Source organism: Citrobacter sp. wls827, from assembly GCF_005280875.1.
GTDB classification, from domain to species: Bacteria; Pseudomonadota; Gammaproteobacteria; order Enterobacterales; family Enterobacteriaceae; genus Citrobacter; species Citrobacter youngae.
In genome coordinates this window covers 91560-149230 of sequence record NZ_SZWR01000012.1, presented here as the reverse complement: position 1 = coordinate 149230, position 57671 = coordinate 91560, and the positions used below count along the sequence as shown (strand labels likewise).

The 57671-nt window shown below is 53.7% G+C and carries 56 protein-coding genes and 2 pseudogenes (1 of these 58 only partly in view); 24 read left to right on the top strand and 34 right to left on the bottom strand.

The features are described 5' to 3' along the window. From idnT to FDX03_RS07590, 3 genes are all read left to right on the top strand, one after another. A protein-coding gene (gene idnT / locus FDX03_RS07600) for a gnt-II system L-idonate transporter (RefSeq protein WP_016155581.1) crosses the window boundary here: on the top strand, positions 1–741 show its 3' portion. 579 nt of this gene lie to the left of the window's left edge; 741 of the gene's 1320 nt are visible here — the last part of the coding sequence; the start codon falls outside the window, past its left edge; it ends in the stop codon at positions 739–741. 52 nt (positions 742–793) lie between these two features. After that, positions 794–1792, top strand: coding sequence for a LacI family DNA-binding transcriptional regulator (locus FDX03_RS07595; protein WP_048212823.1), 999 nt, complete (start codon positions 794–796; stop codon positions 1790–1792). A gap of 79 nt (positions 1793–1871) precedes the next feature. Continuing rightward, positions 1872–3374, top strand: a complete 1503-nt coding sequence (locus tag FDX03_RS07590) for a helicase HerA-like C-terminal domain-containing protein (RefSeq protein ID WP_101743091.1) — start codon at positions 1872–1874, stop codon at positions 3372–3374. A gap of 105 nt (positions 3375–3479) precedes the next feature. Here the strand turns inward: FDX03_RS07590 and lptG are convergent, their stop codons facing one another. From lptG to FDX03_RS22805, 3 genes are all read right to left on the bottom strand, one after another. Then, on the bottom strand, positions 3480–4562 hold the full coding sequence (gene lptG / locus FDX03_RS07585) for an LPS export ABC transporter permease LptG (RefSeq protein ID WP_048212824.1): 1083 nt from the start codon (positions 4560–4562) through the stop codon (positions 3480–3482). After that, positions 4562–5662, bottom strand: a complete 1101-nt coding sequence (lptF, locus tag FDX03_RS07580; protein ID WP_048212825.1) for an LPS export ABC transporter permease LptF — start codon at positions 5660–5662, stop codon at positions 4562–4564. Before lptF ends, lptG begins: the two co-directional genes overlap by 1 nt. A 62-nt stretch (positions 5663–5724) precedes the next feature. Further along, a complete protein-coding gene (locus FDX03_RS22805) occupies positions 5725–5775 on the bottom strand; it encodes a hypothetical protein (protein WP_212723231.1) in 51 nt (16 codons plus the stop codon). A 153-nt stretch (positions 5776–5928) separates the two neighbouring features. Here FDX03_RS22805 and pepA point away from each other — a divergent pair, with 153 nt between their 5' ends. From pepA to FDX03_RS07560, 4 genes are all read left to right on the top strand, one after another. Next, entirely contained in the window at positions 5929–7440 is a 1512-nt protein-coding gene (pepA, locus tag FDX03_RS07575; protein WP_005134172.1) for a leucyl aminopeptidase, read from the top strand. Positions 7441–7632: 192 nt separating this feature from the next. Continuing rightward, positions 7633–8076 carry a DNA polymerase III subunit chi gene (gene holC / locus FDX03_RS07570; protein ID WP_137345730.1) on the top strand — a complete coding sequence of 148 codons (444 nt, stop codon included), beginning with the start codon at positions 7633–7635 and terminating at the stop codon, positions 8074–8076. Further along, positions 8076–10931 carry a valine--tRNA ligase gene (locus FDX03_RS07565; RefSeq protein ID WP_115601069.1) on the top strand — a complete coding sequence of 952 codons (2856 nt, stop codon included), beginning with the start codon at positions 8076–8078 and terminating at the stop codon, positions 10929–10931. Before holC ends, FDX03_RS07565 begins: the two co-directional genes overlap by 1 nt. Before the next feature lie 215 nt (positions 10932–11146). After that, on the top strand, positions 11147–11650 hold the full coding sequence (locus FDX03_RS07560; protein WP_003025856.1) for a GNAT family N-acetyltransferase: 504 nt from the start codon (positions 11147–11149) through the stop codon (positions 11648–11650). Between the two features lie 26 nt (positions 11651–11676). Here the strand turns inward: FDX03_RS07560 and FDX03_RS07555 are convergent, their stop codons facing one another. The 3 genes from FDX03_RS07555 to rraB form a co-directional block, all read right to left on the bottom strand. Next, positions 11677–12507, bottom strand: coding sequence for a topoisomerase II (locus tag FDX03_RS07555; protein WP_115601071.1), 831 nt, complete (start codon positions 12505–12507; stop codon positions 11677–11679). A 166-nt stretch (positions 12508–12673) separates the two neighbouring features. Further along, entirely contained in the window at positions 12674–13432 is a 759-nt protein-coding gene (gene miaE / locus FDX03_RS07550) for a tRNA isopentenyl-2-thiomethyl-A-37 hydroxylase MiaE (protein ID WP_137345729.1), read from the bottom strand. A 51-nt stretch (positions 13433–13483) separates the two neighbouring features. Beyond that, complete coding sequence (gene rraB, locus FDX03_RS07545; protein ID WP_003025845.1) at positions 13484–13909, bottom strand: ribonuclease E inhibitor RraB; 426 nt, start codon at positions 13907–13909, stop codon at positions 13484–13486. A gap of 163 nt (positions 13910–14072) precedes the next feature. On the opposite strand from rraB, the gene argF (FDX03_RS07540) reads away from it, so the two are divergent. After that, positions 14073–15077: an ornithine carbamoyltransferase gene (gene argF, locus FDX03_RS07540; RefSeq protein ID WP_048212831.1), complete on the top strand. Its 1005-nt coding sequence runs from the start codon at positions 14073–14075 to the stop codon at positions 15075–15077. A gap of 106 nt (positions 15078–15183) precedes the next feature. Here the strand turns inward: argF (FDX03_RS07540) and FDX03_RS07535 are convergent, their stop codons facing one another. Beyond that, on the bottom strand, positions 15184–15636 hold the full coding sequence (locus tag FDX03_RS07535) for a YhcH/YjgK/YiaL family protein (RefSeq protein WP_008786059.1): 453 nt from the start codon (positions 15634–15636) through the stop codon (positions 15184–15186). Positions 15637–16309: 673 nt separating this feature from the next. On the opposite strand from FDX03_RS07535, the gene arcA reads away from it, so the two are divergent. From arcA to FDX03_RS07510, 5 genes are all read left to right on the top strand, one after another. Continuing rightward, positions 16310–17530: an arginine deiminase gene (gene arcA, locus FDX03_RS07530; RefSeq protein WP_048212832.1), complete on the top strand. Its 1221-nt coding sequence runs from the start codon at positions 16310–16312 to the stop codon at positions 17528–17530. A 9-nt stretch (positions 17531–17539) separates the two neighbouring features. Then, the gene (gene arcC, locus FDX03_RS07525) at positions 17540–18472 is read left to right on the top strand and encodes a carbamate kinase (RefSeq protein WP_048212833.1); all 933 of its coding nucleotides are present in this window, start codon (positions 17540–17542) and stop codon (positions 18470–18472) included. A 56-nt stretch (positions 18473–18528) separates the two neighbouring features. Then, positions 18529–19533, top strand: a complete 1005-nt coding sequence (gene argF, locus FDX03_RS07520; protein ID WP_137345728.1) for an ornithine carbamoyltransferase — start codon at positions 18529–18531, stop codon at positions 19531–19533. A gap of 55 nt (positions 19534–19588) precedes the next feature. Beyond that, positions 19589–20992, top strand: a complete 1404-nt coding sequence (locus FDX03_RS07515; protein ID WP_137345727.1) for a YfcC family protein — start codon at positions 19589–19591, stop codon at positions 20990–20992. Positions 20993–21136: 144 nt separating this feature from the next. Continuing rightward, positions 21137–21616, top strand: coding sequence for an arginine repressor (locus FDX03_RS07510; RefSeq protein WP_043018242.1), 480 nt, complete (start codon positions 21137–21139; stop codon positions 21614–21616). On the opposite strand, the gene FDX03_RS07505 is transcribed toward FDX03_RS07510, so the two are convergent. Then, complete coding sequence (locus FDX03_RS07505) at positions 21613–21735, bottom strand: hypothetical protein (protein ID WP_086523826.1); 123 nt, start codon at positions 21733–21735, stop codon at positions 21613–21615. The two genes, FDX03_RS07510 and FDX03_RS07505, sit on opposite strands and share 4 nt — an antisense overlap. On the opposite strand from FDX03_RS07505, the gene pyrL reads away from it, so the two are divergent. The 4 genes from pyrL to ridA all read left to right on the top strand — a co-directional run bounded on the left by pyrL (position 21715) and on the right by ridA (position 23759). Next, entirely contained in the window at positions 21715–21816 is a 102-nt protein-coding gene (gene pyrL / locus FDX03_RS07500) for a pyr operon leader peptide (protein ID WP_016155570.1), read from the top strand. The genes FDX03_RS07505 and pyrL overlap by 21 nt on opposite strands. A gap of 36 nt (positions 21817–21852) precedes the next feature. Continuing rightward, positions 21853–22788 (top strand): aspartate carbamoyltransferase, encoded by a 936-nt coding sequence (gene pyrB, locus FDX03_RS07490; protein ID WP_061067131.1) that lies wholly within the window; start codon positions 21853–21855, stop codon positions 22786–22788. A 13-nt stretch (positions 22789–22801) separates the two neighbouring features. Next, the gene (gene pyrI / locus FDX03_RS07485; protein ID WP_003025816.1) at positions 22802–23263 is read left to right on the top strand and encodes an aspartate carbamoyltransferase regulatory subunit; all 462 of its coding nucleotides are present in this window, start codon (positions 22802–22804) and stop codon (positions 23261–23263) included. A gap of 109 nt (positions 23264–23372) precedes the next feature. Further along, entirely contained in the window at positions 23373–23759 is a 387-nt protein-coding gene (gene ridA, locus FDX03_RS07480; RefSeq protein ID WP_000047544.1) for a 2-iminobutanoate/2-iminopropanoate deaminase, read from the top strand. Positions 23760–23793: 34 nt separating this feature from the next. Here the strand turns inward: ridA and FDX03_RS07475 are convergent, their stop codons facing one another. The 7 genes from FDX03_RS07475 to mgtA form a co-directional block, all read right to left on the bottom strand. Beyond that, positions 23794–24162: a hypothetical protein gene (locus tag FDX03_RS07475; protein ID WP_048212837.1), complete on the bottom strand. Its 369-nt coding sequence runs from the start codon at positions 24160–24162 to the stop codon at positions 23794–23796. Beyond that, the gene (locus FDX03_RS07470; RefSeq protein ID WP_071887313.1) at positions 24159–24578 is read right to left on the bottom strand and encodes a hypothetical protein; all 420 of its coding nucleotides are present in this window, start codon (positions 24576–24578) and stop codon (positions 24159–24161) included. Before FDX03_RS07470 ends, FDX03_RS07475 begins: the two co-directional genes overlap by 4 nt. Next, a complete protein-coding gene (locus FDX03_RS07465; protein ID WP_232034658.1) occupies positions 24571–25245 on the bottom strand; it encodes a hypothetical protein in 675 nt (224 codons plus the stop codon). Before FDX03_RS07465 ends, FDX03_RS07470 begins: the two co-directional genes overlap by 8 nt. Positions 25246–25438: 193 nt before the next feature. Next, positions 25439–26725, bottom strand: coding sequence for a TRAP transporter large permease (locus FDX03_RS07460; RefSeq protein ID WP_003830349.1), 1287 nt, complete (start codon positions 26723–26725; stop codon positions 25439–25441). 30 nt (positions 26726–26755) lie between these two features. Beyond that, on the bottom strand, positions 26756–27265 hold the full coding sequence (locus FDX03_RS07455; RefSeq protein ID WP_048212838.1) for a TRAP transporter small permease: 510 nt from the start codon (positions 27263–27265) through the stop codon (positions 26756–26758). A gap of 62 nt (positions 27266–27327) precedes the next feature. Next, positions 27328–28305, bottom strand: coding sequence for a TRAP transporter substrate-binding protein (locus FDX03_RS07450; RefSeq protein ID WP_048216914.1), 978 nt, complete (start codon positions 28303–28305; stop codon positions 27328–27330). Between the two features lie 378 nt (positions 28306–28683). Beyond that, entirely contained in the window at positions 28684–31392 is a 2709-nt protein-coding gene (gene mgtA / locus FDX03_RS07445) for a magnesium-translocating P-type ATPase (RefSeq protein WP_137345726.1), read from the bottom strand. Between the two features lie 417 nt (positions 31393–31809). Between mgtA and treR the strand changes: the two genes are divergently transcribed. The 5 genes from treR to nrdG all read left to right on the top strand — a co-directional run bounded on the left by treR (position 31810) and on the right by nrdG (position 39153). Then, the gene (treR, locus tag FDX03_RS07440) at positions 31810–32757 is read left to right on the top strand and encodes a trehalose operon repressor TreR (protein ID WP_137345725.1); all 948 of its coding nucleotides are present in this window, start codon (positions 31810–31812) and stop codon (positions 32755–32757) included. Between the two features lie 157 nt (positions 32758–32914). Further along, positions 32915–34333, top strand: coding sequence for a PTS trehalose transporter subunit IIBC (gene treB, locus FDX03_RS07435; protein ID WP_137345724.1), 1419 nt, complete (start codon positions 32915–32917; stop codon positions 34331–34333). A gap of 49 nt (positions 34334–34382) precedes the next feature. Continuing rightward, on the top strand, positions 34383–36035 hold the full coding sequence (gene treC / locus FDX03_RS07430; protein WP_137345723.1) for an alpha,alpha-phosphotrehalase: 1653 nt from the start codon (positions 34383–34385) through the stop codon (positions 36033–36035). Between the two features lie 408 nt (positions 36036–36443). Then, a complete protein-coding gene (gene nrdD / locus FDX03_RS07425) occupies positions 36444–38582 on the top strand; it encodes an anaerobic ribonucleoside-triphosphate reductase (RefSeq protein ID WP_115601078.1) in 2139 nt (712 codons plus the stop codon). Between the two features lie 106 nt (positions 38583–38688). Continuing rightward, a complete protein-coding gene (gene nrdG / locus FDX03_RS07420; protein ID WP_137345722.1) occupies positions 38689–39153 on the top strand; it encodes an anaerobic ribonucleoside-triphosphate reductase-activating protein in 465 nt (154 codons plus the stop codon). Between the two features lie 3 nt (positions 39154–39156). Here nrdG and FDX03_RS07415 read toward each other — a convergent pair whose 3' ends face one another. The 13 genes from FDX03_RS07415 to pmbA form a co-directional block, all read right to left on the bottom strand. Next, positions 39157–39441: a type II toxin-antitoxin system RelE/ParE family toxin gene (locus FDX03_RS07415; protein WP_003839578.1), complete on the bottom strand. Its 285-nt coding sequence runs from the start codon at positions 39439–39441 to the stop codon at positions 39157–39159. Further along, complete coding sequence (locus FDX03_RS07410; protein WP_003839576.1) at positions 39431–39673, bottom strand: type II toxin-antitoxin system RelB/DinJ family antitoxin; 243 nt, start codon at positions 39671–39673, stop codon at positions 39431–39433. The genes FDX03_RS07415 and FDX03_RS07410 overlap by 11 nt, the downstream gene beginning before the upstream one ends. A 77-nt stretch (positions 39674–39750) precedes the next feature. Continuing rightward, the gene (locus FDX03_RS07405; RefSeq protein ID WP_137345721.1) at positions 39751–41664 is read right to left on the bottom strand and encodes a BglG family transcription antiterminator; all 1914 of its coding nucleotides are present in this window, start codon (positions 41662–41664) and stop codon (positions 39751–39753) included. Between the two features lie 21 nt (positions 41665–41685). Further along, positions 41686–42426 (bottom strand): KDGP aldolase family protein, encoded by a 741-nt coding sequence (locus tag FDX03_RS07400; RefSeq protein ID WP_048212847.1) that lies wholly within the window; start codon positions 42424–42426, stop codon positions 41686–41688. Next, on the bottom strand, positions 42423–43541 hold the full coding sequence (locus tag FDX03_RS07395) for a DgaE family pyridoxal phosphate-dependent ammonia lyase (RefSeq protein ID WP_116361061.1): 1119 nt from the start codon (positions 43539–43541) through the stop codon (positions 42423–42425). Before FDX03_RS07395 ends, FDX03_RS07400 begins: the two co-directional genes overlap by 4 nt. Next, complete coding sequence (locus FDX03_RS07390) at positions 43525–44658, bottom strand: amidohydrolase/deacetylase family metallohydrolase (RefSeq protein ID WP_137345720.1); 1134 nt, start codon at positions 44656–44658, stop codon at positions 43525–43527. The genes FDX03_RS07395 and FDX03_RS07390 overlap by 17 nt, the downstream gene beginning before the upstream one ends. A gap of 58 nt (positions 44659–44716) precedes the next feature. Beyond that, complete coding sequence (locus FDX03_RS07385) at positions 44717–45361, bottom strand: DUF4310 family protein (RefSeq protein WP_003830379.1); 645 nt, start codon at positions 45359–45361, stop codon at positions 44717–44719. Positions 45362–45372: 11 nt separating this feature from the next. Then, complete coding sequence (locus FDX03_RS07380; RefSeq protein WP_005134210.1) at positions 45373–46149, bottom strand: DUF4311 domain-containing protein; 777 nt, start codon at positions 46147–46149, stop codon at positions 45373–45375. A gap of 22 nt (positions 46150–46171) precedes the next feature. Further along, the gene (locus FDX03_RS07375) at positions 46172–46471 is read right to left on the bottom strand and encodes a DUF4312 family protein (protein ID WP_038636649.1); all 300 of its coding nucleotides are present in this window, start codon (positions 46469–46471) and stop codon (positions 46172–46174) included. 2 nt (positions 46472–46473) lie between these two features. After that, positions 46474–46836 carry an SFCGS family glycine-rich protein gene (locus FDX03_RS07370; protein ID WP_003830384.1) on the bottom strand — a complete coding sequence of 121 codons (363 nt, stop codon included), beginning with the start codon at positions 46834–46836 and terminating at the stop codon, positions 46474–46476. A gap of 10 nt (positions 46837–46846) precedes the next feature. Next, positions 46847–47155, bottom strand: a complete 309-nt coding sequence (locus FDX03_RS07365; RefSeq protein ID WP_048212850.1) for a glycine dehydrogenase — start codon at positions 47153–47155, stop codon at positions 46847–46849. 330 nt (positions 47156–47485) lie between these two features. Then, entirely contained in the window at positions 47486–47872 is a 387-nt protein-coding gene (gene cybC / locus FDX03_RS07360) for a cytochrome b562 (protein ID WP_121585390.1), read from the bottom strand. Between the two features lie 46 nt (positions 47873–47918). Next, the gene (pmbA, locus tag FDX03_RS07355) at positions 47919–49271 is read right to left on the bottom strand and encodes a metalloprotease PmbA (RefSeq protein WP_048212852.1); all 1353 of its coding nucleotides are present in this window, start codon (positions 49269–49271) and stop codon (positions 47919–47921) included. A 95-nt stretch (positions 49272–49366) separates the two neighbouring features. Between pmbA and yjgA the strand changes: the two genes are divergently transcribed. Next, positions 49367–49918, top strand: coding sequence for a ribosome biogenesis factor YjgA (gene yjgA / locus FDX03_RS07350; protein WP_008786039.1), 552 nt, complete (start codon positions 49367–49369; stop codon positions 49916–49918). 107 nt (positions 49919–50025) lie between these two features. On the opposite strand, the gene mpl is transcribed toward yjgA, so the two are convergent. Further along, entirely contained in the window at positions 50026–51411 is a 1386-nt protein-coding gene (gene mpl / locus FDX03_RS07345) for a UDP-N-acetylmuramate:L-alanyl-gamma-D-glutamyl-meso-diaminopimelate ligase (RefSeq protein WP_137345719.1), read from the bottom strand. Positions 51412–51586: 175 nt separating this feature from the next. Here mpl and fbp point away from each other — a divergent pair, with 175 nt between their 5' ends. Beyond that, positions 51587–52585, top strand: coding sequence for a class 1 fructose-bisphosphatase (gene fbp / locus FDX03_RS07340; protein ID WP_048212854.1), 999 nt, complete (start codon positions 51587–51589; stop codon positions 52583–52585). Between the two features lie 110 nt (positions 52586–52695). Here the strand turns inward: fbp and FDX03_RS07335 are convergent. The 5 genes and pseudogenes from FDX03_RS07335 to FDX03_RS23155 all read right to left on the bottom strand — a co-directional run. Further along, positions 52696–53808, bottom strand: a pseudogene (locus FDX03_RS07335) (methyl-accepting chemotaxis protein). A 103-nt stretch (positions 53809–53911) separates the two neighbouring features. Next, on the bottom strand, positions 53912–54913 hold the full coding sequence (yjfF, locus tag FDX03_RS07330) for a galactofuranose ABC transporter, permease protein YjfF (RefSeq protein WP_101742929.1): 1002 nt from the start codon (positions 54911–54913) through the stop codon (positions 53912–53914). Then, on the bottom strand, positions 54900–55922 hold the full coding sequence (gene ytfT, locus FDX03_RS07325) for a galactofuranose ABC transporter, ATP-binding protein YtfT (RefSeq protein WP_061068792.1): 1023 nt from the start codon (positions 55920–55922) through the stop codon (positions 54900–54902). Before ytfT ends, yjfF begins: the two co-directional genes overlap by 14 nt. A 13-nt stretch (positions 55923–55935) precedes the next feature. After that, positions 55936–57438, bottom strand: a complete 1503-nt coding sequence (gene ytfR, locus FDX03_RS07320) for a galactofuranose ABC transporter, ATP-binding protein YtfR (RefSeq protein ID WP_016149467.1) — start codon at positions 57436–57438, stop codon at positions 55936–55938. Positions 57439–57541: 103 nt separating this feature from the next. After that, positions 57542–57671 (bottom strand): annotated as a pseudogene (locus FDX03_RS23155) (sugar ABC transporter substrate-binding protein); the annotation flags it as partial.

Here is a 57671-nt window from a genome sequence, read left to right as displayed (position 1 = left end):
TCTAAGCTGCTGACCCGCTTTGAGAAAGCGCCGCCGGAAGGGTTATTCAACCCGCATCTGTTCACCGAAGAAGAGATGCCGTCGTTCTGGAACAGTATCTTTGCGGCGGTTATCCCGGTCATACTGATGGCGGTCGCCGCCGTGTGCGAAATTACGCTGCCAAAGACCAACAGCGTGCGGGTGTTCTTTGAGTTTATCGGTAACCCTGCGGTCGCGTTGTTTATCGCTATCGTGCTCGCCATTTTTACCCTTGGTCGACGTAACGGGCGTACGATCGAGCAAATTATGGATATCATTGGCGACTCTATCGGCGCAATCGCGATGATTGTGTTTATCATCGCCGGGGGCGGCGCGTTTAAGCAGGTTCTGGTCGACAGCGGCGTGGGGCAATATATCTCGCACCTGATGACCGGCACGTCGCTTTCTCCGTTGCTGATGTGCTGGACGGTTGCCGCCTTGCTGCGCATCGCGCTCGGTTCAGCCACCGTGGCGGCGATCACCACCGCAGGCGTGGTGCTGCCGATTATCAACGTCACGCATGCCGACCCGGCGCTGATGGTGCTGGCGACCGGCGCGGGCAGCGTGATTGCCTCCCACGTTAACGATCCGGGATTCTGGCTGTTTAAAGGCTATTTTAATCTCAGCGTGGGGGAAACGTTGCGCACATGGACGGTCATGGAGACACTGATTTCCATTATGGGGCTGCTGGGGGTTCTGGCGCTGAACGCCATCCTGCATTAAGACGGTCATCACCGGGGAGCACAGGTCTGCGCTCCCCGGCACTGGAGAGAAAATGAGGAACCACAGAATTTCTTTGCAAGACATCGCCACGCTGGCGGGCGTGACCAAAATGACGGTGAGCCGCTACATTCGCTCGCCGAAAAAGGTCGCAAAGGAAACCGGTGAACGCATCGCGCAGATTATGGAGGAGATTAATTACATCCCCAACCGCGCGCCCGCGATGCTGCTGAACGCGCAAAGCTACACGCTCGGCGTGCTGATCCCCTCGTTTCAAAACCAGTTGTTCGCAGATATTCTGGCCGGTATTGAGTCAGTCACCTCGGACCATAACTATCAGACGCTGATCGCCAACTACAATTACGACCGGGAATCAGAGGAAGAGTCGGTGATTAACCTGCTGTCGTACAATATCGACGGCATTATTTTGTCCGAGAAATATCACACTCTGCGCACAGTTAAATTTCTGCGTTCAGCCAACATTCCGGTGGTCGAGCTGATGGATATTCAGGGCGATCGTCTGGACATGGAAGTAGGTTTCGATAACCGTCAGGCGGCGTTTGATATGGTCAGCACGATGCTGGATAAACGTCAGCGGCGCAAAATCCTCTATCTCGGTTCGAAAGACGACGTCCGCGATGAACAACGCTATCGCGGCTACTGCGATGCCATGACGCGTCGAGGTCTGGTGCCGCTGCGCGTCAATCCGCGCGCTATTTCGTCCATTCATCTTGGCACCCAGATGATGCGGGACGCGCTGGCTGCGCATCCGGATGTAGACGGCGTGTTTTGCACCAACGACGATATTGCGATGGGCGCGCTGCTGCTGTGCCGCGAGCGCGAGCTGGCCGTTCCGGAGCAGATCTCAATTGCCGGTTTTCACGGGCTGGAAATGGGCAGGCAGATGATCCCAAGCCTCGCCAGCGTGATCACCCCGCGTTTTGACATTGGCCGCATGGCGGCGCAGATGTTGCTGAGCAAAATCAAGAACAACGACCATAACCACAACACCGTGGATCTTGGGTATCAGATTTATCACGGCAATACGCTTTAAGTCATTTTCTCTCGCCATCGCATACTCTCTTTGATGGACATTGCCTATACTCCAGGCAGGATAAATGGAGGAAATCTCAATGAGCGCACCCCTGCTAATTGCCCGCACGCCGGACACTGAACTGTTTTTACTGCCAGGCATGGCCAACCGTCACGGGCTGATTACCGGAGCGACCGGGACCGGCAAAACCGTCACGTTACAAAAGCTTGCCGAATCGCTGTCCGGGATTGGCGTACCGGTATTTATGGCCGATGTGAAAGGTGACTTAACCGGCGTAGCCGAGGAAGGCCAATCCTCTGAAAAGCTGCTCGCCCGCCTGAAAAACATCGGCATTACCGACTGGCAACCGCATGCCAATCCGGTCACCGTGTGGGATATCTTTGGCGAAAAGGGTCACCCGGTGCGGGCCACGGTATCTGATCTCGGGCCGCTGCTGCTGGCTCGTCTGCTGAATCTCAACGACGTGCAGTCCGGCGTGCTGGATATTATCTTCCGTATTGCCGATGACCAGGGTCTGTTGCTGCTGGATTTCAAAGATCTGCGGGCCATTACGCAGTACATCGGCGATAACGCTAAATCGTTCCAGAACCAGTACGGCAACATCAGTAGCGCCTCGGTGGGCGCTATCCAGCGCGGACTGTTGTCACTGGAACAACAGGGCGCGGCGCACTTCTTTGGCGAACCGATGCTGGATATCAAAGACTGGATGCGAACCGACGCCAGCGGCAAAGGGATGATCAACATCCTCAGCGCCGAGAAGCTCTACCAGATGCCCAAACTGTACGCCGCCAGCCTGCTGTGGATGCTCTCCGAACTGTACGAACAGTTGCCGGAAGCAGGCGATCTGGAGAAACCCAAACTGGTGTTTTTCTTTGATGAAGCGCATCTGCTGTTCAACGATGCCCCGCAGGTGCTGCTGGATAAAATCGAACAGGTGATCCGCCTGATCCGCTCGAAAGGGGTCGGCGTGTGGTTCGTCTCGCAAAACCCGTCGGATATTCCGGACAACGTGCTTGGCCAGTTGGGTAACCGCGTGCAGCACGCCCTGCGCGCGTTCACGCCGAAAGATCAGAAAGCGGTGAAAAGCGCGGCGCAAACTATGCGCGCCAACCCGGCGTTTGATACCGAGAAAGCCATTCAGGAACTGGGCACCGGCGAGGCGCTGGTGTCGTTTCTGGACGCCAAAGGCAGCCCGTCGGTGGTGGAGCGGGCAATGGTGATTGCGCCCTGCTCCCGTATGGGGCCGGTAACCGACGATGAGCGCAACGGGCTGATTAATCACTCTTCGCTGTACGGAAAATATGAGGAAGAGGTCGACCGCGAATCCGCCTATGAGCGTTTACAGCAAGGCGTGCAAGCCAGCACCGAGAAGCAAAATACGCCTCCCGCCAACGGTAAAGCGGTCGAGGTTGACGACGGTATTCTCGGTGGGTTGAAGGATATTTTGTTTGGCAGCACAGGACCGCGCGGCGGCAAGCGCGATGGCGTGGTACAGAGCGTGGCGAAAAGCGCGGCGCGACAGGTCACTAATCAGATAATCCGCGGCATGTTGGGGAGTTTGATGGGCGGGAGAAAACGCTAGTATCCGTGTTACTGTGCCGGATGGCGGCGTAAACGCCTTATCCGGCCTACGGGCCCTGGTAGGCCTGATAAGCGCAGCGCCATCAGGCACTGCGCTTTACTGTGATTACGACCTACGCAGCATCAGCCACAGACTAATCAGCAGGAAGCTGGCACTTGGCAGCAGCGCGCCGATAATCGGCGGAATGCCGTACACCAGCGTCAGCGGGCCAAAGATTTGGTCCAGCACATAGAACACAAAACCGAAGCTAATCCCCGTCACCACACGCACACCCATCGGCACGCTACGCAGCGGGCCGAAGATAAATGACAGCGCCATCAGCATCATGACCGCCACTGACAGCGGCTGGAACACTTTGCTCCACATATTGAGCTGGTAGCGTCCGGCGTCCTGGCCGCTCGACTTCAGGTACTTCACGTAATTATGCAGACCACTAATCGACAGCGCGTCAGGATCCAACGCCACGACGCCGAGCTTGTCGGGCGTAAGGTTGGTTTTCCAGGTGCCGCTCACCGTCTGCGAACCGGTAATTTGTTTCGGGTCGGTCAGGTTGGACTCATCCACCTGCGACAAACGCCAGACCTTCTGCTCCGGGTCAAACGTCGCGCTGGCGGCATAGCGAACGGACTGCAAACGACGCTTGTCGTTAAAGGCGTAAATGCTGATTCCGCCTAATTCGGCGTCCCCTTTCACTCGCTCGATGTAAACAAAGCTGTCGCCATCTTTCGCCCACAGTCCTTGCTGGGTAGAGAGCAGCGAGCCGCCGTACATCTGCTGCGCACGGTAGTTACGCGCCATCTGTTCACCCTGCGGTGCCACCCATTCCCCGATGGCCATCGTCAGCAGCACCAGCGGAATCGCGGTTTTCATCACCGACAACGCTACCTGCATACGGGTAAAGCCGGAAGCCTGCATCACCACCAGTTCACTGCGCTGGGCCAACATGCCCAGCCCCAACAACGCACCCAGCAGCGCCGCCATCGGGAAAAAGATCTGGATATCTTTCGGTGCGCTGAGCAGGGTATACAGCCCGGCGCCCATCGCATCGTAGCTCCCCTGCCCGGCTTTTTTCAGCTGGTCGACAAACTTGATGATCCCGGAGAGCGACACCAGCATGAACAACGTCATCATGATAGTGGTAAAAATGGTTTTACCGATATAGCGGTCAAGTACACCAAAGGGCTGCATTATACCGCTCCTTTACGCATAAAACGGGCACGCAAGCGGCGCATCGGCACCGTATCCCAGAGGTTAAGCACAATCGCCAGCGCCAGATAGGCCAGGTTTACCACCCACATCCAGAACACCGGATCCAGTTTACCTTTGCCACCGTTCGACTTCAGCGACGTCTGCACCAGGAAGAACAGCAAATAGAGCAGCATGGCTGGCAGCATGGACAGCACGCGACCCTGACGCGGGTTAACCACGCTCAGCGGGACAACCATCAGCGCCATCATAAATACGGTGAATACCAATGTGATACGCCAGTGCAGCTCCGCACGGGCCCGAGCGTTGTCGGTATTCCACAGTGTGCGCATATCCATCTGGTCGGTATCATTGGGATCCAGCGCCACGGCCTGATGGCCGATAATCGCCTGGTAGTCCTGGAAATCGGTAATGCGGAAATCGCGCAGCAGCGCGGTCCCTTCAAAACGCGTACCTTTGTTCAGCACCACGACCTGAGAGCCGTCACGCAACTGAGTCAGATGTCCGGAATCAGCCACAACCACCGAAGGACGGGCGTTACCTTTCGGGCGGATTTGCGCGAGGAACACATCTTTGAAGCTGCTACCATCAACACTTTCGATAAACAACACCGAACTGCCGTTCGTTGCCTGCTGGAATTGCCCTTGAGCAAGCGCCGCCATGCCGGGGTTCGCTTTTGCTTCCGCCAGCACTTCATCCTGATGCCGGGAGGACCACGGTCCGGCCCACATTACGTTGACTGCCGCAACGATACTGGTAAACAACGCCAGCACCATCGCCGCTTTTACCAGCACAGCCTTGCTCAGCCCGCAGGCGTGCATGACCGTAATTTCACTTTCGGTATACAGTTTGCCCAGCGTCATTAGCAGCCCAAGGAAGAGGCTTAAGGGCAAGATAAGTTGCGCCATTTCTGGCACGCCCAGCCCCAGCAGCGAGAGCACCAGATTCGCCGGGATATCACCGTCAACAGCCGCACCCAGGATCCTGACTAACTTTTGACAAAAGAAGATCAAAAGCAGGATGAATAGGATCGCAAGTTGGCTTTTGAGCGTTTCCCGAACCAGATATCTTATGATTATCACTTTAAATACGCCCGTAAAAACCCGTCTTTTGCCGGAATTTAGCTTGTTTCATGGCTTAAACGTCATTTATTCTCTTGAGTCGTCGAAATCGTCGCTAAGATCATTATACTCAACGGATCCACCTCTCAGAAATTGTTCTGACGTGCCAATGCCGTAATAACGTTAAGATTAACACGAAGTCACCGCAACAGCGGGTATGAGTTACGAAAGCTTGCAATTCTATCCGTAGCCACCGCTGTTGTCTTTAAGATTCAGGAGCGTAGTGCATGGAGTTCAGTGTAAAAAGCGGTAGCCCGGAGAAACAGCGGAGTGCGTGCATCGTCGTGGGTGTCTTTGAACCACGCCGCCTCTCTCCGATTGCAGAGCAGCTCGACAAGATCAGCGACGGGTACATCAGCGCACTGCTGCGTCGTGGCGAACTGGAAGGCAAACCGGGTCAAACCCTGTTGCTGCACCATGTTCCTAACGTTCTGTCTGAGCGAATTCTCCTTATTGGTTGTGGCAAAGAGCGTGAACTTGATGAGCGCCAGTACAAGCAGGTCATTCAGAAAACCATCAATACGCTGAATGATACTGGCTCAATGGAAGCCGTCTGCTTCCTGACTGAGCTGCACGTCAAAGGGCGTAATAACTACTGGAAAGTGCGCCAGGCCGTTGAGACGGCCCAGGAAACGCTGTACAGCTTTGACCAGTTGAAGACCAACAAAAGCGAGCCGCGCCGCCCGCTGCGTAAAATGGTCTTCAACGTACCGACCCGCCGTGAGCTGACCAGCGGCGAGCGTGCTATTCAGCATGGTCTGGCGATCGCCGCCGGTATTAAAGCGGCGAAAGATCTCGGCAATATGCCGCCAAATATTTGTAACGCCGCCTATCTGGCTTCTCAGGCGCGTCAGCTGGCAGACAGCTACAGCAAAAATGTTGTGACCCGCGTGATCGGCGAGCAGCAGATGAAAGAGCTGGGTATGCACTCTTATCTCGCCGTCGGCCACGGCTCGCAGAACGAGTCACTGATGTCGGTCATCGAGTACAAAGGCAATCCGTCCGAAGACGCGCGTCCGATTGTGCTGGTCGGTAAAGGGTTAACCTTCGACTCCGGCGGTATCTCCATCAAACCTGCCGAAGGCATGGATGAGATGAAGTACGACATGTGCGGCGCGGCGGCAGTGTACGGCGTAATGCGCATGGTGGCCGAGCTTCAACTACCCATCAACGTCGTCGGCGTACTGGCGGGCTGCGAAAACATGCCGGGTGGCCGCGCGTATCGCCCGGGCGATGTGCTGACCACTATGTCCGGGCAGACCGTTGAAGTGCTCAATACCGACGCCGAAGGCCGTCTGGTGCTGTGCGACGTGTTAACCTACGTCGAACGCTTTGAGCCGGAAGCGGTGATTGACGTCGCGACCCTGACCGGCGCGTGCGTGATTGCGCTGGGCCATCACATCACCGGCCTGATGTCGAACCACAACCCGCTGGCGCATGAGCTGATCGGCGCGTCCGAGCAGGCTGGCGATCGCGCATGGCGTCTGCCGCTGGGTGATGAGTTCCAGGAACAGCTGGAGTCCAACTTTGCGGATATGGCGAACATTGGCGGACGTCCTGGTGGCGCCATTACCGCAGGCTGCTTCCTGTCGCGCTTTACCCGTAAGTATAACTGGGCGCACCTGGACATCGCCGGCACCGCATGGCGTTCCGGGAAAGCCAAAGGCGCAACTGGTCGTCCGGTGGCGCTGCTGTCGCAGTTCCTGCTCAATCGTGCCGGTTTTAACGGCGAAGAGTAGTTTGCATGATTGCCGGATGGCGCTGCGCTTTTCCGGCCTACAAGATCGAGCAATAAGAATTCTATACCCTATGGATTTCGAGTTGCATCGCGGCGGCAACTGAGCAAATCCCCAGGAGCATAGTTTACTATGTGACTGGGGTGCGTGAAGGCAGCCAACAATGAGGCAACTTGAAAGACGACGGGTATAGATATGAGGAATGCGACCTTTTATATTCTGGACAATGACAACACCATCGACGGCCTCAGCGCCGTTGAACAACTGGTGTGTGAAATTGCCGCAGAACGTTGGCGGGCTGGCAAGCGCGTGCTGATCGCCTGTGAAAACGAAAAGCAGGCTCTGCAACTGGATGAAGCCCTGTGGGCAAGACCGGCAGAAAGCTTTGTTCCACATAATCTGGCGGGTGAAGGCCCCAGAGGCGGCGCCCCGGTAGAGATTGCCTGGCCGGAAAAACGCAACAGCAGCCCGCGCGACCTGCTCATCAGTTTACGCGTTGGCTTTGCAGATTTTGCCACCGCTTTCACAGAAGTGATAGACTTCGTTCCTTACGAAGATTCTTTGAAACAATCGGCACGCGATCGCTACAAAGCTTACCGCGTGGCTGGTTTTAACCTGAATACGGCAACCTGGAAATAATGGAAAAGACATACAACCCACAAGATATCGAACAGCCGCTTTACGAGCACTGGGAAAAGCAGGGCTATTTCAAACCTAACGGCGATGAAAGCAAAGAGTCCTTCTGCATCATGATCCCGCCGCCGAACGTCACCGGCAGTTTGCATATGGGTCATGCTTTCCAGCAAACCATCATGGATACCATGATTCGCTACCAGCGCATGCAGGGCAAAAACACCCTGTGGCAGGCCGGTACCGACCACGCGGGTATCGCTACCCAGATGGTGGTTGAACGTAAGATTGCCGCTGAAGAAGGTAAAACCCGTCACGACTACGGTCGCGAAGCGTTTATCGACAAAATTTGGCAGTGGAAAGCGGAATCCGGCGGCACCATTACCCGTCAGATGCGCCGTCTCGGCAACTCCGTTGACTGGGAGCGCGAGCGCTTCACCATGGACGAAGGCCTTTCCAATGCCGTGAAAGAAGTCTTCGTTCGCCTGTACAAAGAAGACCTGATTTACCGTGGCAAGCGTCTGGTCAACTGGGACCCGAAACTGCGCACCGCTATTTCTGACCTGGAAGTGGAAAACCGCGAGTCTAAAGGCTCGATGTGGCACATCCGCTATCCGCTGGCCGACGGCGCGAAAACCGCAGACGGTAAAGATTACCTGGTCGTGGCGACCACCCGTCCGGAAACCATTCTGGGCGACACCGGCGTGGCCGTGAACCCGGAAGATCCACGTTATAAAGATCTGATCGGCAAATTCGTCATGCTGCCGCTGGTTGACCGCCGTATTCCTATCGTGGGCGACGAACACGCCGATATGGAAAAAGGCACCGGCTGCGTGAAGATCACCCCTGCGCACGACTTTAACGACTATGAAGTCGGCCGTCGTCACGCCCTGCCAATGATTAACATTCTGACCTTTGATGGCGACATCCGCGAAACCGCGGAAGTGTATGACACCAAAGGTGAAGAGTCTGACGTTTACTCCAACGCTATCCCGGCTGAATTCCAGAAGCTGGAACGCTTTGCCGCGCGTAAAGCGATCGTCGCTGCCATCGATGCGATGGGCCTGCTGGAAGAGATCAAACCTCACGATCTGACCGTTCCTTACGGCGACCGTGGCGGCGTGGTTATCGAACCGATGCTGACCGACCAGTGGTACGTCCGTGCCGACGTGCTGGCAAAACCGGCGGTTGAAGCGGTTGAGAACGGCGACATCCAGTTCGTACCGAAGCAGTACGAAAACATGTACTTCTCCTGGATGCGCGATATTCAGGACTGGTGTATCTCCCGTCAGCTGTGGTGGGGTCACCGTATCCCGGCATGGTATGACAACGACGGCAACGTCTACGTTGGCCGTACCGAAGATGAAGTGCGTCAGGAAAACAACCTCGGCGCCGACGTTCAGCTTCGTCAGGACGAAGACGTTCTGGATACCTGGTTCTCCTCCGCGCTGTGGACCTTCTCTACCCTCGGCTGGCCGGAAAACACCGACGCGCTGCGTCAGTTCCACCCCACCAGCGTGATGGTTTCCGGCTTCGACATCATCTTCTTCTGGATTGCCCGCATGATCATGATGACCATGCACTTCATCAAAGATGAAAACGGCAAGCCGCAGGTTCCGTTCCATACCGTCTACATGACCGGTCTGATCCGTGACGACGAAGGCCAGAAGATGTCCAAATCCAAGGGCAACGTGATTGACCCGCTGGATATGGTCGACGGTATCTCGCTGCCGGAGCTGCTGGAAAAACGTACCGGCAACATGATGCAGCCGCAGCTGGCCGAGAAGATCGCCAAGCGCACCGAGAAGCAGTTCCCGAACGGCATCGAGCCGCACGGCACCGATGCCCTGCGTTTCACCCTGGCGGCGCTGGCCTCTACCGGCCGCGACATCAACTGGGATATGAAGCGTCTGGAAGGTTACCGTAACTTCTGTAACAAGCTGTGGAACGCCAGCCGCTTCGTGCTGATGAACACCGAAGATCAGGATTGCGGCTTCAACGGCGGCGAAATGACCCTGTCTCTGGCCGACCGCTGGATCCTCGCTGAATTCAACCAGACCATCAAAGCGTACCGCGAAGCGCTGGATAACTTCCGCTTCGATATCGCCGCGGGCATTCTGTACGAGTTCACCTGGAACCAGTTCTGCGACTGGTATCTGGAGCTGACCAAGCCGGTCATGACCGGAGGAACTGATGCTGAACTGCGCGGCACCCGTAATACGCTGGTGACCGTGCTGGAAGGCCTGCTGCGCCTGGCGCACCCGATCATCCCGTTCATCACCGAAACCATCTGGCAGCGCGTGAAAGTGATTTGTGGCAACACCGCAGATACCATCATGCTGCAGCCGTTCCCGGAATATAACGCGGCTCAGGTTGATGAAGCGGCACTGGCTGATACCGAATGGCTGAAGCAGGCGATCGTTGCCGTACGTAACATCCGCGCGGAAATGAACATTGCCCCAGGCAAACCGCTGGAGCTGCTGCTGCGTGGTTGCAGCGCGGATGCGATGCGTCGTGTCAACGACAACAAGAGCTTCCTGCTGAACCTGGCGCGTCTGGAAAGCATCACCGTGCTGCCTGCCGATGACAAAGGTCCGGTTTCGGTGACCAAAATCATCGACGGCGCCGAGCTGCTGATCCCAATGGCAGGTCTCATCAACAAAGAAGATGAACTGGCGCGTCTGGCGAAAGAAGTCGCGAAAATCGAAGGTGAGATTGCCCGTATCGAAGGCAAACTCTCCAACGAAGGCTTCGTTGCCCGCGCACCGGAAGCGGTGATCGCCAAAGAGCGTGAGAAGCTGGACGGTTACGCGGAAGCCAAAGCGAAGCTGATTGAGCAGCAGGCAGTTATCGCCGCGCTGTAAAAATCGTGCCCATACGTTTGCCGGATGGCGCTTGCGCTTTTCCGGCCTACGGGCACCGTCAACGTAGGTCGGATAAGCAACCGACAGCTCGTGAACCCGATAAAGCCTCTGGCGTTCTCGCTCAGAGGCTTTTTCTTGAATTATCCTCGCTTGCGCTTCCCCTCATCGCAGTGGTATTAACTGCATATGTCCCACTTTTTTGTCATGAGTTCGCTATGAGTGCCATAACCTCCGTCGCGGCAACGCTGCGCCGAATTTCTGCCGATGATAACGCCGCAATTGCCCGCGTTATCCGCAAAGTTTCCGCTGAATACGGCCTGACCGCCGATAAAGGCTACACCGTTGCCGACCCTAATCTGGACGAATTGTTCCAGGTTTACAGCCAGCCGGGCGCGGCCTACTGGGTGGTTGAGCAAAACGGTGAAGTCGTGGGCGGCGGCGGTGTTGCACCGTTAGGATGTAGTGAACCAGACATTTGTGAGCTGCAAAAGATGTACTTCCTGTCGAGCGCGCGCGGTCAGGGGCTGGCGAAAAAACTGGCGCTGATGGCGCTTGAACATGCCCGTGAGCAAGGTTTTAAGCAGTGCTATCTTGAGACCACGGCTTTTCTGACTGAGGCAATTCGCCTGTATGAGCATTTAGGCTTTGAGCATATCAGCGAAGCGCTGGGCTGTACCGGGCACGTAGATTGTGAAGTGCGAATGTTAAAGCCCCTCTGACCTTACGCCGAGAGGCTTTAACCGCGTTACTGCATCTCGGCTGAGAGCATCAGTCGAATAACGCCAGCCGCGCGAGCGGTTGGCAGCTTCAGCACCTGTGACCATAAATCTTGCACCATTTCACAGGCGACTTTCTCTTTGCCCACGCCTTTACTCGGATCGGCCATGATTTGGATATCCGGTCCAAAGCGCTGTACCAGCCCCGGACTGATGGATTGCAGATCCTGAAGTGCCAACTGTTTTTCTTCCGCCGTAACCGTATGTTTGTTCGGGCCATAGGCCGCGTGCATCATACTCATGTCGCTGGCCATACGACGGTTCATGAGCTCGCGCGGAATAATACGCACCGGGTTAATCCCGCCTTTCACTGCCGGGAATAAAAAGCGAAAACATTCGTCATTGCCCACTTTTGCCACCGCGGCAATCTGCTCGAGATTAATCTTCATATACTCGATCACGTTGGCATCAGGCGCCTGCTGCAAACGCGCCATCTGTACCTGTAGGATCTGCGGCTGAATAGCGTCGATAATCTGTTGCTCGCTTTTCCCCGCCTCCTTCAGCTGCGTTGCCTGGGTGAGGATGTTCTGCCACAGCGCTGGCTCCTGCTCCTTAAGCACCTGATAAACAGGCATGGACAGCATCGCGTTTTCAAATTTCTGCGCATCCGTCAGACCATAATCCGGGCTTTCGCGTGGGATCAGGTAGTGCACATCAAACAAATTCCACGCAACAATCGCCACCACAAAAACCACCGCGCCGGAGACCTTACCCAGCCAGCCTTTTTTGCGAAACATGCCGACGACGATAGCAATCACCGCCCCGATATAACCCGCCAACAATACGTGTGCCCAGTTCATTAACCATCCTTATGATAAATCGTCTCTGTTCTGGGGATATATTTCCCCTTCGCGCGTTTTGATTATTACGGCAGCAGCAAGCGATTGCCAGCCACCAGATTTTGCTAACAAGCAACAGGAAGGGTTAAACCGCGCGGAAATGTCTGCCGCGCGTCAGAGAAGGAGGCTAAGCAGGAACGCCGCTGTGAAAGCGGAATTCATCATCAGGAGACAGGATCAGCGACGCTTCCACTTCACCAAAGAATCGCACCCGGCTACTGATATCGTCAGCAGAAACCTGCTGCGCCAGCGCCAGGTAATCCTGATAGTGCCGCGCCTCGGATCGCAGCAGCGACAGATAAAACGCCTGCAGATCGTCATCCAGATACGGTGCCAGCGCGGCGAACCGTTCACAGGACCGCGCTTCAATATATGCGCCGCAAATCAGCTTATCAATCAGCGTTAATGGTTCGTGGGTACGAACCTCTTTGAGCATACCTTTGGCGTAACGGCTGGCAGTAATTTTGATGTAGGGTATGTCGCGGCTCATCATCGCCTCGCGTACCTGCCAGAAGTGATGCAGCTCTTCTTTGATCAGCAACACCATGCTGTCGATAAGCTTGCGCCCCCACGGATCGTCGGTCTGCGGCATCACACTTTTGCTTATCTGTTTATTCAGTGCAATGAAATCAGGTTCCTCTCCATCTCTGAACGCGAAGGCCTCATAGGGTTTCAGCCAGTCCAGCAGCGCCTGCGATCCCTGTTTATCTGCGACATATTTACGCACCAACAGCATCGCCGTTTGCGCCGCTTTCAGCTCACAGACGAGGTGGTCGGTCAATAACAGAGGCAGATTAGCCGGGTCTCGCGCTTTATCAAGCCAGGCCTGGGGCGTTTTACAGTGCAGGAAATTGTGGATCGGGGAGAGTATTTGCAGGTAATCCATACATTGTCCTTGGCCTGCGGCAGCCTGGGCTACCGCAGGTCAGTAGATGACTTAGTGACGCACGCCGTCATCATCTTCGTCGACGAGATCTTCATCGTCGCCGTCTTCACCTTCTTCGCCGTTCGGGTCTTCAAAATAGGTGCCCCAACCGTCGTATTCCACATCATATTTTTCAGCCAGGTTCATCAGCTGCTCAACCTGAGCATCGATCAACTCCGCATTCAGTGCACATTCGCTCAGGATGTCACAGCAAATAACCGTGTCGCCTTCTTCCACTTCCAGCTCTTCCGGCTCGGTCACTTCATAACCCAGCTTGAAGGCTTCTACTGCCGCTTTTTCCAGGGTTTCGAAGTCATCCGCGGAAAGGTGATGCTCAATGGTGTACAGCGCGTCTGGATCGCTGCCATCTTCGAGTAACTCTTCAATAATCAAGCGCGTTTCTTCACGCTGTTCTTCCAGTAGTTCCGGGTTTGCCATGGCTCGTTCCTCATAATGTCCTGCCGATACTCTTATTGTCACATACCGCTGTCATTGCCTCCACCTTTCCAGGAAAGATTTGTTAAACAAGGTTGCAAATGAATAAACATCCATATAAATTGAATTTTAATTCAATAAATGGCCTAAGCCATGTGAGGGAACCATGTCTGCGTTTTATCAGAAGCACTTTTTGAAACTGCTTGATTTCACCTCTGCTGAACTCACGTCACTGCTCCAGCTCGCCGCGCAGCTTAAGGCGGATAAGAACAACGGTACTGAGGTCGCTAAACTCACCGGTAAAAACATCGCGCTCATCTTCGAAAAAGACTCAACCCGCACCCGTTGCTCTTTCGAAGTTGCCGCATACGATCAGGGCGCGCGCGTGACGTATCTCGGGCCAAGCGGCAGCCAGATTGGCCATAAAGAGTCGATCAAAGACACCGCCCGCGTGCTCGGCCGCATGTACGACGGTATTCAGTATCGGGGCCACGGCCAGGAGATTGTCGAGACGCTGGCGGAATATGCCGGAGTTCCAGTGTGGAACGGATTAACCAACGAGTTTCATCCTACCCAGCTGCTGGCGGATCTGTTAACTATGCAGGAACACCTGCCGGGTAAAGCGTTTAATGAGATGACGCTGGTCTACACCGGTGATGCCCGCAACAATATGGGCAATTCCATGCTGGAAGCCGCTGCGTTAACCGGGCTGGATCTGCGCCTGGTTGCGCCGCAGGCATGCTGGCCTGAAGAGAGCCTGGTGGCGGAGTGCAAAGCGCTGGCGCTGAAAAACGGCGGCAATATTACGCTGACCGAAGATGTCGCCGCGGGCGTGAAAGGTGCGGACTTTATCTATACCGACGTCTGGGTATCAATGGGCGAAGCAAAAGAGAAGTGGGCCGAACGTATTGCGCTGCTGCGTAAGTACCAGGTTAATAGCACGATGATGGCGTTGACCGGCAATCCACAGGTGAAATTCCTGCACTGTCTGCCCGCGTTTCATGACGATCAAACCACGCTTGGCAAACAAATGGCACAGGAATATGGTCTGCACGGCGGTATGGAAGTGACTGATGAGGTCTTTGAATCACCCGCCAGTATCGTATTTGATCAGGCGGAAAACCGGATGCACACCATCAAAGCGGTGATGGTGGCGACGCTGGCGAAGTGAGGGCATGGATGAAAAGAATGCCGGATGGCGATGCTAAGCATCTTATCCGGCCTACAACCGTGCTCCCGTAAGCCGGGTAAGCCGCAGCCGCCCCCGGCAAATACGCTTATGCTACCCGCATTTTCACCACAGCTTTGCGTACCAGTGCCGGAGCGCCGACCGCGCACAGCGGTTTATGCACTTCACCCGGATAGAACACCACGAAATCACCTTCGTTCAGCACCACCGTTTTCTCCTGTACCCCTTCCGGCAGGAAGGCGATATCTTTATCCGCCAGCCAGTCAGTTTCCGGCGCGCCCGCAGGCTGCGTGCTGAAGGTCATTCCTTCCTGGCCTTTGAGCAGGATCTGAATATCCAGATAGCGGGCGTGATACTCGGCGCGGCGCTGTGCAAACGGCTCCGTCATATCTTCGGCAATCAGATAAAACAGGCGATCGCCGTCAATGTCGTGCTTACCTTTTTCCGTCGCATCCGTCACATGCGCTTTAATGTGTTCAATTGCCTGACGCAGCTCTTCCGGCAGCCAGGCATCCAGGTTGTGAATATTGCCGACAATCATCTCAAACCCCTCAATTAAAACAACGTTTCATTTTTGTTGTTATACGAAAAAACCGCCTGCCATACCACTGCTATTTGCTGATATTTTGCGTCAACGCATGTTTATCGCTGATGATGTTAAATAATTGCTAACTCTCAGCAACAGGTTATGCATAAACTCTGCATAAATTTCGGCCACCCTTTTTCAATCCAATCAGTAACCCACTGTTCTTAAAAACTTTGTTAGAAAAACCAGCCATCGATCACAGTTCACATCTCCTTCACTATCCTTCTTCATCATCATATTTATTTTGAAATAAGCCTTACAGTGCAAATAATAAAATCATAAATTCGCATAATAATTCATTACACATAAAAAAGCACAAACAAATCAATACATTACTTATATTGCAGCACTTTTAAACATATACATAAAATTAACACCGATAAATAACAAGACATATTCCCGCGTAGTAATTCAATTATTCGCATTTTTATTTTGTTAATTCTCAGAGCCATCTCATAAATTAAACAACAAAAGCCAACCATCGACCTGACTGTGAAATAAATCACATTTCCTCATCAAATAAGATCTAAATATAGATTCTGAAATCAGCTGAAAAATCATGACTGCAATAAATATTATTTGCAGGCACCTCCTCTTTATTTTTTAAAATCGTATTAAAGGAATAATGATGGAAAAGCATTATGTCGGGTCTGAAATCGGTCAATTACGTAGCGTAATGCTACATCGCCCTAACCTCAGCTTAAAAAGGCTGACGCCATCAAATTGTCAGGAACTACTTTTTGATGATGTTCTTTCAGTAGAACGTGCAGGAGAAGAGCATGACATTTTCGCCAACACGTTACGTCAGCAAGGGATTGAGGTTCTGTTACTCACTGATTTATTGACACAAACCTTAGATGTCCCGGATGCTAAAGGTTGGCTGCTGGAGACACAAATCTCTGATTATCGCCTTGGCCCCGCTTTCGCTACCGATATTCGCGCATGGCTTGCAGATATGCAGCACCGGGAACTCGCCCGGCATTTAAGCGGCGGGCTAACCTACGGGGAAATTCCTGCCTCCATCAAAAATATGGTGGTCGATACTCACGATATTAATGACTTTATTATGAAGCCATTACCCAACCACCTATTTACTCGCGATACCTCCTGTTGGATATATAACGGTGTATCCATTAACCCGATGGCAAAAACCGCACGCCAGCGGGAAACCAATAACCTGCGAGCAATTTACCGTTGGCATCCACAATTTGCCGATGGTGAATTTATTAAATATTTCGGCGATGAAAATATTAATTACGACCACGCCACATTAGAAGGTGGCGATGTGCTGGTGATTGGTCGCGGCGCGGTACTCATCGGTATGTCGGAACGCACCACGCCGCAGGGCATTGAGTTCCTTGCCCAGTCGCTGTTTAAGCATCGCCAGGCTGAACGCGTCATCGCGGTTGAACTGCCGAAACATCGCTCCTGTATGCACCTCGATACCGTCATGACCCACATCGATATCGATACCTTCTCCGTCTACCCGGAAGTGGTACGCCCGGATGTCCAGTGCTGGACCCTGACGCCAGACGGGCGCGGCGGCCTGAAACGCACCCAGGAAAGCACGCTGGTACACGCCCTCGAAAAAGCGCTGGGCCTCGACCAAATCACGCTGATCACCACCGGTGGCGACGCCTTCGAAGCTGAACGCGAACAGTGGAACGACGCCAACAACGTCCTGACGCTGCGCCCCGGCGTGGTGGTGGGTTACGAGCGCAACATCTGGACCAACGAAAAATACGACAAAGCCGGTATCACCGTTTTACCCATTCCTGGCGACGAACTGGGACGCGGACGCGGCGGCGCGCGCTGCATGAGCTGCCCACTGGAACGCGACGGTATTTAAGGAGACGTTATGGAAAACAAACCTACTCTGGTTGTGGCGTTGGGCGGCAATGCGCTGCTCAAACGCGGTGAACCGCTGGAAGCTGACATCCAGCGCAAGAATATTGAGCTGGCGGCAAAAACTATCGCTCAGCTTACGCAGCAATGGCGCGTGATTCTTGTGCATGGCAATGGCCCACAGGTTGGACTTTTGGCGTTACAGAACAGCGCTTATGACCGCGTTACCCCTTATCCGCTCGACATTCTCGGTGCGGAAAGTCAGGGAATGATTGGCTATATGCTGCAACAAGCGCTGAAAAACCAGCTGCCGCAACGTGAAATTAGCGTCCTGCTGACTCAGGTTGAAGTCGATGCCCACGATCCAGCCTTCAGTAATCCGACCAAATATATCGGACCGATTTACGACAACGATCAGGCTAAAACGCTACACGCGGAAAAGGGCTGGATTTTCAAAGCCGATGGTAAAGCGTTCCGTCGCGTTGTGCCCTCTCCACAACCCAAACGTATCGTTGAAAGTGATGCTATTCGCACATTGATCGCCCGCGATCATCTGGTGATTTGCAACGGCGGTGGCGGCGTACCTGTGGTGGAAAAAGCCGATGGCTTCCACGGCATTGAAGCAGTGATCGACAAGGATCTCTCCGCCGCCCTGCTCGCCCGCCAACTCCATGCCGATGCGTTGTTGATCCTCACCGATGCTGACGCCGTGTACCTCGACTGGGGCAAACCTACCCAGCGCCCGCTGGCCCAGGTCACCCCGGAACTGCTCGGTGAAATGCAATTCGACGCCGGTTCAATGGGCCCCAAAGTCACCGCCTGCGCGGAATTCGTCTCTCACTGTCGGGGGATTGCTGGCATCGGTTCACTGGCCGACGGTCCGGCCATTCTCGCCGGCGACAAAGGCACGCTCATTCGTCTCGAAACCACCGACGCTCACGCTTAGGGCTTTTTTTGCCGGATGGCGGCTGCGCCTTATCCGGCCTACATAAGGACATTTTCATGACTGTTAACCTGAAAAATCGCAATTTTCTCAAACTGCTGGACTACACCCCTGCAGAAATCCAGTACCTGATCGATCTGGCTATCGAGTTAAAAACGGCAAAAAAAGCCGGGCGCGAAAGGCAAACGCTGGTCGGTAAAAATATCGCGCTGATCTTCGAAAAAACCTCCACTCGCACCCGCTGCGCCTTTGAAGTCGGCGCTTTCGATCAGGGCGCACAGGTGACCTATCTCGGCCCAAGCGGATCGCAGATCGGCCATAAAGAGTCGATGAAAGATTCCGCCCGCGTGTTGGGTCGCATGTATGACGGCATCGAATACCGCGGCTACGGCCAGGAGATCGTGGAAGAACTGGGACAATTCGCCGGTGTGCCGGTCTGGAACGGGCTAACGAATGAATTCCACCCCACCCAGATCCTCGCGGATCTGATGACCATGCTGGAACACGCGCCGGGTAAAACCTTGCCGGAGCTGAGCTTCGCTTACCTCGGTGACGCCCGCAACAACATGGGTAATTCGCTGATGGTCGGCGCGGCGAAAATGGGGATGGATATTCGTCTGGTCGCGCCAAAGTCCTTCTGGCCGGACGAGGCGCTGGTTGCCGAATGCCGCGAAATCGCCAGCGTAACGGGCGCACGCATTACGCTCACGGACGATGTTGCGGAAGGGGTATACGACGTAGATTTCCTCTATACCGATGTCTGGGTTTCGATGGGCGAACCTAAAGAAGCGTGGGCAGAACGCGTCAGCCTGATGACGCCCTACCAGATTAATCAGCAGGTCATCAATGCGACCGGCAATCCCAATGTGAAATTCATGCACTGCCTGCCCGCCTTTCATAATGAGCACACCAAAGTGGGCCGTGAAATCGAAGCGGCTTACGGTCTGAAAGGACTTGAAGTCACGGAAGAGGTATTCGAGTCAGCGCATTCCATCGTCTTCGACGAAGCGGAAAACCGGATGCATACCATCAAAGCGGTCATGGTAGCGACACTCGGCGACTAACCCCTGCGGGCATGTGTCGCCTGGCGGCATATGCCCAAGCTATCCGGAGAACATCATGGGCAAATTCAAATTTCCCAGCGCGTATACCATCCTGTTTATTCTCATTGCTCTCGTCGCCGTTATGACCTGGATTGTCCCGGCAGGGAAATACCAGATGGCGATGAATGCTACCCTCGGCAAAGAAGTGCCGGTTGCCGGTACTTATGCCCCGACCGAGGCGCATCCACAAGGCATAACCGCTGTCCTGCTGGCACCGATTGACGGGCTTTATAACCACGAAACCTACACCGCAGGCGCAATTGATGTCGCGCTGTTTGTCCTGATCATCGGTGGGTTTCTCGGCGTGGTAAACAAAACGGGCGCCATCGACGCAGGCATCGAACGCGTGACGGTCAGGCTGAACGGCAAAGAAGAGTGGATGATCCCCATTCTGATGGGACTTTTCGCCGCCGGAGGTACGATTTACGGGATGGCGGAGGAATCACTCCCATTCTACACATTGCTGGTTCCGGTCATGATGGCCGCACGCTTTGATCCGTTGGTTGCCGCCGCCACCGTTCTGCTCGGCGCAGGCATCGGCACGCTCGGTTCGACAATCAACCCTTTCGCAACGGTTATCGCGGCTAACGCCGCCGGGATCCCCTTCACCCAGGGAATGTTGATGCGCATTCTGCTGCTGGTCGTCGGCTATGTTATCTGCGTAGTGTGGGTCATGCGTTATGCGCGCAAAGTTCGCAATCACCCGGAGTTGTCGATTGTGGCGGATAAAATGGAGGAAAACCGCGCGCATTTCCTCGGCAATCGCGGCAACGCTAACCTTGAATTCACAGCTACGTGTAAGTGGATCCTGCTGATATTCGCCGCCGCCTTTGCGGTAATGATTTATGGCGTCGCGGTACTCGGATGGTGGATGGCAGAAATATCCGCAGTCTTTCTGGCTTCTGCGATTATCGTCGGCGTGATTGCCCGCATGAGTGAAGAAGCCTTCACCAGTACCTTCATTGACGGTGCGCGGGATCTGCTCGGCGTGGCGCTGATTATCGGCATTGCACGCGGTATCGTCGTGGTGATGGATAACGGTATGATTACCCACACCATTCTGCACAGCGCCGAAAATTTAGTCTCCGGTCTTTCCACCACCATTTTCATCAATGTGACCTACTGGCTGGAAGTATTGCTCTCCTTCCTGGTCCCTTCCTCGTCTGGTCTGGCGGTGCTCACGATGCCCATTATGGCCCCGCTGGCCGACTTCGCCCATGTGCAAAGGGATCTGGTCGTTACTGCGTACCAATCCGCTTCTGGCATTGTGAATCTGATCACCCCCACTTCAGCCGTCGTGATGGGCGGGTTGGCCATCGCTCGCGTTCCTTATGTGCGCTACCTGAAATGGGTCGCCCCGCTGCTGCTGATTCTGACGGTGCTGAACATGGTCGTCCTGAGTATCGGCGCAATGCTGTAGCCGTTTTGGCCGTCGGCTCCCGACGGCTTTTTTGAGCGTGCTCTCGTTTTTCTGCACAACCGCCCGTTTGAGCCGTTATTGATATAGCAAATGTGGTGAATTTCGCCATCGCATTGATACAAATAATAAATTTAGGGTGTTTTTATGAAGGAATTCGATGATTACTCGACCAAAGAACAGAAACAGCTGGCGATTTGTCAGCGCCTGATTACTGAAAAAAGCTACCTGTCCCAGGAAGCGCTTCGCCGCGATCTACAACAGCATGGCTTTACCGGGATTAGCCAGTCAACGGTATCTCGTCTGTTGAAACTGCTCGGTGCTATAAAGATAAGAAATACAAAAGGGCAAAAAATTTATTCTGTAAATCCGCAATCGCGACCCGCTCCTGATGCTGCCCGATCGATTGCTGAAATGGTGGTCAGCGTGGAACACAATAGCGAGTTTATCCTCATTCACACTGCAGCAGGTTATGGCCGTGCCGTTGCCAGAATCCTCGATTACCACGCGTTACCAGAGATTCTGGGTGTCATCGCTGGCAGCAGTATTGTCTGGGTTGCGCCGCGAGTCGTGCAGCGAACGGGGCTGGTGCATAAGCAGATTAACTATCTATTTAAAATGAATTAAAATTCATAAGAACCGTTTGCGATGAATAAATCGTGCATTTTTCGCTTGATCCCATAACGGAGCTGAGTATAATCGCGGACAATTTGCCGGGAGGATGTATGGTTCAGTGTGTACGACATTTTGTCTTACCGCGTCTGAAAAAGGACGCTGGCCTGCCGTTTTTCTTTCCGTTGATCATCCATTCCGAGCCCCTCAATTGAGGGGCTTTTTTTTTGCCCAGGCGTCAGGAGATAAACATGGCTAACCCGCTCTATCAAAAACACATCATTTCCATAAACGACCTCAGCCGCGACGACCTCAATCTGGTCCTCGCGACGGCGGCGAAATTAAAAGCCAACCCGCAGCCGGAGCTGTTAAAGCATAAGGTCATCGCCAGCTGCTTCTTTGAGGCGTCAACCCGCACCCGTTTATCCTTTGAAACCTCGATGCACCGCCTGGGCGCCAGCGTGGTAGGTTTCTCTGACAGCAGCAACACGTCGCTTGGCAAAAAAGGCGAAACGCTGGCCGACACCATTTCCGTCATCAGCACTTATGTCGACGCCATCGTGATGCGTCACCCGCAGGAAGGTGCTGCGCGTCTGGCAACGGAGTTCTCCGGTAACGTTCCGGTACTGAACGCCGGCGACGGCTCCAACCAACACCCGACCCAAACGCTGCTGGATCTGTTTACCATTCAGGAAACGCAGGGTCGGCTGGACAATCTGCACATCGCCATGGTGGGCGACCTGAAATATGGCCGCACCGTCCACTCCCTGACCCAGGCGCTGGCGAAGTTTGAAGGTAACCGCTTCTACTTTATCGCCCCGGACGCGCTGGCCATGCCGCAATACATTCTGGATATGCTGAATGAAAAAGGTATTGCCTGGAGCCTGCATGGCACTATCGAAGAGGTGATGGCGGAGGTCGATATCCTCTACATGACCCGCGTACAAAAAGAGCGTCTGGACCCGTCCGAATACGCCAACGTGAAAGCACAGTTTGTTCTGCGCGCCAGCGATCTGGCGGGAGCCAAAGAGAACATGAAGGTGCTGCATCCGCTGCCGCGCATCGATGAGATCACCACCGATGTCGATAAGACGCCGCACGCCTGGTATTTCCAGCAGGCTGGCAACGGCATCTTCGCCCGCCAGGCGTTACTGGCACTGGTACTGAATAGCGAACTGGCACTGTAAGGGAGAAAAAGAGATGACACACGATAACAAACTGCAGGTTGAAGCCATCAAACGTGGCACCGTGATTGACCATATCCCCGCACAGGTTGGTTTTAAGCTGCTGACGCTGTTCAAACTGACCGAAACCGACCAGCGCATCACTATCGGACTGAACCTGCCGTCTGGCGAGATGGGCCGTAAAGACCTGATTAAAATCGAAAATACCTTCCTGACCGACGAGCAGGTCAACCAGCTCTCCCTGTACGCTCCGCAGGCAACGGTAAACCGCATTGACGATTATGATGTGGTGGGTAAATCACGCCCCAGCCTGCCGGAGCGCATCGACAACGTACTGGTGTGCCCGAACAGCAACTGTATCAGCCATGCTGAGCCGGTTTCCTCCAGTTTTGCAGTGAAAAAGCGCGCCGATGACATCGCACTCAAATGCAAATACTGTGAAAAAGAGTTTTCGCATTATGTGGTGCTGGCCAACTAATTAGGGTTGGTTATGAGATCCCGGCTCCCTATAATGAGCGGGAACATAAGGCTGCATTCCCTGATGAAAGGATGTAGCCTACCTTACCGCTGTAAATTCAGGAGAAATCATGAGCAAGACTATCGCGACGGAAAATGCACCAGCAGCAATCGGCCCATACGTTCAGGGCGTTGACCTGGGTAGCATGGTAATCACTTCCGGTCAGATCCCGGTCGATCCGAAAACCGGTGCCGTAGCGGAAGACGTGTCCGCTCAGGCACGTCAGTCGCTGGAAAACGTAAAAGCTATCGTTGAAGCAGCAGGCCTGAAAGTGGGCGACATCGTAAAAACGACCGTTTTCGTCAAAGACCTGAACGATTTTGCCACCGTCAACGCCACCTACGAAGCGTTCTTCACCGAGCACAACGCCACCTTCCCGGCGCGTTCTTGCGTAGAAGTTGCCCGTCTGCCGAAAGACGTGAAAATCGAGATTGAAGCGATCGCCGTTCGTCGCTAAGTCTTATTAGAGAGCCCTGCTCTGGCAGGGTTCCTTAAGTATTGCAGCCTATAACTGAAAAAATCAATTCTCTTCCATTATTCTTTAAGGTGATGGTTTCATTTTCGATTATCCCCACACCCCAATTATATAATTCCATTTCCCCTTTTTGCTGTGATTCTATATTCTCTGAGAAACAGGTTTGTCCTAAAACCCAGTTCAACCTTGAACTATAAATATTAATTTTAAGATCATCATCACTATCATTCTTCATCTTTTCCAATGTATAAACTACCTTATTGTGAATTTTAAAACCAACAATGTTGTTATATCTTTCAACTGAATTAATAGAAAAAATACAGATAAACATTATAATTAGTAAAAAAAATATTTTTATAGTAGCTCGTCTTATAAAAGTCTTCATTGGCCATGTCTCCATAAAAAAGAATAACCAGATGAACCAATGAGCGCTTTATTTTTTCCCTGACACTTAATTACCCCCCATTTCTCTGCGACCAAGGATATATCATTTTCATGTGCAATTTTACGGTAAACGTACCGATAAGGCTGAAATGGATCGTGTAGAGGAGTGTTCATTTCCCTTACAATAATATTCCCAGACGATTTCTCCAAATAAACATATAAACCATGCCAGGATAAATTCTTTGCATAGTGGGTATTTGAATCATCGTTACGGCACCATTGTACAACCAGAAGATAGTGACTTTCACGTACTGGTAACCAGCAAACCGAAATAATATACAGCATATAACAAAAGGCACAAACTAAAGCGAAAGTAAGTATTTTTTCTATGTAAAATAAAGTGCCATGCTCAGTCATGCCATTTTACCTCTGACTCAATGGCACCAAAAATATTGTACTCTCTGGCCAGACACTCCTGATGAAACCTCCCCATAAAAGTATCATTCACAGGAACGATACTACCTAAACGAACTCCAGAATTTGCGACACTAACATTCCAGTTATACCTGTCAAAAAACTTAAACTGAAATGTCAAATTATAACTACATAGTCTACTACCATTGCTCATTGTATTTTTATACTTATCTTCGGTAATTTGCACTCGACCTTTGCCCCAGTATTGATAACCTCCTATAGCATAAAACAAGTCTGGATCGCTAGAAATAAAATCATCAGTATTAACATGCGCAGAAGTAAACTCATGCTGACCTGGCGGTAATGTTTTACAAAAACTCTTTGCTGCATCCAATAATTGCACATAATTATCCCTTAACTGGGCTGATTTTCCCATCATATCAGTTAAGTTAATATGTATGTCTTCACCCGTATTTTGCAAATAATGCAGTAAATTTTCTCGTGCAAAAGGATAGCGATACTTTAAATATAAGCTCCCATCAATCAATTGCTCCAGGTAATATTTATAATAATAAAATTGATCTGAAAAATGCCCCGCACTGCACCATTCACCACTTCCAACATCAATACTATATTCAGGTTCCTCTCTCCCCAATATATAAGCGTTCATAATGCCTCCTGAGAATAATTAACATGACAAGATGTTAACATTTATAATCTAGCGTATTCTGTTGGAAGACACTGGCAATGCCATAATTCAGAAAATATTTAGCTGCATTGTGTGAAACACAAAAAAAAAGGGGCATGGAAGCCCGGAATGAATTTAGGTAGGCCCGGTAAGCGCGAGCGCCACCGGGCATTTATCACATCACGCCAAACAGTTTCGGCAAGAACAGCGAAATCGCCGGAATGTACGTCACCAGCATCAGCACCAGGAACAGCACGAGGTAGAACGGCAGCATCGCCTTCACCACCTGCTCTATTTTCTGCTTACTCACCGCACTGGCCACAAACAGCACTGACCCTACCGGCGGCGTAATCAGGCCGATCCCTAAGTTCACCAGCATGATCATGCCAAAATGGACCGGATCAATGCCGAGCGCGTTGGTCACTGGCAGCAGAACCGGCGTCAAAATCAGGATCAGCGGCGCCATATCCATCAGCGTACCGATCAGCAGCAACATGATGTTAATGCACATCAGAATGACGTATTTGTTGTCCGAAATACTGGTGAAGGCTTCGGTGATACGCATCGGCAACTGCATATAGGTCATGACGGCACCGAATGCGGCGGCAAAGCCTATCAGGATCATGACGATCGTGACCGTTTTCACCGTGCGGAACATCAGCTTTGGCAGCTCAGACCATTTATAGTCACGATAGATAAACATGGTGACAAAGAAGGCCCACAGACAGGCAATTGCCGCTGATTCCGTCGCGGTAAAGATACCTGACAGGATACCACCCATAATGATCACAACCGTCATCAGGCCCCACAGCGTATCGACGAAAATCTTCAGCGCCTGGCGAAACGGTACGCGTTCCCCTTTTGGGTAACCGCGTTTGTGCGCAAAAGCCACGCACATCACCATCAGGCTGAGGCTTAACAGCAGACCCGGCAGGATCCCGGCGATGAACAGTGCGGCAATCGACACCGTGCCGCCGGTTGCCAGCGAGTAGATAACCGAGTTATGGCTGGGCGGCGTAAGAATCGCCTGCACCGAACCACTGGCCGTTACCGCCGCGGCAAAGTCGCGCGGATAACCTTTTTTATCCATCTCCGGGATCATCACCGAACCAATGGACGCGGTATCCGCTACAGACGATCCAGAAATAGCGCCAAAAAAGGTTGATGCCACAATGTTTACCAGCGACAGTCCGCCGCGAATAAAGCCAACAAAAATATAGGCAAAGTTCACCAGTCGCCGCGCAATTCCCCCTTCGGCCATAATAGCCCCGGCCAGAATAAAGAACGGGATCGCCAGCAGCGAAAACTTATTCACCCCACTGGTCAGTTGGATCATCACCGCTTCCAGTGGGATATCAATGTACCAGGCCCCAATGATGGCGCTAATACCAACCGCGTACGCTACCGGTACCCCAATCGCCAGCATAATGCCGAGCGTAAAGACGAGAATAAATGCATCCATCTGCTTTCCTTTCTGAAATGGGGGCGGTAACTAGCTGGTCGAACCCAGCATGACAACGGGACGTTGGTACTGCGGACCACGGAAAATCTTTTCCGCGATAAATAGCAGCGTTATGGCAGAGCCAATCGGCAATGGGAGGTAGTTTTGCCCGGCGCTTAAAAGCGGGAATTCCGCCACGGGCTGGTCCCACAGTTCAAGACAGAGATTGGTTCCGTACCAGAGGATAAACAGGCTTATCGCCACCAGCATAACGTCTGCGATTATCGAGCAATAACGACGGGAAGCATCACCCAGACGATCAGTCACCATGCTCACTGCGATATGCGAACCTGCGCGATAGCTCACCGCCGCACCAATAAAGGTGAATGTCACCATACAGAGAATGGCGACGGGCTCAGGCCATGACAGAGCGTTATTCAGAACATAACGCGCGAATATGCCAATAGGGATAATGGCAACCATGACTAATAATGCGATACCGGCAATCCACATTGATACCCGATAAAGAAAATCCATTACCGATGAATAGCATTCACCCATAATCATCACCTCGAATTAATCAAAAGATTCAGGCGGAGGGTTGATATCCTCCACCTGATGAATTACTTCACATCCTGAATCCGTTTGATCAAATCCTGGTGGTCTTTACCGTAATTATCCCGCACTGACTGCGTGGCTTTATAGAAATAGTCCGTATCAATATCGTGGAACTGAACGCCGTTGGCTTTCATCGTCTCCAGCGATTTCGCATTATAATCCTGCCAAAGTTTTCGTTGCTCTACCTGTGCTTCTTTGGCGAGTTTAATAATGAGGTCCTGGTCTTCTTTTTTCAACTTATCCCATTTGGCTTTCGAGAACAGAAAAAGCTCAGGAATAATAAAGTGTTTGCTCCAGGTATAGTTTTTCACGACCGGCAAATAGTTATGCGCAACAAACGTTGGCGGGTTATTTTCCGTGCCATCAATAACGCCGGTCTGCATGCCGCTAAATACTTCACTAACGCCCATGACAACGGAGTTAGCGCCCATCGCTTTCAGGGTATCCAGCGCTATCGGACTCCCTTGAACACGGATTTTCATGCCGTGTAAATCTTCCGGTTTCACCACCGGATTTTTGGTGATCAGGTTGCGCGTTCCGGCATCCATCCAGCCGAGGAACACCAGCCGCGATTTGGTGTTGGCCGTCAGGCGGTCGCCAATCTCCTGACCAATCATGCCGTCGAGAACCTTATGCAGATGGTCTTCATCACGGAAAATATATGGCAGGGTAAACACGTTAATTTCAGGGAGAATAGCGGCGACTGGCGTCATTGAGACACGAATAATATCGATAGCGCCTAATTGTGCCTGCTCAATCATCTGTTTTTCGTCGCCTAACACGCCACCGGGAAAGGTTTTAATCTCCAGACGACCTTCGGTGGCGGCGCTAAGTTTTTCCCCCATATGTTTCACGGCAACAACGTTCGGGTAATCAGCCGGATGCACATCTGCGGCGCGAAAGGTTTGTGCCAGCGTTGCATGACTCGCCAGTAATACAGACGCGCCAATACACAGACTTAACAGGTTTTTTGTCAGTTTCATTTGTCCTTCTCCAGAAGTTCATAATATCCATTAACAGGAATAGCTTGCAGAGCAAATGACTGCCGGAATTAAAAACGGGCAGCGAGAAACTTTCTTAACGACGTTACCTGCGCAGACTAACTGGTGTAACAATTTATTTCGATGACTACGTTCACAAAAAATCGCAGACACCTAAAATTTTTAGCACGCTGTTTCATTTTTGCAATGCAGATCGTTTTATTGATAAAAAAACAACGCAAGGAAGGCGATTTGATACTAATAACCCGCGTTAGCATTTCAATAAAAATAAAACACCAATATTTCGGGAGAATATCTTTCGAATGAAAAAGTGAAATGCAGGATGGTATTAACACCATCCTGCAGAAGAGAAGTTGAGGATTACTGCCAGCCGTAGCGGCGGCTATAAAAACCTTTCACAAGCTGGGTTAATGTCATGTAACCCGCCAGAATCGCAACCAGCCACGGGAAGTAGCTCAGCGGCAGCGCCTGCAATTGCAGATAGCTGGCCAACGGCGAGAACGGTAATGCAATGCCCACCACCATTACCACCAGCGTCATCAGCATCAGCGGCCATGCGGCGCGGCTTTGGATGAACGGCACACGACGGGTACGGATCATATGCACAATCAGCGTTTGCGACAGCAGGCCCACCACGAACCAGCCAGACTGGAACAATGTCTGATGTTCAGGCGTATTGGCATGGAAGACGAACCACATCAGGCAGAAAGTCAGAATGTCAAAGATCGAGCTGATCGGTCCAAAGAAGATCATAAAGCGGCCCAACTCGGCGGGATTCCAGCGCTGCGGCTTTTTGATCTGCTCTTCGTCAACGTTATCAAACGGAATCGCCACCTGGGATACATCGTACAGCAGGTTCTGAATCAGTAAGTGCAGCGGCAACATCGGCAGGAACGGTAAGAAGGCGCTCGCCACCAGCACGCTAAACACATTACCGAAGTTAGAACTGGCCGTCATTTTGATGTACTTCAGCATGTTAGAGAAGGTACGGCGTCCTTCGATCACCCCTTCTTCCAGCACCATCAGGCTCTTTTCCAGCAGAATGATATCTGCCGCTTCACGGGCAATATCAACCGCACCGTCAACGGAGATACCAATGTCCGCCGCGCGCAGCGCCGGGGCGTCGTTAATGCCATCGCCCATAAAGCCGACCACATGACCTTCACGCTTGAGCAGTGTGACAATGCGCTCTTTGTGCATTGGCGTCAGGCGGGCAAACAACGTGGTGCGCTGGGCAAGTCGGGCCAGCTCGTCGTCGCTTAACCCTTCAATGCTGCTGCCGATAACCACATCACCTGCATCCAGACCCACTTCATGACACACTTTCGCCGCAACCAGTTCGCTGTCACCGGTGAGAATTTTCACCGTAATACCGCTGGCTTTCAGCGCTTTCAGCGCCGGGGCGGTGGTCTCTTTCGGCGGATCGAGGAACGCGATATACCCTTCGAGGATCAGATCGGATTCATCAATACGCTGATAGTCCCCTTCACGCGCAGGCAGGTATTTGGTTGCCACCGCCACCACACGCAACCCCTGACGATTCAGCGTATCGGTAACGCGTTTCACCCGACGCAGCATGTTGTCATCTAACGGGACAATCTCACCGTTATGGCGCACCTGGGTGCAAACGCTGAGGATCTCCTGCAGCGCGCCTTTACATACCAGTTGGTGCACATCGGTTTCTTCAGCGACCACCACCGACATGCGGCGGCGTTCGAAATCAAACGGGATCTCATCGATTTTTTGCCAACGGGTAGAGAGCCGGCGGGCGGATTCTTCGTCCACGCCTTCCAGCACTGCCGTATCCAGCAGATTCTTCAGCCCGGTCTGATAGTGGCTGTTCAGCCACGCGGAATGCAGGACATGTTCGCTGGGCTTGCCGGAGATATCGGTATGATTCTCCAGCACTATTTTATCTTGTGTCAGCGTGCCGGTTTTATCGGTGCACAGAATATCCATCGCGCCAAAGTTCTGGATGGCGTCGAGGTGTTTGACGATGACCTTCTGTTTTGACAGCTTCACCGCCCCACGCGCCAGCGTTGAGGTGACGATCATTGGTAGCATTTCCGGCGTCAGCCCCACCGCGACAGACAGGGCAAACAGCGCCGCTTCCCACCAGTCACCTTTGGTATAACCGTTGATGATGAGAACAATTGGCGCCATCACCAGCATAAAGCGGATCAGCAGCATGCTGACGCGGCTGATCCCTTTCTGGAAGGCATTCTGCTCGCTTTCCTGCTCGCTAACACGGCCCGCCAGTTGCCCGAACCAGGTATTGGCTCCGGTCGCAATGACGATAGCCTGTGCCGTTCCGCTCACCACGTTAGTGCCCATAAAGCACAGGGTATCGCATTCCAGCGGGTTGCTTTGCTGCGGGTCGCGGCTGGTGGCGACTTTCTCCACCGGCAACGATTCACCGGTCAGTGAAGCCTGGGCCACGAACAGATCGCGCGCCTGCACCACGCGCAGATCGGCTGGGATCATATCCCCTGCTGCCAGCTTAATAATATCGCCAGGCACCAACTGGTCGATCGGCAGTTCAACCCAGCCGTTCTCCCCTTTCTCGTTGATGACGCGCAGCACCGTAGCAGTGTTGCTGACCATTGCTTTCAACGCATCCGCCGCTTTGGTGGAACGCGCCTCCTGTACAAAATTCAGCAGCGTCGAGATGACAACCATCAAGGCGATAACGCCCGCGGCAAACAGATCCTCGGTGGCATAAGAAATGCCGCCTAAAATAGTCAGCAGAATATTAAACGGGTTGCGGTAGCAGACCCACAGGTGTTCCCACCATGGCGACGGCTTCTGCGCCGGTAGCTGGTTCTCGCCATGTAACTCGCGAGCGTTTTCCACTTCTGCGGCGTTCAATCCTTCCGGGTGCGCGCCAAACGTTTTCCACAGCGCTTCTTCGTCCATCAGCGCCATTTTCAGGCAATGTTCGCTCAGCGAAGGCGGGATCGGCGTGCTGGCGACGGTCTGCGCATTGGGTAGCGGATCGCGATGCACCAGACGATGCGGTAAATGGCGGTTTAGCCGGGCAAACAGCTGGCGAGTAATATTTTTGAACATAGGCAGTCCCTCTGCACCAGTATAAGCGGGCGCAGTAAATCCTTCAGGCGTGGCAAAGCCTTGCCTGGTGGCAATTTTAAAATCACAACAGGGACGTCAGAACGTCACTGTCTTACAGCTCCGGTAAGACAGTGAAAACAGGCTTACCGGAGAGGGGGGGTTCTCCATTTAGGGAGAGGGGTGGGATCGGGATCCATATAGCCTCCGGTAAGTGAATGATAAGCGCTGCGGATTATACGCAGAAAACCATAAGGTTTGTGACAATTATGGCGGTATGATACAGCATGGAAACTAAACCAAACGTATACACATCGCCTGAAGGGTGAACGGTTTAAAGCAGACTTTCCCCATTGCACTCCACATGGGTAAAGTTACTCTCTTTGATATAACTGAAAAAGTGCGCAACGGGAAAACAGGATGCAAAATCGGCTGACTATTAAAGACATCGCCCGCTTAAGCGGTGTGGGGAAATCAACGGTTTCCCGTGTGCTCAACAACGAAAGCGGCGTTAGCGAACGCACCCGTGAACGTGTTGAAGCAGTGATGAATCAGCACGGTTTCTCCCCTTCCCGCTCCGCACGTGCCATGCGTGGGCAAAGCGACAAAGTCGTGGCGATTATCGTCACGCGTCTGGACTCACTTTCGGAAAATCTCGCCGTGCAGACCATGCTACCCGCCTTTTATGAGCAGGGTTATGATCCGATTATGATGGAAAGCCAGTTCTCACCTGAACTGGTAGAAGAACATCTGGGAATGCTCAAACGTCGCAACATTGATGGCGTCGTGTTGTTTGGTTTTACCGGCGTAACAGAAACCATGCTCACCTCCTGGCAGGACTCTCTGGTTCTGCTGGCCAGGGATGCCAAAGGCTTTGCCTCCGTCTGTTATGACGACGAAGGCGCCATTCATACCCTGATGCAGCGTCTGTACGATCGCGAACATCGTCATATCAGTTTCCTTGGCGTCCCCCATAGCGACGTGACCACCGGCAAGCGTCGCCATGAAGCTTATCTGGCATTCTGTAAGAAACACAAACTGCATCCTGTCGCTGCTCTGCCTGGTCTGGCCATGAAACAGGGCTATGAGCATGCCGCCGATGTCATTACGCCGGAAACAACTGCGTTAGTCTGTGCGACGGACACGCTTGCCCTTGGCGTCAGCAAATATCTGCAGGAACAGCGAATCGACAACCTGCAACTGGCAAGCGTCGGTAATACGCCGCTGATGAAATTCCTCCATCCGGAGATCATCACCGTCGATCCCGGCTACGCTGAAGCCGGACGGCAAGCGGCCTCGCAGCTGATCGAACAGATCAACGGCCGCAGCGAACTGCGGCAAATCGTTATTCCCGCCACCCTCTCCTGATCGCTTTCTGAGCACTAATTTGTGATCTTCACTGCGTTTCGGGAACGTTCCCATTTTTAAATATTCACCGACGATATACTCTGGCACCAACAACGAGACAGCTGCCGGATGACGTCGCGAAAGCGTCTAATCCGACCTACGGGGAACACACGTCATCATGAGCAAAGTAAAACAAGCAGACATCGACCGGCTGATTGAGCTGGTAGGCGGGCGCGACAATATCGCCACGGTGAGTCACTGCATTACGCGCCTGCGTTTTGTGTTGAATCAACCCGCGAATGCCAGACCCAAAGAGATCGAACAGCTACCGATGGTCAAAGGCTGCTTCACCAACGCCGGGCAGTTTCAGGTAGTGATTGGCACCGAGGTGGGCGATTACTACAAAGCGCTGCTGGCGACAACCGGACAGGCCAGCGCCGACAAAGAGCAGGCGAAAAAAGCGGCGCGGCAGAATATGAAATGGCACGAACAGCTGATTTCTCATTTTGCGGAGATCTTCTTCCCGTTGCTGCCCGCGCTAATTAGCGGCGGTTTGATCTTAGGTTTCCGTAACGTAATCGGCGATCTGCCCATGAGCAACGGCCAGACGCTGGCGCAGATGCATCCTTCGCTGAAAACCCTTTACGACTTCCTGTGGCTGATTGGCGAGGCGATCTTCTTCTATCTGCCGGTCGGGATCTGCTGGTCGGCAGTGAAAAAAATGGGCGGTACGCCGATCCTCGGTATTGTGCTGGGCGTAACCCTGGTTTCACCGCAACTGATGAACGCCTATTTGCTCGGTCAGCAAGTGCCGGAGGTGTGGAACTTCGGTCTGTTCAGCATTGAGAAAGTGGGCTACCAGGCGCAGGTTATTCCGGCGTTGCTGGCCGGGCTAGCGCTCGGGTTTATTGAAACGCGCATGAAGCGCATCGTGCCGGATTATCTGTATCTGGTGATCGTCCCGGTGTGCTCGCTGATCCTTGCGGTATTCCTTGCGCACGCCTTTATCGGTCCGTTTGGCCGCATGATCGGCGATGGTGTCGCGTTTGCGGTCCGTCATCTGCTGACCGGTAGTTTTGCCCCGATCGGCGCGGCGTTGTTCGGCTTCCTGTACGCCCCGCTGGTGATCACCGGCGTGCATCAGACTACGCTTGCCATCGACATGCAGATGATTCAGAGCATGGGCGGCACGCCGGTATGGCCGCTGATCGCGCTGTCGAATATAGCTCAGGCCTCTGCGGTGGTGGGCATCATTATCTCCAGTCGCAAACACAACGAACGTGAAATCTCAGTCCCTGCAGCCATCTCCGCGTATCTCGGGGTCACTGAACCGGCAATGTACGGCATCAACCTGAAATACCGCTTCCCGATGCTGTGCGCGATGATCGGCTCCGGTCTCGCCGGACTGCTGTGCGGCCTGAACGGAGTGCTGGCAAACGGGATTGGCGTCGGCGGTTTGCCGGGCATCCTCTCTATCCAGCCGACCTACTGGCAGGTATTTGGTATGGCGATGGTCATTGCGATTGTTATCCCAATGGTACTGACCTCATTTGTTTACCAGCGTAAATACCGTCTGGGCACATTACAAATTATCTAACTTTTCTTCGGGGCGCAGTTGCGCCCCAGCGTATTTCCAGGAAACAACCATGACTATTCCACACTGGTGGCAAAACGGCGTTATCTATCAGGTTTACCCCAAGAGTTTTCAGGACACCACCGGCAGCGGCACCGGCGATTTACGCGGCGTGACCCAGCGTCTCGACTATCTGCAAAAGCTGGGTGTCGATGCCATCTGGCTGACGCCGTTCTATATTTCGCCGCAGGTTGATAACGGCTACGACGTCGCGGATTACCTGTCTGTCGATCCGGCCTACGGTACGCTGGAAGATTTTGACGAACTGGTGGCGCAGGCGAAAGCGCGCGGTATCCGTATTATTCTCGATATGGTGTTTAACCACACCTCAACCCAGCATGCGTGGTTTCGTGAGGCGCTGGATAAAGACAGCCCGTATCGCCAGTTTTATCTCTGGCGTGACGGTACGCCAGGCAGTACACCGAACAACTGGCGTTCCAAATTTGGCGGCAGCGCCTGGGGCTGGCACGCCGCAAGCGAGCAGTATTATCTGCACCTCTTTACTCCTGAACAGGCAGACCTGAACTGGGAGAACCCGGCGGTACGCGCCGAGCTGAAAAAAGTGTGCGAATTCTGGGCCGATCGCGGCGTGGACGGGTTACGACTCGATGTGGTGAATCTTATCTCTAAAGATCAGAGCTTCCCGAACGATCCCGACGGCGATGGACGCCGTTTTTATACCGATGGCCCGCGCGCGCATGCGTTTTTACGCGAGATGAACCGCGACGTCTTCACGCCACGCGGCCTGATGACGGTGGGAGAAATGTCATCCACTACGCTGGAAAACTGCCAGCAGTACGCCGCACTCGATGGCAGCGAACTGTCGATGACCTTTAACTTTCACCACCTGAAAGTGGATTACCCCAACGGTGAGAAGTGGACGTTAGCCAAACCCGACTATGTGGCGCTGAAAACCCTGTTCCGCCACTGGCAGCAGGGCATGCACAATCAGGCCTGGAACGCGCTGTTCTGGTGTAACCACGACCAGCCGCGCATCGTGTCGCGTTTTGGCGACGAAGGTAATTACCGCGTGCCGGCCGCTAAAATGCTGGCGATGGTGCTGCACGGCATGCAGGGCACGCCCTATATCTACCAGGGTGAAGAGATCGGCATGACCAATCCGCACTTCAGCCAGATTACCGATTATCGCGATGTGGAAAGCCATAACATGTTTGCCGAACTGAACGGTCAGGGGCGAGATGCCAACGAATTGCTGGCGATCCTCGCCAGTAAATCCCGCGATAACAGCCGCACGCCGATGCAGTGGGATGCCAGCCAACACGCGGGCTTCACCAAGGGCGAGCCGTGGATCAATCTGTGTGACAACGCGGCGGAGATCAACGTGGCGGCAGCGCTGAACGATACCGACTCGGTGTTCTACACCTATCAGAGGCTGATCGCACTGCGTAAAACGGAACCGGTTATCACCTGGGGCGACTATCAGGATCTGTTACCGGACAGCCCGCACATATGGTGCTATCAGCGCGAGTGGCAAGGGCAGCAACTGCTGGTCATTGCCAATCTGAGCGATACCTTCCAACGCTGGCAGCCGCCCCATACCGGGGGAAACTGGCAGGTGCTGATGCACAACTATGCCGAGGTCGCCAGCCAACCCGCAGACATGACGCTACGTCCTTTCGAAGCCGTCTGGTGGGTGCAAAAATAGCTTGCAATTGGTTTTGAGCCCGGTACGTATAGCGCTATCGGGCTTCAATGCTGACACTGCATTTACCTTCCTGTTTTTGTTGAATAATTAATCAGATTTTTCTTGCCACAATTTACAATCGCTGTACTGCCCGTCATCTGTACGCTCCGATTTTTACTTTGCGCTACATCAAATAAATCGTAAACATCCTTGATGCAAATCACTACATATAGAACTTAAAATGCACGCCGACCCAATATGTTGTATTAATCGACTACAATTGCTACAACTACAGTGCACCGCTTTACGGTGGAATTGTGGATAAAGTGGGTCAGGATTGCGGGAAGTCATTGGCCTGATAGATGAATAAACCCATGACCGCTTCCCCAACCTCTGTGGATAACCTGTTCTTATAAATATGGAGTGATCATGACACCGCATGTGATGAAACGAGATGGCTGTAAAGTGCCGTTTAAATCAGAGCGCATCAAAGAAGCCATTCTGCGTGCAGCTAAAGCAGCGGGAGTCGATGACGCAGATTACTGTGCCACCGTCGCAGAAGTCGTTAGCAGTCAGATGAATGAGCGCAGCCAGGTCGATATCAACGAGATCCAGACCGCGGTAGAAAACCAACTGATGTCTGGTCCGTACAAACAACTCGCCCGTGCGTACATCGAATATCGCCACGACCGTGATATACAGCGTGAAAAACGTGGCCGTCTGAACCAGGAAATTCGTGGTCTGGTTGAGCAAACCAACTCTGCTCTGCTGAATGAAAATGCCAACAAAGACAGCAAAGTGATCCCGACCCAGCGTGACCTGCTGGCCGGTATCGTCGCCAAACACTATGCACGTCAGCACCTGCTGCCGCGTGATGTCGTCCAGGCACATGAGCGTGGTGATATTCACTATCACGACCTCGATTACTCGCCGTTCTTCCCGATGTTTAACTGCATGCTGATCGACCTGAAAGGCATGCTGACGCAGGGCTTTAAGATGGGTAACGCGGAGATTGAGCCGCCAAAATCCATCTCGACCGCGACCGCCGTCACTGCACAAATCATCGCGCAGGTTGCCAGCCACATTTATGGCGGCACCACCATTAACCGTATTGACGAAGTTCTCGCACCATTCGTGACCGAGAGCTTTAACAAGCATCGCAAAACCGCTGAAGAGTGGCAGATCCCGGATGCCGACGGCTATGCGCATTCCCGTACCGAGAAAGAGTGCTACGACGCATTCCAGTCCCTTGAGTATGAAGTGAATACCCTGCATACCGCCAACGGTCAGACGCCATTCGTCACCTTTGGTTTTGGCCTGGGGACCAGCTGGGAATCACGTTTGATCCAGCAATCCATTCTGCGTAACCGCATCGCGGGACTGGGTAAAAATCGTAAAACAGCCGTCTTCCCGAAACTGGTGTTCGCCATTCGTGACGGTCTGAACCACAAGTTCGGCGATCCAAACTACGACATTAAACAGCTGGCGCTGGAATGCGCAAGCAAGCGTATGTACCCGGATATCCTGAACTACGATCAGGTAGTGAAAGTCACCGGTTCGTTCAAAACCCCAATGGGCTGCCGTAGTTTCCTCGGTGTCTGGGAAAACGAGAACGGCGAACAGGTTCACGACGGGCGTAACAACCTCGGCGTTATCAGCCTCAACCTGCCGCGTATCGCGCTGGAAGCGCACGGTGATGAAGCCACCTTCTGGAAACTGCTCGACGATCGCCTGGTGCTGGCGCGTAAAGCGCTGATGACCCGCATTGCGCGTCTGGAAGGTGTGAAAGCCCGCGTTGCGCCAATCCTGTATATGGAAGGCGCCTGCGGCGTGCGTCTGAAAGCGGACGATGATGTGTCTGAAATCTTTAAAAATGGTCGCGCATCCATCTCTCTGGGTTACATCGGCATTCATGAAACCATTAACGCGCTGTTTGGTGACAAACATCTGTACGACAGCGAGCAGCTGCGCGCCAAGGGTATCGCCATTGTCGAACGTCTGCGTCAGGCGGTCGACCAGTGGAAAGACGAGACCGGCTACGGCTTCAGCCTGTACAGCACGCCGAGCGAAAACCTGTGCGACCGTTTCTGCCGTCTTGATACCGCCGAGTTTGGCGTGGTACCTGGCGTTACCGACAAAGGTTACTACACCAACAGCTTCCACCTCGACGTGGAGAAAAAGGTTAACCCGTACGACAAAATCGATTTCGAAGCGCCGTACCCGCCGCTGGCAAGCGGAGGCTTCATTTGCTACGGCGAATACCCGAATATTCAGCACAACCTGAAAGCGCTGGAAGACGTGTGGGATTACAGCTACCAGCACGTGCCGTATTACGGGACCAACACGCCAATCGATGAATGCTACGAGTGTGGCTTTACCGGTGAGTTCGAATGCACCAGCAAAGGCTTCACCTGTCCGAAATGTGGTAACCACGACGCCGCGCGCGTGTCGGTCACCCGCCGCGTTTGCGGTTACTTAGGCAGCCCGGACGCCCGTCCGTTTAACGCCGGTAAGCAAGAAGAAGTGAAGCGCCGCGTTAAGCATTTAGGTAACGGGCAGATAGGTTAATCCGCTGTTACGTTAATGCCCGGTGGCGCTGCGCTTACCGGGCCTACGGACCGCACTCTTATTGTAGGCCGGGTAAGCGCAGCGCCACCCGGCATGGTTACAAGCTATGAACTTTCACCAATACTATCCCGTCGACATCGTTAACGGCCCCGGCACCCGCTGCACGCTGTTTGTGTCCGGGTGCGTGCATGAATGTCCCGGTTGCTATAACAAAAGCACCTGGAGGCTCAATTCCGGCAAGCCATTTACCAAAGAGATGGAAGACAAGATCATTGCCGATCTGAACGATACGCGAATCAAGCGTCAGGGGATCTCGCTCTCCGGTGGCGATCCGCTACATCCGCAAAACGTGCCGGATATCCTGAAACTGGTACAGCGCGTTCGCGCTGAGTGCCCCGGCAAAGATATCTGGGTGTGGACTGGCTACAAGCTCGATGAACTCAACGCCGCGCAAATGCAGGTGGTCGATCTCATCAACGTGCTGGTCGATGGCAAATACGTGCAGGATCTCAAAGACCCGGCGCTAATCTGGCGCGGCAGCAGCAACCAGGTCGTACATCATTTGCGTTGATCGCTAAAGCCGTTTGTTTGCATCGAGATAAACGGCCGAATGTTCTCGCTTGCCGACCGCGACAACAAACACGGTCACAACCTCATCCCGAACCTGGTACACCAGACGATAGCCGGACGATTTAAGCTTAATTTTATAGCAATCTGGAAGACCGTTTAAACGGGCAGAGTCAATTCTGGGGTTCAACAACACGTCGGCCAACTTCTTCTTAAACTGAGCCTTCACCGTATCACCCAGTTTATGCCACTCTTTTAAGGCTCTCGGGTCGAATTCCAGTTCATAAGTCATCCAGACTAACCTTGATTCCTTTTTGCGGGCTGGCCAGCCTCTCCCGGACTGTCTGAATCAGTGTATCTTCGCTGTCGCTAACGGTGACGGTTTTCACTGGCATGCGCCCCGTTTCCGCGACGTACTGAAACAGTAATCGCACAGCTTCCGTTGGAGTAATGTTCAGTTTTTCCAGCACGGCATAAGCCTCATTTTTGAGTTTGTCATCCAGACGGACGTTCAGCGTGGCCATTATGCCTCCAGTAGAATCGAATGAGTAATGCAGTTTAGCATTACATACGCATTACATCGAATTCTGGATAACGCCTCTCAAAAACGACTGACACACTCCATGGCGACGGTTTTGAACTCGGTGAAATTCCGGCATGCGCAGAGCCGCGTCATGGCGCGTTCACGCAGGAAGGTGACGAAAATATCGTAGATCGCCATCGCTTCTTCGTACTCGCTTTTACTAATGGCGAGCAGGAAGATCACGTGCGCCGTTTCATCGCCCCATGCAATGCCCTGCGGTGCGAGGATAGTGTAAACCACCGTTTTCTTTGCCAGCAGACCGAGGGCGTGCGGCAGCGCGATGCCATCACCCAGCATAGTGCTGACGATGGCCTCACGTTCAACCACCGAATCAAGAAACTCCGCGTCGACAAAACCTTCATCCTGCAACTGATGGCATAACGTTTTGAACAACGTTTGTTGATCCATTGGCTCGTCAATTACACGAAAATGGGCAGCATCGAAGAATTTGTTCAACATCCACGGACGGGTTCTGTCGACCAGCACCAGCTTGCCAATTTGCTCCAGTTGATAATCGGTCGGAAACGGCGCAATCATCGCCACGGGCTTATCTTTTTCACCGATCCGCGCGGTCGAGATAACAAAATCTTCGCTAATGCTTTCCCGCTGTTCGTAGTCGCGCAACGTGACGGTATCGACGATTTCAATCTGCGGATACTTACGCGCCAGCACCGCTTCAATCATCCGCGCCATCGCATTTCCAGCATCGCATACCAGCAGAACTTTCGGTTGCCTCTGGTAACCGATGTTGTAACTACGTTCCAGCCCCACGCCAATATGCAGGACCAGAAAGCCAATCTCATTTTCACTGATGGTATACGGCGTATATTTCCCCCATCCCGAGACGGCGGCCAGCGTCATATCCCATGCCATCGGGTAGTGCTGTTTAATATTTTCCAGCAGCGGATTGGGGATCATTATCTGGTAACGCACCCGGGTGATCATCGTCTTAATATGCGTCAGCAGATCGGCATGCAACTGTTTGTCATTCAACAGGTTGTAGTTGTATTGAGTATTGATAAAACGCAGGATGTAATTAACCAGCGCTTCGTCATCATCCGCATTAATAGCACTGGGGGCGATCTCTTGAACCTGACGGGCGGCGATGTGCACCTGTAGCCAATTCTCTTCGAAAACAGAAAGCGGTTTGTCTGCCAGCCGGTGCAGGACCGCCGCAATCTCACGCGCGGCCAGGCACACCGCCTGTTCAGTTTCTTCAGCGGCAAACTCCGGCAATGGATACCCTTCACTAATCCGCCGGATAGCCACCGCACAGTACAAGCGTAAAAACAGCTCGCCCTCGTCGGTCAAACGAATATGAAAACGAGCAAAAATATCCTGTAAAACGGGCTGTAGCTGCTCAGGGATCCCGGCATTCAGCGCCTCCTGCATCACTAACGGGTGCTGCGGATCCTGCTGTGCCAGCGTCCACAACAGATCGGTCAAACAGGCGCGGATCGCCATCTCGCTGCCAAACAGCTTCATGCCGTGACGGGGACGCGTTTCCAGCGTCAGATGATAACGTTGCAGATGCTCACGCACCTCAGCCATATCGTTTTGCAGCGTCGCGCGGCTGATAAACCATTCATCAGCCAAATCTTCAAGCTTTAGCGAAAAGGCCGACGTCAGAAAACGGACCACCAGCCAGTGTATCCGCTCCTGGCTGGTTCGCGGGATGCGCAGCAACGTTTCAGGCTGCTGCGTTTGCAGAGAGTGATAACTTGCCGGGTCGTCAATTTTGAGCTGATAACCGCTGCCCCGGCTGAGGACAAACTGCGCGCCGTACTGAGTAAGCAGCGCGTTTAGCGCAGTGATATCCGCCCGTACGGTGCGTGTAGAAACCGACAACCGCTGCGCCAGCTCATCCTGTGGAAGCGCTTCGTTTTGCAACATATCAAACAGCTGTGCTAAACGTTGGTTGGGGAATCGCACGTCAGTCTCCTCATCTGTCAGTTAGCCTATGCAAGCCCGGGTCATCGCCATCAGTTGGCGCACGTCGTCCGGGCGGGTGTTACCACTCACCTTATCAATAATCGAACTATAGATGTGAGGAATGATTTTGCTCACTCCGGCATCCAGGGCGATCTGCAGGATTTCAGTAAAATTATCCAGATCGATACCCCCGGTAGGCTCCAGCCAGAAGTCATGCCGGGCACAGGCCTGCGCGACGGCGATGTACTCGTCACGGCATTTCAGGCCGCCCATCGGGAAGTATTTAATCGAGCTACCGCCCATATCTTTGAGCAGCGCAATCGCGGTTTCTACCGGCACAATGCCGTCCGGCGTCTGGCTGCTCAGCGGACCGGTGGAGATTTTCACCATCCCCGGCGTACCCGTTGGCGAGACCAGACCGTTGACTACCGTCTCCTGCTGGCCCAACAGCGCCCGACTGGTCGCCACGCCGGTAAAGACCTGATTAACATGCTGCGGCTGTACCTGACGAGAGATCTCACTGACCATCGCCGACTGGTTTGGGTCGCCGGCCCCCAATCCCACGGAGAGCGCATTGTCGATAAGCGCTGCGTATTCACGCATATCCGCGACCGCGCTTGCGACATCCGGGTAATTTTTTGACAACACGCCGACCAGCACGTGTCCTTCCGCCGCCGCGTAAATATCCCGCGCATTTTCTTTAGAGCCTGCCAGCACGTTCAGGCAGACGCGGTCGCGATAAAAGTTAGGGGTCAGTTTCATACGTTTTTCTCCTGCGAAATCACTTCACCAATTCGACGGGCCACAATTTCCAGCTGCGCGCGATCCACGCTGCGCACATCGGCTTCGATAATGCCTTCGTTGGCTTTGTACCCACGGAAGTAAATCGCGTACTCGCCTTGTTTCAGGGCTTCAACCAGTTCGCCCGTGGCGATACCGGTTACCGCTTCATCAAACTTAATTTCCGTGCGTGCGATGTCGCGCCCTGCGCTATCCCACACCACGCGGGCGCTTACGCCGTTAAGCTGGTTCAACGCATTAATGAACGGCGTCATTTTCTCGACCATCTCCGCGCCACTCTCTTTCTGCGCGTTCAGATACAGTTCGATGGCGCAGGTCAGGCCAAGAATTCCCTCTTTGCCCACCTTCATCGCCCGGCCAATTCCCGCGGTCTGGCGTTTCACCCACTCAACGTACTGGGTTTTACCTATCACCAGACCACTGGTTGGTCCCTCAATCGCCTTCGCGCCGCTATAAATCACCAGATCTGCGCCAACCCGGTAGTAGCACTGCAAATCCTCTTCCGCCGCCGCATCCACGATCAGCGGCAGGTTATGCGTGCGCGCCACCACCGCGGCCTGCTCCACGCTGAGCATGCTTTTCTGTACGCAGTGATGAGATTTGATATACAGAATCGCCGCCGTGCGCGGTGTAATGGCTGCCGCCAACTGTGCCGCGGAACATTCATTGGCATAGCCCGCTTCCACCAGCTTGCCGCCGCCGAGCGCCACCATAGTGCCTACCGGTGCGCCAAAGTTGACGTTGTGGCCTCTGGGCAGCACGATTTCGTTGTTCTCGATGGGCGTAACGTGCAGATTTTCCAGCAGCCAGTCGCTGTCTTTCACCAGCACCGCAGCCACCGACTGGGCGATTCCAGCCGATGCGCAGGAGACGACGGTCGCCCCTTCCACTTCCAGCAATTTCGCGATGTAGTCGCCGGTTTTATTGACCAGATCTTTCATTTCGAAGTACTGATTCATCCCCGCCATCGCCGCTTCAACCACTTCTGGTCGCGGCGTGGAAACGCCGAGCGCCGTCATGCGGCCTGATGTGTTAATCACCTGTTTTAAATTGTATTTCTCAAAAATCGAAGGCATGTTCCGCGCTCCCTTGTTCGGTCATATAGCCCTTGCCCGCACGTATTGCGGCAAGCGGCACCAGCATTTGTTCAGCCTGCAGGCTGTTGTTTTCAGCATCTACCAGCACGGTTGGCTGGCGCTTAAGCGTAAAGAGGGTTAAATCAGCATCCAGACCAGGCTGCAGTCGCCCTTTCTTTTTCAGACGCAGGCCGTCAGCGGCATTGGCGGTCACGCACTCAATGACCTGTGGGAGCGACATCCCCATGGCGAGAAATTTCGACATCACATTCGCCAGGGAATACACCGGACCGCTGATACGGTTGCGGCAATAAATATCGGAGCTGATGGTGTGCGGCAAAATACCCAGTTCGATAGCGCGTTTTGCCACCGCAAAGCTCAGGCTGGCGGTGCCATGCCCAACGTCCAGACGCACGCCTCGTTGCAGCGCCCGCGTGACAGATGTGCGCAGCTCGCCCTGCGGCGTCAGAATGCGGTTCGGCTTACCGTTGTAGCAGTGGGTAATAATATCGCCCGCACTCAGGCGTTCGGCGATCTCATCGAGATTCGGCGGGTTGTTGCCAATGTGCACCATCAGCGGCAGGTCGCCGTTCTCTGTTTGCATCGCTTTGGCACGATCCAGCGGCGTGATGCCGTTTTCACCTACCACGCTGCTGCTCATGCGTGCCTTCAGGCCGACAATAAAATCAGGGTGGCGTTTCACCGCCTGGCGCACCGCATCGGCGTCAATGTTGGCCATGTTAGCCAGCTCGTTCTGGGCGATAAGCCCAACGCGGGAGATGTTCAGCAGCGCATACACTTCCGTCGCCGCTTCCCGGGTCAGGGTGTAAAAATCGTCGATATCATCCGCCCCGGTACTGCCCGCATCCACCACCGTGGTAACGCCAGTCGCAATACCGACGCTGTCCGGCTGGTCGTGATAAATCGGGGATTTCGGGTAACAGTGAACGTGGGAATCAATCCAGCCTGCGCTGACGTAGCACTCGCCGCCGAGCTCAATAGTTTTCAGCGCCGGACCATCAACGTTGCCTAATGCCGCAATTTTGCCGTCTTTCAGCGCAATATCGCTCACCGTATCGTCAACGAGGCGCGCACCGCGCAGGAGTAAATCAAACATCGCTCTCTCCTTTGCCGGATGGCGGCGTAACCGCCTTATCCGGCCTACAAATCAACAGTTAGCTAATGGCAATCGGGAAGATGGAACCCAGGATCATTGCCCCAAGGATCGCCCCGCCGGTGATCGGTTTTTGCCACAGATAAAACAGCAGCGCACCCGCCAGAGAACCGATTCCGATAGGAATAGAAGCCGTCATCGCGCTGAGGATAATCAATGGCCCGAGGAAGCGACCGGAGGCGTTACCGGCCCCCATCATGACGTCCGCCCCGTAGGTTGAATCGCTCTGGTTGATGGTGAACTTACGCGCCAGAATGATGATGTAGCCAATCGCCAGGCCAATCACCAGGCCGGTGACCAAAGAGGCGGCGAAGTTGGCAACCGGGAAGATAATGCCCGCGCCCAGCAGCAGCGCCGGAACACCTAATCCGACTCCGGTCTGAATCGCGCCGCCGATATCCAGAATCCCCACCAGCGAACCTTCAATGATGCGGGCAAACAGGAAGCTTGCGCCAAATGCCGCCACCGCGCCGTAAGAGCCGGTGTCCATTCCCGCCTTTAGCATCGCCACAAAAGCGACTTCGTTAAATGCGCCGATACCGTACAGGTAGTACATGTGCGTTCCGGCAAAGACGCCAGAGGAGAGCAGACCAACGAAGATCGGGAACGACCAGTCGGCAAACCAAAAACCTTTATTCTGTTCCATGATGGCCTCCGTTATTTGCCGCTGAGCGAGTTGTGGATCAGTTCCAACCAGTTCGGCACGGTCAGATGGAAGGATTCGATCATCTTCATGTCGAAACCGCGGAAGAAGCCGCTCAGGACAAACAGCGCGACGATAGCTACCATCATCACTTTCGTGACGTGGTTCCAGCCGCTTTCTTCAACACCTTTGCCGATCAGAATGCCGAGCACCAGCCCCGGAACGGCGTTGCCCATGATCAGTTGCGCCGCGCCGCCAAAAACGGTGGCCCAGAAGCCGGATTTCTTACCGGCATCGATCGCCGCCAGCCAGAAGATCACCGGCATCACGGTATTAACCAGCAGGTTAGCCGCAGGCACCAGCACCTTGACGGCGGTAACCTGCAGCGCTTCCGGTACGGATGACGCGGTGAGGTTCAGGAAGGTCACGACAATCATCCCGATAACGCCACAGGCAATCGCCATGCGCTTGGGATCGTGCAGCGTTTCACCGACGTTGCGGTTTTTAACCATCAGCGCGGCGGCACCCCAGTTGGGAATGATGCGATGGTCGACATCCTGCGTGAACGCCCCCGCCGCAACGGAAGAAGCCCAGGCGTTAAAGAAGAAGCCCAGGCCGAACGAGAAGTGAGAAGCCGGATCCCCTTCGCAGGAATTCAGTTCTCCCAGAGTACGAAACGCGCCCATCCCTTGAGTGGTAGGCGCATGAAACATGCGTGCAGCCCCAGCGCCGACACCGACGCCAACCAGGCCACCAATGATGAGCGATTTTATTAATATTATCAGGAACATATTTATGCCTTTTAATAAAGAATCAGCGTTGCGTAACGAAATCCACCTTGTCGAGATTGATGGCAGTCACGTTGACGGTCACATCCAGCTCCACGCTGAAGGTGCGTCTTTCCCGGCGCAGAAAGAGGAATAAAAACGCCTCTTTGCGCACCGTTTCACGCGCTTGAACAACCTGCACATCCTGTGGCTCAATACGCAGTAAGATATGCGGCGACGCTTTCATCACCGCAGCCTGAACGTGGTTCAGGGCATCGGCAAAGGCGCGCGCTTTGGCCTCGCCCTTGCCAGTGACTCTCACCGTGGTGGTGAATTGCTCTTTCATACTTAAGCGCCGTGTTTCTTTTGCCACGCCTGAACCAGGCGTTCACCGAGCTCTTCTTTATCCATAAAACCGAACCCCAGCACGTTGCAACCTTCGTTGATGGCCGTTACGCCTTCATCAACCGAGCGCATGCCATATTTCGCCTTGTAGCCGTATTTGGTCTGTGCGGTAATCGCCCCTGCCCCGCCACTGCCGCAAAACGAGATACCAAAGGTGGCGTTTTCCGCTTTCATTACGTCACCCAGCTTCATGTCAGCCGCCACGCCCGGTACCACAACCGCACGGCCACCCGCTTTCTCAACGCCTGCCGCCACTTTCTGGCCTTTACCCAGACGATCGCCAATCACTACGGTAATCTGTTCCATCTTTTGCTCCTTAAAGGTTGTCTTTCGCGACTTCGAAGTGCACCGACAGCAGCCAGGCTTCTTCCTCGGGAAGATTGCCAAACTCGGCGACCACGTCGCGGGCAAGCGCCATTGATTCGGCAGAAATTTCATCAAATAAGCTGGCATCGACTTCTGGTAAGGGTTCACCCGTTATCGAGCGGTGCGCCATGGCGCGAACATGCGACGTCAGCATCTGTTCCTGTACGGCGTTGGGAATAATGTGGCGTTCACGCAGCAAGGCATATACCTGCGCCAGCATGCGGTCGGCCAGTTCCACCGATTCCCCCATGTCATTCATTACAGCTCCGTTATTCACTCGTCTTACCCCACTAATGGCTCTGAGGGTAAATTAGCGGTGGGGGTTAAAAGTTTGTAGCGAGTTGTTTTCCACTTCGAAGTGGAAAGGGGGTCAGCGATAGTGATCTGTGCCGCAAAACGGGTCGGGTTCACGATTTATCACTGGAAGAATGTGATTGAGATCGCAAGAGTGAGCCGCAAATTGGAAGGAAGTGCGAACAATGAATGGACGATAAAAATGAAAAAATGTGATGGGTATAGCGTTTACTTATGGGGTGTTGTGGCACAGCGTCTTATCCGGCCCACGGTTATGCAGGCCGGATAGCGTAGATTAGCGGAACTTCTTGTGGTTTTCGTTGCGCGTGGTTTTCAGGTCTTCCGCAACGGCTTTCGCCTCTTTGACTTTACCTTCGTTCGCCAGCTTAAGCGCGCCATCAATCTGGCCGATCAGCGTGTCAAAACCGTGGCGGAAATCTTTCATCTCCGGGCTGTCCGGGGATTTGCTTTCCAGCTTCGGCGGTGTGGCCTTTTGAGCGTCCAGCGCGGCTGCGCGCATTTTGGTTAACGCATCTTTCAGTTCAGTCGCATTATCCGTTTTTTCGACGATCTTCAGGTTGTCGTTGAGGATCCCCATGTCGTCTTCAAGATCGGCTGCAAACGCAGAAGAACCAAGAACCAGCGTTGAAGCCGCGACGATCGCTAACAGGTGTTTACGCATTGCTCACTTCCTTTTTTATTATTAAAAATTAACGCCTTAACGAGTATCACTGCCCGGCGATTTTCATCTCCGGTAACAATACCGAACCACATTGGATATTACTGCGCGTTTCAATATCGTTCCCCACGGTCACAATATTGCGCCACATCTCTTTTAAGTTCCCGGCGATGGTAATTTCACTCACCGGATACTGAATTTCGCCGTTTTCGACCCAGAAACCCGCCGCGCCGCGCGAGTAATCGCCGGTAATGCCGCTTACGCCCTGGCCCATCAGCTCGGTAACCACAAGGCCTGTGCCCATCTCCTTGAGCAACTGCTCGAAGCTTAGACCCTGTCCCGGAATTCGCCAGTTGTGGATCCCGCCCGCATGCCCGGTGCTCTTCAGCCCCAGCTTACGTGCGGAATAGTTGGTCAACAGCCATTGAGTCAGCACGCCGTCTTTAATGATGTCACGGCGTTCGGTCCGTACGCCTTCGCTGTCGAACGGCGACGACGCCAGCCCTTTCAGCAGGTGCGGATGCTCTTCAATGGTCAGCCATTCCGGCAGAATTTGTTTGCCCAGTGAATCCAGCAGGAAGGTAGATTTGCGGTACACCGAACCGCCGGCAATCGCGCCGACCAGGTGTCCGAATAGTCCGGTCGCCACTTCGTTGGCGAAAATCACCGGTGCTTTCATGGTGGACAGCTTACGCGGCGACAAACGAGATAAGGTGCGGCGAGCACAGTCAGCCCCTACCCACTCCGGCGTTTGCAGATCGCCCATCGCCCGGCCAATGGTGTAGGCGTAATCGCGTTCCATATCGCCATTTTCTTCCGCGATCACACAGCTGGAAAGGGAATGACGCGTGGAGCAGTAGCCCTGCAGCATGCCGTGGCTGTTACCAAACACTTTGATGCCATAGTGGCTGTTAAAGCTGCCGCCTTCGGTATTGGTGATACGCTTATCAGCCTGCAGCGCCGCCTGTTCAGCACGAGCAGCCAGTTCGATGGCTTCATCAGGGGAAACTTCCGCCGGGTGGAACAGGTCCAGATCGGGCGCCTCAAAGGCCAGCAAGTCTTTATCTGCCACGCCTGCGCACGGATCCGGCGAAGTGTAACGTGCAATGTCCAGCGCAGCCTGCACGGTGCGTGCAATTGCCTGCGGGCTTAAATCGGTGGACGATGCGCTGCCCTTACGGTTCTGGTGATAAACCGTAATCCCCAGTGCACCATCGCTATTGAATTCGACGTTCTCCACTTCACCATAACGGGTGCTGACGCTAATACCCGTGGTCTTGCTTACAGCGACTTCCGCGCCATCCGACTTACCTGACGCTAATTCCAGTGCCGTCGAGACTGCTTCTTCCAGAATCTTACGCTGCGCTTCAACTTGTGAGATTACTTTCATCGCAAATGCCATAATGTAGAGAGAGTTTCTCTGAAGTCTAACAGAGAACCGTTTTTCAGTGCGCATCTTAACTGGTAACATTAGCCTCTTTTTTTAAGGAGCCTGACATGACTAAGCAGCCCGAAGACTGGCTCGACGACGTTCCCGGTGATGACATCGAAGACGAAGACGATGAAATTATCTGGGTCAGTAAAAGTGAAATAAAACGTGACGCCGAGGAGTTAAAACACCTGGGTGTGGAACTGGTAAAACTGGGGAAAAACGCGCTGGATAAAATCCCGCTCGATGCGGATTTACGTGCCGCGATTGAGCTGGCCCAGCGTATTAAGATGGAAGGTCGCCGCCGCCAGCTGCAGCTGATTGGCAAAATGTTGCGCCAGCGCGATGTTGATCCTATCCGTCAGGCGCTGGACAAGCTGAAAAACCGTCACAACCAACAGGTCGTTGTCTTCCATAAGCTGGAGCAACTGCGTGACCGTATGGTTGACGGTAGCGATGAAGCCATCGAAGAAGTGATGAACCTGTGGCCTGACGCCGACCGTCAGCAACTGCGTTCGCTGGTGCGTAACGCCAGGAAAGAAAAAGCGGGCAACAAGCCGCCAAAATCTTCCCGCCAGATCTTCCAGTATCTGCGTGAACTGGCGGAAAACGAAGCCTAACCTCTTCGTCTGCCGAAAGTGCCGGATGGCGGTGCAAACACCTTATCCGGCCTACAATCCGTGAATTCGTTGTAGGCCCGGTAAGCGTAGCGCCACCGGGCATTTTTTTACTCTTGCTCTTGCGCTTCCGCCTGAGCTTTCTTCGCCAGACCATCCAGCAGTTTTTGATGAATACCACCAAATCCGCCGTTACTCATCACCAGAATGTGATCGCCTGGCTGCGCGGTTTTCACCACCATATCTGCCAGGGCATCCACATCACCACTCCAGTGCGCCGGCTGAACGCAGGCTTCAGCGACTTCTGCTACCTGCCACGGAATATGCGGGGGTTGCAGCAGGAACACTTCGTCCGCACGGCCTAACGACGGCGCCAGATCATCTTTGCACAGTCCCATTTTCATGGTGTTAGAGCGAGGCTCCAGCACCGCAATAATGCGTGCCGTACCGCCAACTTTCCCGCGCAGCGCCGCAAGCGTTGCCAGAATCGCGGTTGGATGATGGGCAAAATCGTCATACACCGTCACGCCGTGCGCTTCACCACGCAGTTCAAGACGACGACGGGCGTTAATGAACGAGCCTAGCGCATTGGCTGCATCCGCAGGCACGACGCCCACGTGACGGGATGCCGCAATCGCCATCAGGCCATTGTGCATGTTGTGTTCGCCGACCAGACCCCACTTAACTTCACCCACTTTTTCACCGTCCAGCCACACTTCCCACTCGGAAGCATCGGTAGTGAGCTTTTTCGCCTGCCAGTGACCCTGCTCGCCCACCAGCTCCTGTTCGCTCCAGCAGCCCATCGCCATCGTCTGTTTCAGATTGATGTCGTTTTCCGGGTAGATGATGCGTCCCTGGCCCGGCACGATACGCACCAGATGGTGGAACTGTTTCTGAATCGCTTTCAGATCGTCAAAGATATCTGCGTGATCGAACTCAAGGTTATTGAGGATCAGGGTACGCGGGCAGTAATGCACGAATTTAGAACGCTTATCGAAGAACGCGCAGTCGTACTCATCCGCTTCAATCACGAAGAAGTCACTTTCGCCCAGACGCGCGGAAACCTCAAAGTTACCCGGCACGCCGCCGATCACGAAGCCCGGTTTATAGCCGCAGACTTCGAGGATCCAGGTCGCCATTCCGGCGGTGGTGGTTTTGCCGTGCGTACCCGCAACCGCCAGTACCCAGCGGTCGCGCAATACAAAGTCATGCAGCCATTGCGGGCCAGACATGTATGGAATGTTCTTCTCCAGCACCGCTTCCACGCAGGGGTTACCACGGGTCATCGCATTACCGATGATCACCAGGTCCGGCTGTGGATCGAGCTGGCTGGCATCGTAACCCTGAATCAGATCAATGCCTTGCTTCTCAAGTAAGGTGCTCATCGGCGGATACACATTGGCGTCCGAACCGGTTACTTCATGACCGAGCGAGCGTGCCAGCATCGCCAGACCGCCCATGAAAGTGCCACAAATTCCCAAAATATGAATGCGCATACGTCACTATCCTTTTTTAATCTGGGGGCCATTTTACGCACATGTCTGGCAACTGAGAAACGCATTTCAGGATATTCCGTAGTTTGCTGGCGCGATTCACCTGAGCGCGATAGCTGAAATATTTGTTAATATTGTTGCGGTCGCTTTACTCCACATAAATTGCAGGGAAAGTGTTATGAAAACGTTAGGTGAATTTATTGTCGAAAAGCAGCACGAGTTTTCTCATGCTACCGGTGAACTCACTGCTTTGTTGTCGGCAATAAAGCTGGGCGCCAAGATCATCCACCGCGATATCAATAAGGCCGGTCTGGTCGATATCCTGGGTGCCAGCGGTGCAGAGAACGTGCAGGGAGAGGTGCAACAAAAACTCGATCTGTTCGCAAACGAAAAACTGAAAGCTGCACTGAAGGCACGCGACATCGTGGCGGGAATTGCCTCAGAAGAAGAAGATGAAATTGTCGTCTTTGAAGGCTGTGAACACGCTAAATACGTTGTGCTAATGGATCCGCTGGATGGCTCATCCAACATCGATGTTAACGTCTCTGTCGGTACGATTTTCTCTATTTACCGCCGCGTAACCCCCGTCGGCACGCCGGTCACGGAAGAGGATTTCCTGCAGCCGGGCAACAAGCAAGTTGCTGCAGGTTACGTGGTTTATGGTTCTTCCACCATGCTGGTGTACACCACCGGCTGTGGCGTGCACGCCTTCACCTACGATCCTTCTCTGGGCGTATTCTGCCTCAGCCAGGAACGTATGCGCTTCCCGGCGAAAGGTAGCACGTACTCCATTAACGAAGGTAACTACATCAAATTCCCGAACGGCGTGAAGAAGTACATTAAATTCTGCCAGGAAGAAGATAAGTCAACCCAGCGCCCGTACACCTCGCGCTACATTGGCTCTCTGGTTGCCGATTTCCATCGCAATCTGCTGAAAGGCGGGATCTATCTGTACCCAAGCACCGCCAGCCACCCGCAAGGGAAACTGCGTCTGCTGTACGAATGCAACCCAATGGCCCTGCTGGCTGAGCAAGCCGGCGGCAAGGCGAGCGACGGTAAAAATCGTATTCTGGATATCATCCCGGAAAGCCTGCACCAACGCCGCTCCTTCTTCGTGGGTAACGACCATATGGTTGACGATGTAGAGCGCTTTATCCGCGAGTTCCCGGACGCATAAGCGCAACATCCGGCCTACAGCACGTTGCAGGCCGGATAAGCGAAGTACCATCCGGCACAATGCTGTGATATTGCCGGATGGCGGCTTCGCCTTATCAGGCCTACGTTCGGTTAGGCTGTCTGTAGCTTAAATACGGCCATGGCTTCGATTAGCGCTGAAGACTGCTCTTCCAGCGAGCGGGTAGCCGCTGAAGACTGCTGTACCAGCGCCGCATTTTGCTGCGCCGTTTCATCCATCTGAATCACCGCAATATTCACCTGCTCAATGCCGCGACTCTGTTCCTGGGACGCACTGGCAATTTCACGCATCAGTTTGGTCATACGCATGACCTCGGTCGCAATCTCATCCATGGTTTCACCCGCCTGCTGCGCCAGTTCACTTCCCTCACCCACATGCGTATGGGAATCGCTGATCAATGTACGGATCTCTTTTGCCGCCTCGGCGCTGCGGCTGGCCAGATTACGTACTTCACCTGCAACAACCGCAAAACCCCGCCCCTGCTCACCGGCGCGCGCCGCTTCAACGGAGGCGTTAAGCGCAAGGATGTTGGTCTGGAAAGCAATGCCGTCGATTACGCTGAGGATGTCGGCGATTCGGCTGGAGCTACCGGAAATATCGCGCATTTTTTCAATTACATAACACACCATCTCACTGCCCCTGTCGGCGGTATCCGATACCGATTTTGCCAACTGATGCGCCTGTTCCGCGTTCTGTGCATTCTGTTTCACCGTCGCCGTGAGTTCTTCCATGCTGGCGGCGGTCTGCTCCAGTGAAGTGGCTGTCGATTCAGTGCGTTGTGCCAGATGCTGGTTCCCGGCCGTCAGTTCACGACTGCCAATATCAATTTGCGAGCTGGCATCGCGTACGCGTTGTACTGAGTCGCCCAGCGCATGGCGCATGTTATCCATTGCCGCGTTCAGGCGGTTGAATTCGGCGCTGGCCGACAGCGTGGTAACCGGTGATAAATCCCCCGTCGCCAGACGTTCCAGTTGCTCCACTATGCTATCCAGCGGTTTAAGAAACTTATTTCGCAGCATAAACTAAATGACCGCCAGCAACACAATGGCAGCCAACATGGCAGCACTCATAATACCGTGATAAACCAAAGAGTTAATAACGCGGGTAGCGGCATAAAGCCCCATACCGCCGGTCAGCAACAGAAGAAACGTCAGCAAAGACAATAACACCAACAAACTTGATCGAATTGAAAGGGATTTTGGCATCGTTATATTTCCGGTTGTAGGGTTAAAACAGACCTGTACAGAACCTATCGACTACAACCGGAAAAAGTTTAGGTATTTAAATGTTTTGTGCAAAATCATGATGTTACTTTGGTGTTGCCGCCGTACCCACTCGGGTTACCGGCGAGCTCTGACGATTTTCCCAAAGCACCGTCAGACCACGTTGTAACGCTATAAAAATAAACAATAAAATGCCAATCGCGATCTTCGTCCACCAGGAACTTAATGTTCCGTCAAAATTAATGTAGGTCTGGATCAGCCCCTGAATGGCAACGCCAAACAACGTCCCTAACACCGTACCGACCCCACCACTTAGCAGCGTTCCGCCAATCACGACTGAGGCAATCGCATCCAGTTCGACGCCAACGCCCGCCAGCGCATAACCCGCCTGGGTGTAAATGGAAAACACAATGCCGGCCAGCGTAGCCAGGCCGGTAGACAGCATATAGATACGAATGGTCGTGCTACGGGTTGAGATGCCCATCAGGTTGGCCGACGTGGCGTTGCCGCCAATGGCGTAAACCTGATTACCAAAGCGCGTACGGTGCGCAAGGAAGATGCCAATCACCACCACGCCCAGCATTAACAACCCCATCGCGCTCAGGCGACCGCCGCCAGGAATTTTCCATGCCAGGCTTGAGAGCGTGTCATAGATCGGATGGTTAATTGGGATCGACTCTTCAGAGACCAGATAGCTGACGCCGCGCAGGAAGAACATTCCCGCCAGCGTAATAATGAATGCCGGGATCTTCAGCGCATCAATCAGTAGCCCCATAAACGCGCCAAACGCGCAGCCCATTGCCAGAATCAAAGGAAACGCCAGCAGTGGCGAAATCCCCCAGTAACCAATCGCCTTTGCTAAAAATACCCCCGTAAAGGCAATCACCGACCCGACGGAAAGATCAATCCCCCCGGAGAGAATGACGAAAGTCATGCCCACGGCAATAATCCCTAAAAAAGCGTTATCGGTCAGTATATTGCAAATCACCCGGGTGGAAGCAAAAGCCGGGAATTGCGTCAGGCAGTAAAGGTAGCCCAGCACAAACACGCCGAGGGTGATCATCAGCGGTAAATTACGTTTTATCATGACCGCGCACTCCTTTTATCAGGCTGATAAAGCGTTGTGACTGCACGACCAGCACGCACAACACCACGATGGCTTTGACCACCTGATTCAGTTCCGGCTGGAAGCCCGACAGCAAAATCCCGGTGTTCATCCCCTGAATGATCAACGCGCCAATTACCGATAGCAGCAGGTTAAAGCGCCCGCCCATCAGCGAGCCACCGCCAATAACCACCGCCAGGATGGCATCCAGCTCCAGCCATAATCCGGCGTTATTGGCATCTGCCCCACGAATATCCGCCGTGACGATAATACCGGCGATAGCCGCACACAGGCCGCTCAGCACATAAGTGAGCATCACAATGATGCGGGTATTCACCCCGGCGTTTTTCGCCGCACGAATGTTAATGCCCACCGCTTCAATGAACATGCCCAGCGCCGTTTTACGCGTTAGCAGCCAAAAGGCGACCAGCGTCAGCAGCGCGATAATCACCGGCGTGGGGAACAGTAACAGCGAGCCGCTGCCAAACCACGACAGCTCGGGCGAGTTGAAAGTGACGATCTGCCCGGAAGTGATAAGCTGCGCCACTCCACGCCCGGCCACCATCAGGATAAGTGTCGCAACAAACGGCTGGATCTTGAGGATTGCCACCAGAATCCCGTTCCACAGCCCGGCCAGAATGCCGGAGCCTAAGGCAGCAAGCAGCACCACCGGCAGACTGTGCCCGGCCACCGTCATCGCCGCGGTGGTCGCCCCTGCAATAGCCATCACCGCGCCAACGGAAAGATCGATGCCGCCAGTGGCAATCACCAGCGTCATACCAATCGCCAGCAGCGCCACGGGAGCGGCACGGTTGAGAATATCAATCGGGCTGCCGAACAGGCGACCATCCTGCAAAATCACCTGGTAGAAGTGCGGGGCCACCAGGCTGTCGACCAGCAGCACCAGCAGTAGCGCCACCAGTTGCGGCATACCTTTTGGCCAACGGAACCGTCGTTTCGCGGTGTTGGATTGAGGGAGAGATTGAGGCATCACCATAGTCTCCTTAGGCCGCAATGGCATTCATGATCGCCGGTACGGACAGTTCAGCCAGTGGGATCTCGGCCACCTGTTTGCGATCGCGCATAATAATGACCCGATCGGCATAACCCACTAACTCTTCCAGTTCGGATGAAATCACCAGCAGCGCCAGACCATCCGCGCACAGCGTTTCGATCAGGCGGATGATCTCGGCATGCGCGCCGACGTCGATCCCGCGCGTGGGTTCATCGAGGATCAGGAACTGCGGTTTGGTCAGCAACCAGCGCGAGAGCAATACTTTTTGCTGATTGCCGCCGGAGAGAAACTCGATCGGCTGTTCAGCGTTGGGGGTACGAATTCCAAGCTGGCGGATAAAACGCTCGGCAATCTCGTTTTGTTCTTTCCGTGGGATAGGCCGCAGCCAGCCACGCTGCGCCTGCAGGGCCAGAATGATGTTTTCCCGCACCGAAGCGGCGGCAATAATGCCATCCGTTTTGCGATCCTCCGGACAGAAGCCGATCCCCAGACACGAAGCCTGATGCGGCGATCGCAAGGTCTGCGGTTTGCCTTTGATCAGCGCACTTCCGCTGTCGGCGGGTTTAATACCGAAGATCACCTCTGCCGTTTCCGTTCGCCCGGATCCCAGCAGTCCTGCGAGACCGACGATCTCACCGGGACGCACCTGTAGATCAAACGGCGCGATGGTGCCTTTTTTGCCAAAGTCGCTAAAGGCCGCCACCGGCTTATCGCTCAGCAAGGTGCGGCCCGCACGCTGTAGCGCATGGGTATCCAGTTCGCGACCCAGCATCATTTTGACCAGTTCGATCTGTGGCAGTTCGCGGGTTTCGCGACAGCCAACGAAGCCGCCGTTACGCAGGACGGTGATGCGATCGCTGACCTGATAAACCTGATCGAGAAAATGGGTGACGAAGATCAGGCTGACACCGCGATCGCGCAGATGACGCATCAGGCCGAACAGCATTTCAACTTCCTGGGTATCGAGGCTGGCGGTGGGTTCGTCGAGGATCAGCACTTTCGCGGAGAGATCTATTGCCCGACAGATGGCAACTATCTGCTGCATCGCCACGGAAAAGCGGTTCAGCGGCTCGCGCACGTCGAGGGAAAAACCGTATGACGCCATCAGCTCCGTGGCGCGTTTTTCCATCTGCTTGCGCTGAAGCAGGCCAAAACGCCGCGGCTCACGACCAATAAATAAGTTATCGGCAACCGACATATTGGGCAGCAGGTTCACTTCCTGGTACACGGTGCCAATCCCCAGTTGCTGGGCATGGGCGGTGTTTTTGGGGGAGATCGGTTGGCCTTCGAGCCAGATAGTGCCGCGATCGGCGTGGTAAACGCCGGTCAGCGCTTTGATGAGCGTCGATTTGCCGGCTCCGTTTTCACCCAGCAGCGCCATAATTTCACCGCGACGCAAGCTGAAATCTACGTTATCCAACGCTTTGACGCCGGGAAAGAATTTGCTTAATCCTTCAGTGCGGAGGATTTCCTGATGTTGGTCGGTGGTCATGATTCCCCCTGCATCACGCCGGATGGCGCTACGCTTATCCGGCCTACAAAAGAGCGTAATGTAGGCCGGGCAAGCGCAGCGCCCCCGGCATTTTCATGAAGGCTTAGTAGCCCATGTTTTTCTTCTTCTCTAACTCTTCTTTCGCCGTATCCGGCAGATAGAGGATAGATTTGGTAATGGTCAGCTTCTCAGGCATCGTGCCGTCTTTTTTGAATTTCTCCAGCGCGTCGAAT

Bases quoted from the DNA above. Each gene is read 5' to 3' on its own strand.
- FDX03_RS07595 (WP_048212823.1), top strand. From the start codon at position 794: ATGAGGAACCACAGAATTTCTTTGCAAGACATCGCCACGCTGGCGGGC.
- FDX03_RS07590 (WP_101743091.1), top strand. From the start codon at position 1,872: ATGAGCGCACCCCTGCTAATTGCCCGCACGCCGGACACTGAACTGTTT.
- lptG (WP_048212824.1), bottom strand. From the start codon at position 4,562: ATGCAGCCCTTTGGTGTACTTGACCGCTATATCGGTAAAACCATTTTT.
- pepA (WP_005134172.1), top strand. From the start codon at position 5,929: ATGGAGTTCAGTGTAAAAAGCGGTAGCCCGGAGAAACAGCGGAGTGCG.
- holC (WP_137345730.1), top strand. From the start codon at position 7,633: ATGAGGAATGCGACCTTTTATATTCTGGACAATGACAACACCATCGAC.
- FDX03_RS07565 (WP_115601069.1), top strand. From the start codon at position 8,076: ATGGAAAAGACATACAACCCACAAGATATCGAACAGCCGCTTTACGAG.
- FDX03_RS07560 (WP_003025856.1), top strand. From the start codon at position 11,147: ATGAGTGCCATAACCTCCGTCGCGGCAACGCTGCGCCGAATTTCTGCC.
- FDX03_RS07555 (WP_115601071.1), bottom strand. From the start codon at position 12,507: ATGAACTGGGCACACGTATTGTTGGCGGGTTATATCGGGGCGGTGATT.
- miaE (WP_137345729.1), bottom strand. From the start codon at position 13,432: ATGGATTACCTGCAAATACTCTCCCCGATCCACAATTTCCTGCACTGT.
- rraB (WP_003025845.1), bottom strand. From the start codon at position 13,909: ATGGCAAACCCGGAACTACTGGAAGAACAGCGTGAAGAAACGCGCTTG.
- argF (WP_048212831.1), top strand. From the start codon at position 14,073: ATGTCTGCGTTTTATCAGAAGCACTTTTTGAAACTGCTTGATTTCACC.
- FDX03_RS07535 (WP_008786059.1), bottom strand. From the start codon at position 15,636: ATGATTGTCGGCAATATTCACAACCTGGATGCCTGGCTGCCGGAAGAG.
- arcA (WP_048212832.1), top strand. From the start codon at position 16,310: ATGGAAAAGCATTATGTCGGGTCTGAAATCGGTCAATTACGTAGCGTA.
- arcC (WP_048212833.1), top strand. From the start codon at position 17,540: ATGGAAAACAAACCTACTCTGGTTGTGGCGTTGGGCGGCAATGCGCTG.
- argF (WP_137345728.1), top strand. From the start codon at position 18,529: ATGACTGTTAACCTGAAAAATCGCAATTTTCTCAAACTGCTGGACTAC.
- FDX03_RS07515 (WP_137345727.1), top strand. From the start codon at position 19,589: ATGGGCAAATTCAAATTTCCCAGCGCGTATACCATCCTGTTTATTCTC.
- FDX03_RS07510 (WP_043018242.1), top strand. From the start codon at position 21,137: ATGAAGGAATTCGATGATTACTCGACCAAAGAACAGAAACAGCTGGCG.
- pyrL (WP_016155570.1), top strand. From the start codon at position 21,715: ATGGTTCAGTGTGTACGACATTTTGTCTTACCGCGTCTGAAAAAGGAC.
- FDX03_RS07505 (WP_086523826.1), bottom strand. From the start codon at position 21,735: ATGTCGTACACACTGAACCATACATCCTCCCGGCAAATTGTCCGCGAT.
- pyrB (WP_061067131.1), top strand. From the start codon at position 21,853: ATGGCTAACCCGCTCTATCAAAAACACATCATTTCCATAAACGACCTC.
- pyrI (WP_003025816.1), top strand. From the start codon at position 22,802: ATGACACACGATAACAAACTGCAGGTTGAAGCCATCAAACGTGGCACC.
- ridA (WP_000047544.1), top strand. From the start codon at position 23,373: ATGAGCAAGACTATCGCGACGGAAAATGCACCAGCAGCAATCGGCCCA.
- FDX03_RS07475 (WP_048212837.1), bottom strand. From the start codon at position 24,162: ATGAAGACTTTTATAAGACGAGCTACTATAAAAATATTTTTTTTACTA.
- FDX03_RS07470 (WP_071887313.1), bottom strand. From the start codon at position 24,578: ATGACTGAGCATGGCACTTTATTTTACATAGAAAAAATACTTACTTTC.
- FDX03_RS07465 (WP_232034658.1), bottom strand. From the start codon at position 25,245: ATGAACGCTTATATATTGGGGAGAGAGGAACCTGAATATAGTATTGAT.
- FDX03_RS07460 (WP_003830349.1), bottom strand. From the start codon at position 26,725: ATGGATGCATTTATTCTCGTCTTTACGCTCGGCATTATGCTGGCGATT.
- FDX03_RS07455 (WP_048212838.1), bottom strand. From the start codon at position 27,265: ATGGGTGAATGCTATTCATCGGTAATGGATTTTCTTTATCGGGTATCA.
- FDX03_RS07450 (WP_048216914.1), bottom strand. From the start codon at position 28,305: ATGAAACTGACAAAAAACCTGTTAAGTCTGTGTATTGGCGCGTCTGTA.
- mgtA (WP_137345726.1), bottom strand. From the start codon at position 31,392: ATGTTCAAAAATATTACTCGCCAGCTGTTTGCCCGGCTAAACCGCCAT.
- treR (WP_137345725.1), top strand. From the start codon at position 31,810: ATGCAAAATCGGCTGACTATTAAAGACATCGCCCGCTTAAGCGGTGTG.
- treB (WP_137345724.1), top strand. From the start codon at position 32,915: ATGAGCAAAGTAAAACAAGCAGACATCGACCGGCTGATTGAGCTGGTA.
- treC (WP_137345723.1), top strand. From the start codon at position 34,383: ATGACTATTCCACACTGGTGGCAAAACGGCGTTATCTATCAGGTTTAC.
- nrdD (WP_115601078.1), top strand. From the start codon at position 36,444: ATGACACCGCATGTGATGAAACGAGATGGCTGTAAAGTGCCGTTTAAA.
- nrdG (WP_137345722.1), top strand. From the start codon at position 38,689: ATGAACTTTCACCAATACTATCCCGTCGACATCGTTAACGGCCCCGGC.
- FDX03_RS07415 (WP_003839578.1), bottom strand. From the start codon at position 39,441: ATGACTTATGAACTGGAATTCGACCCGAGAGCCTTAAAAGAGTGGCAT.
- FDX03_RS07410 (WP_003839576.1), bottom strand. From the start codon at position 39,673: ATGGCCACGCTGAACGTCCGTCTGGATGACAAACTCAAAAATGAGGCT.
- FDX03_RS07400 (WP_048212847.1), bottom strand. From the start codon at position 42,426: ATGAAACTGACCCCTAACTTTTATCGCGACCGCGTCTGCCTGAACGTG.
- FDX03_RS07395 (WP_116361061.1), bottom strand. From the start codon at position 43,541: ATGCCTTCGATTTTTGAGAAATACAATTTAAAACAGGTGATTAACACA.
- FDX03_RS07390 (WP_137345720.1), bottom strand. From the start codon at position 44,658: ATGTTTGATTTACTCCTGCGCGGTGCGCGCCTCGTTGACGATACGGTG.
- FDX03_RS07385 (WP_003830379.1), bottom strand. From the start codon at position 45,361: ATGGAACAGAATAAAGGTTTTTGGTTTGCCGACTGGTCGTTCCCGATC.
- FDX03_RS07380 (WP_005134210.1), bottom strand. From the start codon at position 46,149: ATGTTCCTGATAATATTAATAAAATCGCTCATCATTGGTGGCCTGGTT.
- FDX03_RS07375 (WP_038636649.1), bottom strand. From the start codon at position 46,471: ATGAAAGAGCAATTCACCACCACGGTGAGAGTCACTGGCAAGGGCGAG.
- FDX03_RS07370 (WP_003830384.1), bottom strand. From the start codon at position 46,836: ATGGAACAGATTACCGTAGTGATTGGCGATCGTCTGGGTAAAGGCCAG.
- FDX03_RS07365 (WP_048212850.1), bottom strand. From the start codon at position 47,155: ATGAATGACATGGGGGAATCGGTGGAACTGGCCGACCGCATGCTGGCG.
- cybC (WP_121585390.1), bottom strand. From the start codon at position 47,872: ATGCGTAAACACCTGTTAGCGATCGTCGCGGCTTCAACGCTGGTTCTT.
- pmbA (WP_048212852.1), bottom strand. From the start codon at position 49,271: ATGGCATTTGCGATGAAAGTAATCTCACAAGTTGAAGCGCAGCGTAAG.
- yjgA (WP_008786039.1), top strand. From the start codon at position 49,367: ATGACTAAGCAGCCCGAAGACTGGCTCGACGACGTTCCCGGTGATGAC.
- mpl (WP_137345719.1), bottom strand. From the start codon at position 51,411: ATGCGCATTCATATTTTGGGAATTTGTGGCACTTTCATGGGCGGTCTG.
- fbp (WP_048212854.1), top strand. From the start codon at position 51,587: ATGAAAACGTTAGGTGAATTTATTGTCGAAAAGCAGCACGAGTTTTCT.
- yjfF (WP_101742929.1), bottom strand. From the start codon at position 54,913: ATGATAAAACGTAATTTACCGCTGATGATCACCCTCGGCGTGTTTGTG.
- ytfT (WP_061068792.1), bottom strand. From the start codon at position 55,922: ATGCCTCAATCTCTCCCTCAATCCAACACCGCGAAACGACGGTTCCGT.
- ytfR (WP_016149467.1), bottom strand. From the start codon at position 57,438: ATGACCACCGACCAACATCAGGAAATCCTCCGCACTGAAGGATTAAGC.